The 55,944-nt window shown below is 74.4% G+C and carries 45 protein-coding genes and 2 pseudogenes (1 of these 47 only partly in view); 21 read left to right on the forward strand and 26 right to left on the reverse strand.

The features are described from left to right. The 3 genes from ABGA99_RS16210 to ABGA99_RS16220 form a co-directional block, all read right to left on the reverse strand. Nucleotides 1–710: the 5' end (the start) of a glycosyl hydrolase family 18 protein gene (locus tag ABGA99_RS16210; protein ID WP_347579902.1), read on the reverse strand. The gene continues 1,606 nt to the left of window position 1, outside the view; only the first 710 of its 2,316 coding nucleotides appear in the window; its start codon is at nt 708–710; its stop codon lies off the left edge, out of view. 283 nt (nt 711–993) lie between these two features. Continuing rightward, nucleotides 994–1,596 (reverse strand): response regulator transcription factor, encoded by a 603-nt coding sequence (locus ABGA99_RS16215; protein ID WP_101420051.1) that lies wholly within the window; start codon nt 1,594–1,596, stop codon nt 994–996. Further along, nucleotides 1,593–2,816 (reverse strand): histidine kinase, encoded by a 1,224-nt coding sequence (locus tag ABGA99_RS16220; protein WP_347582873.1) that lies wholly within the window; start codon nt 2,814–2,816, stop codon nt 1,593–1,595. Before ABGA99_RS16220 ends, ABGA99_RS16215 begins: the two co-directional genes overlap by 4 nt. Nucleotides 2,817–3,008: 192 nt before the next feature. On the opposite strand from ABGA99_RS16220, the gene ABGA99_RS16225 reads away from it, so the two are divergent. The 4 genes from ABGA99_RS16225 to ABGA99_RS16240 all read left to right on the forward strand — a co-directional run bounded on the left by ABGA99_RS16225 (nt 3,009) and on the right by ABGA99_RS16240 (nt 6,280). Further along, nucleotides 3,009–3,440: a hypothetical protein gene (locus tag ABGA99_RS16225; RefSeq protein WP_347582874.1), complete on the forward strand. Its 432-nt coding sequence runs from the start codon at nt 3,009–3,011 to the stop codon at nt 3,438–3,440. A gap of 36 nt (nt 3,441–3,476) precedes the next feature. Further along, nucleotides 3,477–4,094: a hypothetical protein gene (locus ABGA99_RS16230; RefSeq protein ID WP_347581339.1), complete on the forward strand. Its 618-nt coding sequence runs from the start codon at nt 3,477–3,479 to the stop codon at nt 4,092–4,094. A gap of 171 nt (nt 4,095–4,265) precedes the next feature. Then, on the forward strand, nt 4,266–5,234 hold the full coding sequence (locus ABGA99_RS16235) for a WD40 repeat domain-containing protein (protein WP_347581338.1): 969 nt from the start codon (nt 4,266–4,268) through the stop codon (nt 5,232–5,234). An 11-nt stretch (nt 5,235–5,245) separates the two neighbouring features. After that, on the forward strand, nt 5,246–6,280 hold the full coding sequence (locus tag ABGA99_RS16240; protein WP_347581337.1) for a P1 family peptidase: 1,035 nt from the start codon (nt 5,246–5,248) through the stop codon (nt 6,278–6,280). Between the two features lie 24 nt (nt 6,281–6,304). Here ABGA99_RS16240 and ABGA99_RS16245 read toward each other — a convergent pair whose 3' ends face one another. After that, entirely contained in the window at nt 6,305–7,585 is a 1,281-nt protein-coding gene (locus ABGA99_RS16245; RefSeq protein WP_347581336.1) for an MFS transporter, read from the reverse strand. Between the two features lie 298 nt (nt 7,586–7,883). Here ABGA99_RS16245 and ABGA99_RS16250 point away from each other — a divergent pair, with 298 nt between their 5' ends. Genes ABGA99_RS16250 through ABGA99_RS16265 form a run of 4 tightly spaced genes read left to right on the forward strand, consistent with a single transcriptional unit; the run spans nt 7,884 to nt 13,904 of the window. Further along, nucleotides 7,884–9,065, forward strand: a complete 1,182-nt coding sequence (locus tag ABGA99_RS16250) for an ATP-grasp domain-containing protein (protein WP_347581335.1) — start codon at nt 7,884–7,886, stop codon at nt 9,063–9,065. After that, the gene (locus ABGA99_RS16255; protein WP_347581334.1) at nt 9,062–10,942 is read left to right on the forward strand and encodes an IucA/IucC family protein; all 1,881 of its coding nucleotides are present in this window, start codon (nt 9,062–9,064) and stop codon (nt 10,940–10,942) included. Before ABGA99_RS16250 ends, ABGA99_RS16255 begins: the two co-directional genes overlap by 4 nt. After that, a complete protein-coding gene (locus ABGA99_RS16260) occupies nt 10,942–12,687 on the forward strand; it encodes an IucA/IucC family protein (RefSeq protein WP_347581333.1) in 1,746 nt (581 codons plus the stop codon). The genes ABGA99_RS16255 and ABGA99_RS16260 overlap by 1 nt, the downstream gene beginning before the upstream one ends. Beyond that, a complete protein-coding gene (locus tag ABGA99_RS16265; protein ID WP_347581332.1) occupies nt 12,684–13,904 on the forward strand; it encodes a type III PLP-dependent enzyme in 1,221 nt (406 codons plus the stop codon). The genes ABGA99_RS16260 and ABGA99_RS16265 overlap by 4 nt, the downstream gene beginning before the upstream one ends. Nucleotides 13,905–13,931: 27 nt before the next feature. On the opposite strand, the gene ABGA99_RS16270 is transcribed toward ABGA99_RS16265, so the two are convergent. Then, nucleotides 13,932–14,915 carry a winged helix-turn-helix domain-containing protein gene (locus ABGA99_RS16270; protein WP_347582875.1) on the reverse strand — a complete coding sequence of 328 codons (984 nt, stop codon included), beginning with the start codon at nt 14,913–14,915 and terminating at the stop codon, nt 13,932–13,934. Between the two features lie 179 nt (nt 14,916–15,094). Here ABGA99_RS16270 and ABGA99_RS16275 point away from each other — a divergent pair, with 179 nt between their 5' ends. Both ABGA99_RS16275 and ABGA99_RS16280 read left to right on the forward strand, forming a co-directional pair. After that, on the forward strand, nt 15,095–16,087 hold the full coding sequence (locus ABGA99_RS16275) for an esterase family protein (RefSeq protein WP_347582876.1): 993 nt from the start codon (nt 15,095–15,097) through the stop codon (nt 16,085–16,087). 73 nt (nt 16,088–16,160) lie between these two features. Next, complete coding sequence (locus ABGA99_RS16280) at nt 16,161–16,916, forward strand: C39 family peptidase (protein ID WP_347582877.1); 756 nt, start codon at nt 16,161–16,163, stop codon at nt 16,914–16,916. Between the two features lie 52 nt (nt 16,917–16,968). Here the strand turns inward: ABGA99_RS16280 and ABGA99_RS16285 are convergent. Further along, a pseudogene (locus ABGA99_RS16285) lies at nt 16,969–18,432 on the reverse strand (glycoside hydrolase family 47 protein). Nucleotides 18,433–18,686: 254 nt separating this feature from the next. On the opposite strand from ABGA99_RS16285, the gene ABGA99_RS16290 reads away from it, so the two are divergent. Further along, nucleotides 18,687–19,973 carry a low temperature requirement protein A gene (locus tag ABGA99_RS16290; protein ID WP_347582878.1) on the forward strand — a complete coding sequence of 429 codons (1,287 nt, stop codon included), beginning with the start codon at nt 18,687–18,689 and terminating at the stop codon, nt 19,971–19,973. Here the strand turns inward: ABGA99_RS16290 and ABGA99_RS16295 are convergent. Continuing rightward, on the reverse strand, nt 19,948–20,193 hold the full coding sequence (locus ABGA99_RS16295; RefSeq protein ID WP_347581326.1) for a hypothetical protein: 246 nt from the start codon (nt 20,191–20,193) through the stop codon (nt 19,948–19,950). The two genes, ABGA99_RS16290 and ABGA99_RS16295, sit on opposite strands and share 26 nt — an antisense overlap. An 89-nt stretch (nt 20,194–20,282) precedes the next feature. Further along, nucleotides 20,283–21,590, reverse strand: coding sequence for a UDP-N-acetylglucosamine 1-carboxyvinyltransferase (gene murA / locus ABGA99_RS16300; RefSeq protein ID WP_347581325.1), 1,308 nt, complete (start codon nt 21,588–21,590; stop codon nt 20,283–20,285). Nucleotides 21,591–21,778: 188 nt separating this feature from the next. Here murA and ABGA99_RS16305 point away from each other — a divergent pair, with 188 nt between their 5' ends. The 3 genes from ABGA99_RS16305 to ABGA99_RS16315 all read left to right on the forward strand — a co-directional run bounded on the left by ABGA99_RS16305 (nt 21,779) and on the right by ABGA99_RS16315 (nt 25,509). Then, nucleotides 21,779–24,073, forward strand: a complete 2,295-nt coding sequence (locus tag ABGA99_RS16305) for a LuxR C-terminal-related transcriptional regulator (RefSeq protein WP_347582879.1) — start codon at nt 21,779–21,781, stop codon at nt 24,071–24,073. An 88-nt stretch (nt 24,074–24,161) separates the two neighbouring features. Beyond that, on the forward strand, nt 24,162–24,563 hold the full coding sequence (locus ABGA99_RS16310; protein WP_347582880.1) for a GNAT family N-acetyltransferase: 402 nt from the start codon (nt 24,162–24,164) through the stop codon (nt 24,561–24,563). Nucleotides 24,564–24,732: 169 nt separating this feature from the next. Further along, on the forward strand, nt 24,733–25,509 hold the full coding sequence (locus tag ABGA99_RS16315; RefSeq protein ID WP_347582881.1) for an NPP1 family protein: 777 nt from the start codon (nt 24,733–24,735) through the stop codon (nt 25,507–25,509). Between the two features lie 22 nt (nt 25,510–25,531). On the opposite strand, the gene ABGA99_RS16320 is transcribed toward ABGA99_RS16315, so the two are convergent. The 3 genes from ABGA99_RS16320 to ABGA99_RS16330 form a co-directional block, all read right to left on the reverse strand. Next, nucleotides 25,532–26,320 carry a hypothetical protein gene (locus tag ABGA99_RS16320; protein ID WP_347582882.1) on the reverse strand — a complete coding sequence of 263 codons (789 nt, stop codon included), beginning with the start codon at nt 26,318–26,320 and terminating at the stop codon, nt 25,532–25,534. Nucleotides 26,321–26,398: 78 nt separating this feature from the next. After that, entirely contained in the window at nt 26,399–27,760 is a 1,362-nt protein-coding gene (locus ABGA99_RS16325) for a serine/threonine-protein kinase (protein ID WP_347581320.1), read from the reverse strand. Further along, nucleotides 27,747–29,966: a PQQ-binding-like beta-propeller repeat protein gene (locus tag ABGA99_RS16330; protein WP_347582883.1), complete on the reverse strand. Its 2,220-nt coding sequence runs from the start codon at nt 29,964–29,966 to the stop codon at nt 27,747–27,749. The genes ABGA99_RS16325 and ABGA99_RS16330 overlap by 14 nt, the downstream gene beginning before the upstream one ends. 184 nt (nt 29,967–30,150) lie before the next feature. On the opposite strand from ABGA99_RS16330, the gene ABGA99_RS16335 reads away from it, so the two are divergent. Both ABGA99_RS16335 and ABGA99_RS16340 read left to right on the forward strand, forming a co-directional pair. Further along, nucleotides 30,151–30,639, forward strand: coding sequence for a glutathione peroxidase (locus ABGA99_RS16335; protein WP_347581318.1), 489 nt, complete (start codon nt 30,151–30,153; stop codon nt 30,637–30,639). 98 nt (nt 30,640–30,737) lie between these two features. Beyond that, nucleotides 30,738–32,165 (forward strand): hypothetical protein, encoded by a 1,428-nt coding sequence (locus ABGA99_RS16340; protein ID WP_347582884.1) that lies wholly within the window; start codon nt 30,738–30,740, stop codon nt 32,163–32,165. On the opposite strand, the gene ABGA99_RS16345 is transcribed toward ABGA99_RS16340, so the two are convergent. Then, entirely contained in the window at nt 32,131–33,381 is a 1,251-nt protein-coding gene (locus ABGA99_RS16345) for an MFS transporter (protein WP_347582885.1), read from the reverse strand. The genes ABGA99_RS16340 and ABGA99_RS16345 overlap by 35 nt on opposite strands. Further along, nucleotides 33,378–34,637, reverse strand: a complete 1,260-nt coding sequence (locus tag ABGA99_RS16350; protein ID WP_347582886.1) for an ATP-grasp domain-containing protein — start codon at nt 34,635–34,637, stop codon at nt 33,378–33,380. Before ABGA99_RS16350 ends, ABGA99_RS16345 begins: the two co-directional genes overlap by 4 nt. A gap of 101 nt (nt 34,638–34,738) precedes the next feature. On the opposite strand from ABGA99_RS16350, the gene ABGA99_RS16355 reads away from it, so the two are divergent. Next, complete coding sequence (locus ABGA99_RS16355) at nt 34,739–35,677, forward strand: WYL domain-containing protein (protein ID WP_347581314.1); 939 nt, start codon at nt 34,739–34,741, stop codon at nt 35,675–35,677. 46 nt (nt 35,678–35,723) lie between these two features. Here ABGA99_RS16355 and ABGA99_RS16360 read toward each other — a convergent pair whose 3' ends face one another. The 4 genes from ABGA99_RS16360 to ABGA99_RS16375 form a co-directional block, all read right to left on the reverse strand. Beyond that, nucleotides 35,724–36,767, reverse strand: coding sequence for a serine hydrolase domain-containing protein (locus ABGA99_RS16360; protein ID WP_347581313.1), 1,044 nt, complete (start codon nt 36,765–36,767; stop codon nt 35,724–35,726). A 15-nt stretch (nt 36,768–36,782) separates the two neighbouring features. Beyond that, the gene (locus ABGA99_RS16365) at nt 36,783–37,703 is read right to left on the reverse strand and encodes a hypothetical protein (protein ID WP_347581312.1); all 921 of its coding nucleotides are present in this window, start codon (nt 37,701–37,703) and stop codon (nt 36,783–36,785) included. Next, nucleotides 37,700–38,461, reverse strand: coding sequence for a hypothetical protein (locus ABGA99_RS16370; RefSeq protein WP_347581311.1), 762 nt, complete (start codon nt 38,459–38,461; stop codon nt 37,700–37,702). Before ABGA99_RS16370 ends, ABGA99_RS16365 begins: the two co-directional genes overlap by 4 nt. A 62-nt stretch (nt 38,462–38,523) precedes the next feature. Continuing rightward, entirely contained in the window at nt 38,524–38,718 is a 195-nt protein-coding gene (locus tag ABGA99_RS16375) for a hypothetical protein (RefSeq protein ID WP_347581310.1), read from the reverse strand. Between the two features lie 1,007 nt (nt 38,719–39,725). On the opposite strand from ABGA99_RS16375, the gene ABGA99_RS16380 reads away from it, so the two are divergent. Continuing rightward, on the forward strand, nt 39,726–40,052 hold the full coding sequence (locus ABGA99_RS16380; RefSeq protein WP_347581309.1) for a hypothetical protein: 327 nt from the start codon (nt 39,726–39,728) through the stop codon (nt 40,050–40,052). A gap of 131 nt (nt 40,053–40,183) precedes the next feature. Here the strand turns inward: ABGA99_RS16380 and ABGA99_RS16385 are convergent, their stop codons facing one another. The 6 genes from ABGA99_RS16385 to ABGA99_RS16410 form a co-directional block, all read right to left on the reverse strand. After that, nucleotides 40,184–41,272, reverse strand: coding sequence for an acyl-CoA dehydrogenase family protein (locus ABGA99_RS16385; RefSeq protein WP_347582887.1), 1,089 nt, complete (start codon nt 41,270–41,272; stop codon nt 40,184–40,186). Beyond that, nucleotides 41,272–42,207: a VOC family protein gene (locus tag ABGA99_RS16390; RefSeq protein ID WP_347581307.1), complete on the reverse strand. Its 936-nt coding sequence runs from the start codon at nt 42,205–42,207 to the stop codon at nt 41,272–41,274. The genes ABGA99_RS16385 and ABGA99_RS16390 overlap by 1 nt, the downstream gene beginning before the upstream one ends. Before the next feature lie 70 nt (nt 42,208–42,277). Next, complete coding sequence (locus tag ABGA99_RS16395) at nt 42,278–43,021, reverse strand: enoyl-CoA hydratase/isomerase family protein (protein WP_347582888.1); 744 nt, start codon at nt 43,019–43,021, stop codon at nt 42,278–42,280. Nucleotides 43,022–43,043: 22 nt separating this feature from the next. After that, nucleotides 43,044–44,297, reverse strand: a complete 1,254-nt coding sequence (locus ABGA99_RS16400) for an acyl-CoA dehydrogenase family protein (protein ID WP_347581305.1) — start codon at nt 44,295–44,297, stop codon at nt 43,044–43,046. Next, nucleotides 44,294–45,883, reverse strand: coding sequence for an AMP-binding protein (locus ABGA99_RS16405; RefSeq protein ID WP_347581304.1), 1,590 nt, complete (start codon nt 45,881–45,883; stop codon nt 44,294–44,296). The genes ABGA99_RS16400 and ABGA99_RS16405 overlap by 4 nt, the downstream gene beginning before the upstream one ends. A 272-nt stretch (nt 45,884–46,155) precedes the next feature. Next, a complete protein-coding gene (locus ABGA99_RS16410) occupies nt 46,156–48,003 on the reverse strand; it encodes a serine/threonine-protein kinase (RefSeq protein ID WP_347582889.1) in 1,848 nt (615 codons plus the stop codon). A 984-nt stretch (nt 48,004–48,987) separates the two neighbouring features. On the opposite strand from ABGA99_RS16410, the gene ABGA99_RS16415 reads away from it, so the two are divergent. Then, on the forward strand, nt 48,988–50,904 hold the full coding sequence (locus ABGA99_RS16415) for an ABC transporter ATP-binding protein (protein ID WP_347582890.1): 1,917 nt from the start codon (nt 48,988–48,990) through the stop codon (nt 50,902–50,904). A 149-nt stretch (nt 50,905–51,053) separates the two neighbouring features. On the opposite strand, the gene ABGA99_RS16420 is transcribed toward ABGA99_RS16415, so the two are convergent. Together ABGA99_RS16420 and ABGA99_RS16425 are read right to left on the reverse strand one after the other, a co-directional pair. After that, nucleotides 51,054–52,532, reverse strand: a complete 1,479-nt coding sequence (locus ABGA99_RS16420; RefSeq protein ID WP_347582891.1) for a HAMP domain-containing sensor histidine kinase — start codon at nt 52,530–52,532, stop codon at nt 51,054–51,056. Further along, nucleotides 52,516–53,199 carry a response regulator transcription factor gene (locus ABGA99_RS16425; RefSeq protein WP_347582892.1) on the reverse strand — a complete coding sequence of 228 codons (684 nt, stop codon included), beginning with the start codon at nt 53,197–53,199 and terminating at the stop codon, nt 52,516–52,518. Before ABGA99_RS16425 ends, ABGA99_RS16420 begins: the two co-directional genes overlap by 17 nt. A gap of 114 nt (nt 53,200–53,313) precedes the next feature. Between ABGA99_RS16425 and ABGA99_RS16430 the strand changes: the two genes are divergently transcribed. Then, nucleotides 53,314–54,525, forward strand: a complete 1,212-nt coding sequence (locus ABGA99_RS16430) for a hypothetical protein (RefSeq protein WP_347581299.1) — start codon at nt 53,314–53,316, stop codon at nt 54,523–54,525. Nucleotides 54,526–54,659: 134 nt separating this feature from the next. Here the strand turns inward: ABGA99_RS16430 and ABGA99_RS16435 are convergent, their stop codons facing one another. Next, nucleotides 54,660–55,460 carry a DeoR/GlpR family DNA-binding transcription regulator gene (locus ABGA99_RS16435; protein ID WP_347581298.1) on the reverse strand — a complete coding sequence of 267 codons (801 nt, stop codon included), beginning with the start codon at nt 55,458–55,460 and terminating at the stop codon, nt 54,660–54,662. A 252-nt stretch (nt 55,461–55,712) separates the two neighbouring features. Here ABGA99_RS16435 and ABGA99_RS16440 point away from each other — a divergent pair. Then, nucleotides 55,713–55,944: pseudogene (locus ABGA99_RS16440) on the forward strand (sugar ABC transporter substrate-binding protein); the annotation flags it as partial.

Here is a 55,944-nt window from a genome sequence, read left to right on the forward strand (position 1 = left end):
GTCACGGGGGCGCTGGGCGGGCCCTCGTTGCCGCGCGAGTCCTTGGCCCGGACGGTGAACTCGTAGGAGGTGGCGGGAGTCAGGTCGCGGACGGTGGCCCGGGTGGTGGCGCCGGCCGCCACGACGGCCCCGCCGCGCAGGACCTCGTAGGAGGTCACCGGGAAGTCGCCCTGGGTCGCCGCGTTCCACGTCAGCGTCACGGTACGGGCGGTGGTGTCGGCGACGCCGACGCCACCCGGTGCCTGCGGGGGCACGGCCGGGCTGCCGTCGCACTTGTCGCCGTTGATCAGGCAGCCGGTGGGCGCGGTCATCGGGCCGCTGCCGGTGAAGGTGTAGCTGTACGGCTCGGTGTTGCGGCCCGCCGGAACGCGGGCGTTGTAGTACGCGGGCGTGACGGTGACGTGGCGGCCGTCGACCTTCGCGGTGCCGTGGGTGTGGCTGCTGACCGACACGCCGGCCGGCAGGTCGAACTCCAGCGACCAGTTCTCCACGGCGGCGCTCCCGGCGTTGGCCACCACGAACTTGCCCGTCCACGACGAGCCGCTGCCGGAGCTGCTGAACGTCGCGGTGAGCCCGGCCTGGGCGCTCGCGGGCGGGGCGAGGGTGGTGAGCCCGGTGAGCGCCAGCGCCAGCACGGCGAGGACGGCGAGCAGGCGCCGGGACACGGGAAACGATCTGAGGCGTAAGGGTGCGGCTCTCTGCGCGGACACGGCTCTCCTTGTGGGGAAGACGACGTCCACCCGCGCGGCGGGTCGTTCGCGTGCACGGGTGGTCGGACGCGAATCGTGCGGTATGGACCTCTAAGACAGCCCCGGGTCACGAACATGTCAACGTCAGGGGTGAGAGCGCCGGACCGTACCAATCCGGGCCGCCGGACGACTCCCCCACGCTCCGGCGCGCCACAAAGGACTGGACCAATCCCGGTAAATTTTACCGTCCCTTGACCCGCGCGCGGCCCGGCTCACCTTCGGATACGGGCCGTTGCCGCCCCGCTCAGATCCAGCCCTGCTGCCAGGCGCGGTGCGCGGCGGCGTGCCGCGAGTTCGCGCCGAGCTTGGCCATCGCGGCGGAGAGGTAGTTGCGTACCGTCCCGGGCGCGAGGTGCACCTCGGCGGCGATCTCCGCGACCGACGCGCCGGTACGGGCCGCGCGCAGCACCTCCAGTTCCCGGTCGCTGAGCGGGCAGTCGTCCTCGGTCAGCGCGGCGGCGGCGATGTCCGGGTCGACGTAGCGGCGGCCGGCGGCCACGTCCCGGACGATCTCCGCGAGCCGCGCCGCGGGGGTCGTCTTGGGCACGAAACCGCGGACGCCCGCGGCCAGCGCGCGGCGCAGCACGGCGGGCCGGGCGTGCCGGGTGACGATGACGACCTGGGTGGGCAGTTCGGCGCGGATCTCCTCGGCGGCCGTGAGCCCGTCGGTGGGCGGCATCTCCAGGTCGAGCACGGCGATGTCGGGGCGGTGCTCGCGGGCGCGCAGCACCGCGTCGGTGGCGGTGGCCGCCTCGGCGACCACGTCGAGGTCGTCCTCCAGCGCGAGCAGCGCGGCCAGCGCGCTTCTGAGGAGGTCCTCGTCGTCGGCGAGGAGCAGCCGGATCACCGGGGGGCGCCGTTCGCCGGGCCCGGCAGTGAGGCGACGACCTCGAAGCGGTCGCCGTCGCGGCCCCAGGTCAGCTCGCCGCCGGCGGCGCGCAGCCGCTCGGCCAGGCCGGAGAGGCCGGAGCCGCCGGGTGCCCGGGGGGTGCGGGCGGCCGGACCGGGCGCGCCGGCGCCGTCGTTGCTGAACCGCAGCCGTGCCAGCCCGCCGGCCAGGGTGTAGTCGACCTCGGCGCGGCGGGCGCTGCTGTGCCGGAGCACGTTGGTGGTGGCCTCCCGTACGACCAGACCCAGCAGATGCCGCGCCGGCGCGGCGCGGCCGGCGGCGACCGCCGCGGGGTCGAGCGTCATCCGGGCGTCGATGTCGGCCGCGGCGAGCACCCGGGTGGCGTTGGCGATCTCGTCGTCGAGGGTGGTGCGGCGGTAGCCGTGCACCACGGCGCGGGTGTCGCGCAGGGCGTCGGCGGCCAACTGCCGTACGTCGCGCATCTCGGCGGCGGCGCGCGCCGGGTCGTGTTCGGCGAGCCGGGCGGCCAGTTCGCCCTTGAGCGCGATGACCTGGAGGTGGTGCCCCTGGATGTCGTGCAGGTCCGCGGCGAACCGCAGCCGCTCGTCCTTGACCGCGACCTCGGCCTCCAGCCGCCGCGCCCGGTCCAGCCGCGCCGCGAGGTCCCAGGCCCACAGCGGCCCGAGCAGCATCCAGACACTGAAGGCGACCAGCCCCGCGGGGAAGAGCGCGGCGTAGGCGAACTCCCCGTCCCCGGCGGCGAGGCTGACCGCGCCGCCCGGCAGCGTCGCGAGCACGACGGCCCCGGCGACGAGCAGCAGCCGGCGGCGGCCGGTCAGATACGTGGCGCCGATCGCGACCATGATCGCGGGGGCGAGGCCCCACAGCCCGTAGTTCTGCCGCAGCAGCGGCAGGACGGCGAGCACGGCGGTGGCGGCGACCGCGGCGAGGAGCCAGCCGCGCGGCGGACCTAGGGGGCCCGCGCCGTCCGGGTCCGGCGGCGCCAGCCGGGCGCTGAGCAGCACCGCGCTGGCCACCGTCGCGACGACGAGCGCCGCGACGGCCGGGACGCGGGCCCACGCCGGCACATCGCCGTCCAGCACCCAGCCGCCGTACAGCGGCAGGAGGCACAGCACGGCGGTGCCGGGCACCGCCCACCACGTGTACCGGCGGAAGCCGGTCAGCCCGGTCCCGCGTTCGCTCACCCCGTCGCGCACGCCGACATTGTGGCAGCAGGGGCGCGCCCGCGGCGCGTGTCGTACGGCACGTACCCGCATGACAGATGTCATGCGGGTACGTGCCGGCGGCACGCCCCGACGTGCGGCTTCGGCACTACTGGCGGGCCCGCCGCGGCGCCAGTCTGGAACGGCGCCGGGATACCCCGGCCCCGTATCCCGAAGGAGACCGCCGTGCAGACACCCGGTGAGACCGCGGCCCGGCCCGCGTCGCAACACGGCCACGGCTGGTGGCACTTCGCCCGCCACTACGTGGAGATGGTGGTGGCGATGGCCGCCGGCATGCTCGTGTTCGGCGCGCTGATCCGCTTCGGGCTGGCACTCGCCGGCTTCGAGCTGTCCGCGGAGGGCCACCCCGAACTGGCGAGCCTGGAGATGGCGTTCAGCATGTCGGCGGGCATGGCGCTGTGGATGCGCCATCGCGGCCACGGCCTGCGGAGCACCGCCGAGATGTGCGCCGCGATGTTCGTGCCCGCGGCGGTGCTCTTCCCGCTGCTGTGGCTGGGCGCGGTGGCGCCGGACTCGCTGACGGTGCTCGAACACCTGGCGATGCTGCCGCTGATGCTGCTGGTCATGCTGCGCCGCCGCGCCGAGTACGGCGCCTGACACCGCCCGATTCCCCTGACGTACCGAGGAGTTCCCATGTCCGTCACGACGTACCCGCAGACCCCCGCCGACGGGACCGCCCCGAAACGGCCCGGCCCCGCGCGGGCGCTGCTGCGCCGCTGGCCGACGGCGCTGGCGCTCGCGCTGACGGTGCCCGGCCTGTTCTCCGGCGGCGACGGCGACCCCGGGGGCGCGGTCGACGCCTTCGGCGAGGCGCTGCCCCTGCTGCCGCTGCTGTACCTGATCCTCACCCAGACCGGCCGGCCTCGCTGGACCTGGCCGGCCCTGGGCGCCGGGGTCGCGGTGATGGTCGCGCTGCGGACGACGGGGCTCGTGGCCCCGTCGACCGTCCTGGTGGCGGTCGCGCTGGGCCTGCTGCTGTGGGGCGCCGTCCGCGGCACGCCGCACGGCGGGGCGGTCTTCGGGCTGCAGAGCGCGGGCGCGGTGCTGTTCTGCGGGCTCGCGGTGGCGGGGCTGGCGGTGGACCCGGACCTGGGCCGCTATCTGGTGGCGGCGGGCTGGTTCTTCCACGGCGTGTGGGACTTCGCCCACCTGCGGATGCGCCGGCTCGACGGGATCGTGTCGCCCACGTTCGCCGAGTGGTGCGGGGTCGTGGACGTGGTGATCGCCGCCGAGCTGCTCTTCGCCCACTGATCGGCACGGGCCCGGTGGCGCTCCGCACTCGCCGCCGGGTCCCGCATGTCCGCGTACGGCCACGGGAGGGGTCCCGGGACCGGCGTGTCAGCCTGGGGCGCCGGCGACCGGACCGCGGTGGTCCGTCGCGGCCTTCGGTGATCCGGCGGAGTCCGAGGAGGGGAGTACGGCGTGGCGGGGTGGCGGGAGCGGCTGTGGTCGAGGCCGGGTGCCCGCGCGCAGCAGCGGGGCGGGATCCAGTCGCTGGCGATGACGCCGGACGGACGCCACGTGATCACCGGAGGCGGCGACGGGCTGCTGCGGATCTGGCGGCCGGCTCCCTGGAAGCTGCTCGGGGAGATCGACACGTACGCGAACGTCGTCAAGTCGGTCGCGGTGACACCGGACGGCGTGCGTGTCGTGGCCAGCGGGCACGGCACGGTCGGCGTGTGGAACCTGTGGACCGGCGAGCCGGTCACCGGACCGCTGGACGTGCACCGGTACCTGGGCGAATGGGGCATCGCACTGTCCGTGCACGCCGCGCTCACGCCCGACGGCAGGCGGATCGTCACCGGCGGCGGCGAGGGGAAGGTGCACGTACTCAGCCTGGAGAGCGGCATCCCGGCCGGGCGGTCGATCCAGGCGCACAAGCTGGTGGCCGCGGTGGCGGTCACCCCGGACGGCAGGAAGATCGTCAGCACCGGGCACGAGGACGGCAAGGACGGCGTCCTGCGGATCTGGGACCTGGCCGACGGCAGCCCGGTCGGCGGCCCGGTGACGGCCCACCGGTGCTTCGTCCAGGGGCTGGCGATCACCCCGGACGGCACCCGCGCGGTCAGCGGCGGCGTCGACGGGCGGCTGCAGTTCACCGAACTCGACGGCAGCGGCACGACGTCCGGCGTGGACGTCGCCGCGCACGGGGAGACGGTGGCGGGCATCGCCGTCGCCCCCGACTCGCGGATCGTCAGCGTCGGCAGCGGCGGCGTCGCCCATGTCTGGGACCCGGTCACGCCGCCGGCCCAGGCCCGTACCTTCCGGACGGAGTCGCGCTACCTGTCCGCGGTGGTCGTCTCCCCCGACGGCCGGCGCTTCGTCACCGCCTCCCGCAACACCGGCGTGCTGCAGGTGTGGAACATGCCGCCGCCGGCGAGGGGGGCGTAGCCTGCGGCTTCATGGACGAACTCGCCGCGCCGGCCGGACGTCGTGCCCGGGACCTGGGGTTGGTGGCGGGGCGGCTCCCGGCCGGTCCGTACGGTGCGATCACCGACGTGCCGGGCGTGCGCGTGGGACACGTGACGCTGCGCGAGCCCCCGCTGCTGCACAGCGGCGTCACGGCGATCGTGCCCGGGGACGTGCACCCGGGAGCGCCGCTGCCCGCCGGGGTGTTCGCCGGGAACGGGTACGGCAAGCTGATCGGCAGCACGCAGCTCGCCGAGCTGGGCGCGCTGGAGACGCCGGTGCTGCTCACCTCGACGCTGTCGGCGTTCCGGGCCGCCGACGCGCTCGTCGGCTGGATGCTGGAGCGGCCCGCGTGCGCGGACGTGACGAGCCTCAACCCGGTCGTCGGCGAGTGCAACGACGGCGTGCTGTCGGACATCCGCGCCCGGCCCGTACGCGAGGAGCACGTGCGCGCGGCGCTCGACGGGGCGGCCGGCGGGCCGGTCGCGGAGGGGTGCACGGGCGCGGGCACGGGAGTGGCGGCGCTGGGCTTCAAGGCGGGCGTGGGCACGGCGTCGCGGCTGGTGGAGGTCGGCGGGCGCGGCGCGTGCGTCGGCGTCCTCGTCCAGGCGAACTTCGGCGGCACGCTGCGCGTCCTCGGCCGCACCGTCACCCCCGCCGACGTCGGCGTCCCCGGCCCCGGGGCCGCGCCCGAGGCCGGCTCGTGCATGGTCGTCGCGGCCACCGACGCGCCGCTGGACGCCCGGCAGTTGACCCGGGTGGCGCGGCGCGCGGTCTTCGCGCTGGCCAGGACGGGGGCGGCGTACGGGCACGGGAGCGGCGACTACGCGATCGCCTTCGGCGTACGGCCCGGCGGGCGGCCGCCGGCAGACGCGGGTCTCGACCCGGTCTTCGAAGGGGTCATGGACGCCGTCGAGGAGGCGGTGCTCAACTCGCTGCTCGCCGCCGTCACGACGACGGGCCCGGCAGGCCGCACCCGCCACGCCCTGCCGGCCGGCCGGCTGCTCGGGCTGCTCGGCCCGCGCTGACCGGCCCGCCGGGGGGCCGGTGGTTCAGCGGTCGCGGTCGGCGCAGGCGGCCTCGTCCGCCGGCTCGGGGGCGGGCCGCGGGACGGTCCGGGGGTCGTTCTTGACCTCCGGCACCGCGGGGCGGCGTTCGCCGACCGCGGGGGCGAGGAAGATCGCAAGGGCGACCAGCGTGAGGACGGCGATCATCGCGGAGCGCAGCCCGTAGTGGTCGCCCAGGAAGCCGAGGCCGGGCGGGCCGACGAGGAAGGCGCCGTACGCGATCATCGCCACCAGGCTCACCCGGGCCGTGGGGTCCGGGCCGGAGTCGCCGGCGGCCGAGATGGCGACCGGGAAGCCCAGCGAGGCGCCGAGCCCCCAGAAGAGGACCGCGGCGCCGGCGGCCACCGGATGGTCGACGAAGATCACCACGACCAGCCCGAGCGCGGCGGAGATCGCGCTGGTGCGGATCACGAGATAGCGCCCGAAGCGGTCGATGAAGAAGGCGCCGCAGAAGCGGCCGACGGTCATGGCGGTGGCGAAGCCCACGTACACCAGGGAGCCCAGCGCGGCGTCCAGGTCGTGGCCGTCGACCATCAGCAGCGGCAACCAGTCGGTCGCGGCGCCCTCCGCGAGCGCCATGGCCAGGACGACCGCGCCGATCAGCAGCAGCCGGGTGTCCTTCCACAGCGGCCGGCCGCCGGCCGCGCCCTCGCTGCCCTCGGCGGCGTCCGCCTCCGCATCCGCGGCCGTCTGCCTGCCGACGCCGCCCGGGACGTCGCCGAAGGCGGCGAGGAAGACGGCGAGCGCGACGCAGGACATGATGATCAGGTGCCACTGCACGGGGAAGGCGACGGCCGTGGCCAGCATCCCGAGGCTCGCGCCGAGCACGGTGCCGAGGCTGAAGAACCCGTGCAGCGTCGTCATCACGGACCGGCCGAGCAGCCGTTCGACCTCCGCCCCCTCCACGTTCAGCGCGACCTCACCGGAGCCGCCGCCGAGGCCGAACACGAAGAGCCCGGCGGTGACGAGGGCCGCCGACGAGGCGAGCGCCCCCGTCCCGACCCCGGCGACCCCGAGCGCGATCAGCACCGTGCCGCCGCCGATCACCGGCCGGGTGCCCATCCGGGCCACCAGCGCCCCCGAGCTGACGATGCCGATGGTGGAGCCCACGGACAGGCCGAAGAGGATCAGGCCCATCTCCGCCGTGGAGGCACCCAGCTCGTCGCGGACGTCGGGGGTGCGCGTCACCCATGACGAGAGCGACAGCCCGGGTATGAGGAACATCAGGGAGAGCGACAGGCGCCTGCGGCGCGAGGCGGTGGCCATCGGGGGCTCTCTTTCGAATCGGTGACTCGTCAGCGCCGGGGCGACGGCCGTGCGGGCATAGCAGGGGAACCGTGTCGCGGCACGGCTCCTCCCGCAGTGTCGTTCCGACCCCGCCGCGGGCTCAAACCCATTTCGGTACGTGGACTCCGGCGGGGCCTCGCACACCCCCCGCGGCGGGGCGGCGGGGACCGGCCGGTTTTCCCGCTCCGTGCACCGGCGGGTGATCGACAGAGTAAGGTAAGCCTTACCTCTGCCGCCGCCGGCGGGTGCATCCAGGAAGGTGTCAGGTCAGGATTCCGTGCGGTTATATCTGCTGGCGCGCAACCCCACCGACTCGGTCACGGACGGCTTCCTCCCCGCCGCACGCCGCCTCGGCCTCGACGTCACCGTGCTCACCGACCAGCCCGACGCCCACCGGCGCCGCGCCCCGGAGCCGGAGACCCTCGGCTGCGACGTAGGCGACTTCCGCGCCGTGATCGGCCGCATCTCCGCCCACCGCCGCCCGGACGCGGTCTTCACCAACAGCGACCACCTCCAGACGCAGGCCGCGCTCGCCGCCGACTACTTCGGTCTGCCCGCCAAGAGCTGGCGGGCGGCCCTGGCCACCAAGGACAAGGCCGAGATGCGCCGCCGGCTCGCCGCCGCCGGCGCGGACCCGGTGCGGGCTGCGGAGCTGCCGGCCGGGGCGGACCCGGCGGCGCTGGACGTGCCCTACCCGTGCGTGGTCAAGCCGCGCGAGGGCGTCGCCAGCGAGGACGTGGTGCTTGCGGCCGACGCGGCCGAGCTCGTGCGGCTGTGTGCGGAGATCCGGGCGCGGCGGCCGGGCGAGGCACTGGTGGTCGAGGAGTTCCTGGACGGCGAGCTGTACACGCTGGAGACGCTGGGCGACGGCCGCGTACGCCACCTCCTCGGCGGCTTCCACACCGAGCTGTCGCCGCCGCCGTACTTCATCGAGGAGCGCATGTCCTACGTGCCCGCGCACCCCGGGCCCGTGACGGCTCAGGTGCTCGGGCAGCTCGACGCGCTGGGCGTCGGGTTCGGCGCCTGCCACACCGAGTTCGTGGTCAGCGCGGGCCGGGCCCGGCTCGTGGAGGTCAACTACCGCGCCATCGGCGACCAGTGCGACCTGCTGCTCGCCCGGCTGCTCGGCATCCCGCTCTTCGCGCACATCCTCCGTACGCACCTCGGCGAGCCGCTGCCCGCGGATCTGGAGGCACGGACGGACGGCCGGGCGCGGCTGGCGTATCCGTGCGCCCGCTCCGCCGGGACGCTGACGGCCGCACCGGGTCCGGCGGACCTGGTGGTGGACGGGGTGGAGCTGACGTACCGGCCGCTGCGCGCGGTGGGCGAGCGGCACGAACTGCACCGCACCAACCGGGACTTCCTCGGCGTGGCCCGCGGCATCGGCACCGACCAGCGGCGGGTGGACCGGGCGGTGGCGGACTTCCTGGCCGCGCAGCGCTGGGAGATCACGCCGTGAGCGGGGCCGCGCCGGACTCCGCGGGCGAAGCGGACGTCGAGGAGGCGGAAGAGGCGGAGCTCACGCTGCGCGTGCTCAGCGCGCTGCTGCGCGAGGACGTCGCGGGGCTGCGCACCCGTACGACGACGCACGACCGGGCGGACGGGCGCTGGCTGCGCCTCGCGGACCCCGCCGGGCCGGGCGCGCTGCTGCTGCCCGTAGCGCCGGACGGTTTCCAGGGCACGTACGGTGCCCGGCTGCCGCTGCTGCTCCGCGCGAGCGGCGACGAGACCACCGAGGTCACCGGGCTCGACGCCGTCCTCACCGCCCTGGCGGGCCACGCGGCGCCCGAAGACCGCGGCGGCTTCGCCGACTTCGCCGCGGAGTGCCGGCAGACGGTGGCGGCGACGCGGCTGCACGCCGCCACCCGGGACGGGACGGCCGCGGCGCTCACCGGGCGGTACGGGCCGGACCCGGCGCGCTGGACCGGACACGCCGGCACACTCGCGTACGACACCCTCGCCGCCCGCCTCGACCACCCCGTCTACCCCACCTCACGCAGCCGCGCCGGCCTCGGCGAGGCCGAACTGCTCGCCCATGCCCCGGAGTTCCACCCGCGCTTCGCCCTGCGCTGGCTCGCCCTGCCGTACGACGCCCTGACCCTGCGCGGCGCCCTCGACCCGGCCGCCGCGCCCGGGCCGCCCGCCGCCTGGCCCGCCCCCTCCGCCCTCGGCCTGCCGGCCGCGCTCGACCGCACCCATCTCGCCCTGCCCGTCCACCCGCTGACCCTCGGCGGCCCGCTGGACGGCGCGCTGCGCGCCACCGGCCTCGCCGGGCGGGCGGCGCTCGCCCCCGTTCCGTACCTCGACGTGGTGCCGACGCTCTCGATGCGTACCGTCGCCTCGGCCGCCGACCCGCGGCTGCACCTCAAGCTGCCGCTGGCCACCGCCACCCTGGGCCTGCGCAACCGGCGCACCGTCAAGCCCGCCACCCTGGCCGACGGGGCGACCGTCCAGCGGCTGCTGGAGGCCGTCGTCCGGCGCGAGCCGCGCTTCCGCGGCACCGTGCTGCACGCCGACGAGACCACCTACGCGCACGCCGGCCACGACCTCCTCGCCGCCCTGTGCCGCCGCCAGCCCGCCGGGCTCGACGGCGCCCTCGTGGTGCCGCTGGCCGCCCTGCTGGCGCCCGCCCCCGGCGGCCGGCTCGTCGTCGACCACCTCGCCGACCGCTGCCACGGCGGCGACCCCCTCGCCCTGCTCGACGATCTCCTCACCCTCCTCTTCGACTTCCAGACCACGCTCTTCGGCTACGGCGTCGCGCTGGAGTCGCACCAGCAGAACGTCTCGCTCGTCCTCGACCCGCCCGACCGCACCGCCGACGGCCGCCCGCGCGTACGGCTGCTGCTCAAGGACGACGACGGCCCGCGCATCCACCACGCCCGGCTGCGCGCCGCGCTCGGGCGCGACGCGCCGGGCCCCGGCGACTTCGCCGACGCCCGCACGCTGTGCGACGGCGACGGGCCGGTGGCCGACGTGTTCGCCACCATCACCGTCCATCTGTGCGCCGGGGCCTACGCGTTCGGCCTCGCCCGGCACGGCCGCGCCCCGCTCGCGACGCTGCTCGCCCTCGTACGCGACCGCCTCACCGAGGCCGTCGACCGGCTCGGCACCGGCCCCGGCCGGCCGGGCGCCGTGCTGCGGGCGCACGTGCTCGACGCCGCGCACCTGCCGGTGAAGGCGATGGTCACCGCCGGCACGCTCCTGTCCAAGGAGCGCTCCGGGGCGGCCGACATCAACAAGCACTACACCACAGGACCGAACTATCTCCGCGCCGCGGCCGCCCCCGAGCCGCGGCCCGGCACCGTCCCGTACCCGTCCATCGGCTGGAACCGTTGATGCCCCTTACCGCCTCACCCGCCACCGTGCCCGCGACCACCTCCCCCGCCGGCCTGCCCACCGCCGACGAGGCGGTCGCGCACACCCTGCTCAACTGCCTGCTGCGCGAGGTCTGCGGACCCGAGCGGCAGGCGACCCTCGACGGCGGCCGGCTGCTGCTGCGGCTGTCCCGCCGGGACGTGCTGCTGCGCGTGGCGCTGCGCCGCACCTCGCTGCTGGGCGCGCACCGCTTCCGCGGGCCGGTCGCCGAGTGGCGCGACGGCGACTGGGCGGAGGTCGGCTGGCGGCGGGTGGCCGAGCATGTGCAGGACGAGCTTTCGGCACGTACGGGCGTGCGCAACGACGAGTTCCTGGAGCAGGTCGCCGCCAGCCACCGCGGTACGGCGGATGCGCTGGACGCCGTACGGAGCCGGCCGGCGCCCGCGGCCGGCTCCGGGCCGCTCGCCGCGTATCTCCACTCCGAGCAGTCGCTCCCCCTCGGCCACCGCTTCCACCCCACGCCCAAGGCCCGCGGCGGCGGCCCGGCCGCCTGGTCCGCGTACGCCCCCGAGGCCGGCGCCGCCTTTCCGCTGCGCCACCTCGCGGTACGCGCCCACCTGGCCGCCGAGGAGAGCGCGCGGCCCGGTGCCACCGACCCGCTCGACCGGCTCCGCCCGGTCCCCGACGGCTACCGCCTGCTGCCCGTCCACCCCTGGCAGTACGAACTCCTCGCCGGCCACCCGGCGCTGCGCGCCGCCCTGGACCGTGCCGACGTGCTCGACCTCGGCACCGGCGGCCCGCCGTGCACCCCGACCGCCTCCGTGCGCACGCTGCACACCGGGGACGGCTTCCTGAAGTTCAGCCTCAACGTGCGCATCACCAACTGCGTGCGCAAGAACTCCCGTTACGAGCTGTCCGGCGCGGTCGCCCTGACCCGGCTGCTGCGCCCCGTGCTCGACGCCCTCGCCGCCCGCCACCCCGCCGCCGCGCTGCTGCGCGAACCGGCGTACCGCAGCCTGGCGTTGCCGGGACCGGGCGGCGTGCCGGATCCCGCGCTGCTCGAAGGCCTCGGGGTGATCGTCCGCGACGGGCTGAGCGGCGTGGTGCGCCCCGGTGTCACCCCGCTGCTCGCCGGGGCCGTCGCCGACGAGTACCCGACCGGCCCCGCGCACCTCTCCCGGCTGCCGCCCGCCGCCCGCCCGCAGACCGCCCTCGACTGGTGGTCGGCGTATCTGGACCTGCTCGTCCCGCCCGTCCTCGCCGCCTACTTCGAGCACGGCGTGGTGCTGGAGCCGCACCTGCAGAACGTGCTGCTGTGCGTCGACGCCGAGGGCATGCCGGCGCAGGTGGTCTTCCGCGACCTGGAGGGCGCCAAGCTGCTGCCCGACCGGCACGCCGACGCCCTCGCCGCGCTGCCCGCGCAGGTGGCGGGGCCGATGACGTACGACGCGACCCGCGGCTGGCACCGGGTGGTGTACTGCCTGCTCGTCAACCACGTCGCCGACATGCTCGCCGCGCTCGCCGACCTGCACCCGCGGGCCGAGGCGGCTTTGTGGGCGCGGGTCCGCGGTGTGCTGCTGGGCTGCGCCCGCGACCTCGGCGACCCGCCCCGGCTGCGCGCCCTGCTCGGCGGGGCGCCGCTGCCCGCGAAGGCCAATCTGCTGACGCGCTGGGGCCGCCGCGCGGACCGCGAGGCGGGCTACGTCCACCTGCCGAACCCGCTCGCCGCCCCGGAACCCGACTCGCCGCGCCGGAGCCACCGTTGACCGCCCCGCCCCCCGCCGTGCTGGCCCGCCTCGGCTCCCTCGCGCCCGGGGAGCTGCCCGCGTACGTCTACGACCTGGCGGCCCTGCGCACCCATGCGGCGGCGGTGCGCGCCGCCCTCCCGGCGCCCGTCGAGCTGTACTACGCCGCCAAGGCCAACCCCGAACCGGCGGTCCTGGCCGCCCTCGCGCCGTACGTCGACGGCTACGAGGTCTCCTCCGGCGGCGAACTCGCCCACGTGGCCGCCGCCGCGCCCGGCCGCCGCCTCGCCTTCGGCGCGCCCGGCAAGACCCCCGCGGAGCTGGCCGCCGCCCGCGCGGCGGGGGTGCACCGCGTGCACGTCGAGAGCCTGCACGAGCTGCGCATGCTCGGCGAGCAGACCGCGGGCGAAGCGGCGGAGGCGGGCACGGACGTCCTGCTGCGCGTCAACCTGCCCGTCGCCGGCGGCTCGTTGGCGGGCAGCGCACTGGCCATGGGCGGCCGCCCCTCGCCCTTCGGCCTGGACCCCGCCGACTCCGAGGAGGCCGCGCGGCTGCTCGCCGGGGGCGCGTACCCCGGGCTGCGGCTGCGCGGCGTGCACGCGCACCTGGCCAGCGGGCTGGACGCGCCGCGGCTGCTCGGCGTGGCGCGTTCGGTGGTGGCCGGGGCGCTGCGGCTCGCCGGACGGGCCGGGCTCGGCGCGTCCGGCCTGGAGGTCAACGTCGGCGGCGGCATGGCCGTCGACTACGCCGCCCCCGAGGGGCGGTTCGACTGGCGCGGCTACGGCGCGGGTCTTGCGGAGCTGGCCGCGGCGCACCCCGGGCTGACGCTGCGCATCGAGCCGGGGCGGGCGCTGAGTGCGTACTGCGGCTGGTACGGGACCGAGGTGCTGGACGTCAAGCGCAGCCACGGCGAGGAGTTCGCCGTGGTCCGCGGCGGCACCCACCACCTGCGCACTCCGGCGGCCAAGGGCCACGACCAGCCCTGCACCGTCCACCCCGCGCCCCGCCCGTGGCCGCACCCGTGGCCGCGGCCGGCGGCGCACGGGAGGTGGGTCACGGTCGCGGGGCAGCTCTGCACGCCGAAGGACGTGCTGGCGCGGGACGTGCCGGCGGCGGGGCTGCGCGCCGGGGACCTGGTGGTGTTCTCGCTGGCGGGCGCGTACGCCTGGAACATCTCGCACCACGACTTCCTCATGCACCCGCGCCCCGGCTTCCACTTCCTCGGCGGACCCGGGTGAACCCCCGGGGGGAACCCGGGCGAAGGGTCAGCGGCCGAGGAGGTGCCGGCCGCGGCCGGTCAGCCGGTGCACGACGTGCGCGCCCGCGCGCTCGCTGCGCACCAGCCCGGCGCCGCGCAGCACCGTCAGATGGCCGCTGACGGTCGACGCCGGCATGCCGAGGCGGGCGGCGACGGACCCGGTGGTGGCGGTGGCGGCCAGCGCGTCGAGCACCCGGGCGCGGGCGGTGCCGAGCAGCGCGGCGAGCGCGGGCGGCGGCCGCACCGGGCCGGGCACCGCCGGGTGGCGGCGTACCGGATAGACCACCACCGGCGGCAGGGTGGGGTCGGCGATCGCGATCGGCGCGGTGTGGCAGAAGAAGGACGGGATGAGCCGGACGCCCCGGCCGCGCAGCCGCAGGTCGTAGTCGACGGGGTACGGCGCGGTCAGCACCCCGCCGCGCCACCGGAAGGGCCGCAGCGTGCCCAGCACCGCGGGCATCCCGCCGTCCAGCGCGGCCATCCGCCACTCGCGGTCCGCGGCGATCGTGGCCTCCACCTCGCTCCACTCCGGCACGATCAGCCGCGCGTGGAACTGCCGTACGGCGTCCGCGATCCGGCCGAGCTGCGCCCGGTCCCCCGCCGCGAGCCGACGGGTCCACGCGGGCAGCGGCCGGTGCCGGGCGGCCTCGCGCAGCTCGCGGGCGAGCCGCCGGCCGGGCGTGGCGAGCAGCGTCTCCAGCGCCGCGGACAGGCCCTCCTCGGACTCGACCGGGGTGAGGAAGTCGGGGAAGTACGCGGCGTCGGCGGGCGCCAGGTCGCGCAGCAGCCGGCAGGCGGCGCGCAGTTCGCCGCCGTGCAGCCGCGCCGCCGCGCGCCGCCGCCACGGACGCAGCCGGGTAGGCAGGCGGCCCGGGGGCGTGCTGAGCACGTGCAGCCCGAGGATCGCCTCCCACATGGGGTCGGCGGTCCCGGTCAACTGCACGTGCCGGAAGTCCCGGTCGCCGAAGTGGATGCGCAGCGTGCCGGCCATGCCCGTCACGCTAGGGCCCCGGACGGGGTCGCGCCGTGGGCTTTTCGACCGAGCCGGAAAAGCACCGCCCGCCGCGCCGCGGGCCCCCGCCTACGATCCGTGGCCTGACTCGGGAGCGCAGAAGCCCGGGCCGGCGGACCCCGGCCCGGTGCCAGGTAATCGACACGGCCCAGGAGGTCATGGTGAGCGAGACCCGTCCCACCCGCCGACGCGTGCTCAGGGCCGCGGGCGGCCTCACGGCGGCGGTGGCCGCCGGAGGCGCCGGCGTCCTCGCCGGGGCATCACCCGCCGGCGCCGCGAACGACGGCTTCGGCCTGCGGATCACCGACCGCAACGAGTCCGACCCGCGCATGTGGTACTACCGGTTCGCGACCGACGCGATCGGCTGGGACCCGGGCGTCAACGTCCTGCTCCCCGACGGCTACCACGACAGCGGGCTCCGCTATCCGGTGCTCTACCTGCTGCACGGCGGCGGCACCGACGCGGACTTCATCCAGTTCGACCGGCTCGGCATCCGGGCGCTGACCGCCGGCAGGCGCGTCATCGTCGTGATGCCGGACGGCGGCCACGCCGGCTGGTACTCCAACCCCGTCTCCTCCAACGCCGGGCCGCGCAACTGGGAGACGTTCCACATCGCGCAGCTCCTGCCGTGGATCGACGCCAACTTCCGCACGTACGCGGAGTACGACGGGCGCGCGGTCGGCGGGTTCTCGATGGGCGGCTTCGGCGCGCTGAAGTACGCGGCCAAGTACTACGGGCACTTCGCCTCGGTCAGCTCCCACTCGGGACCGGCGAGCCTGCGCCGGGACGCCGGGCTCGTGGTGCACTGGGCGAACGTGTCGTCGGCCGCCGTGGAGCTGGCGGGCGGCACCGTCTACGGCGCACCGCTGTGGAACGAGGCGCGGGTCAGCGCCGACAACCCGATGGAGCGCCTGGGCAGTTACCGCAACAAGCGGGTGTTCCTGGTCGCGGGCACCAGTCCCGACCCGGTGAACTGGTTCGACACCGCCAACGAGACCCAGGTCCTCGCCGGCCAGCGGGAGTTCCGCGGCGCCCTGGCCGGGGCCGGCATCCCGCACGAGTGGCACGAGGAGCCCGGCGGGCACGTCTTCCGCCCCGAGGTGTTCCGCCGCGACCTCGACGGCATCATCGCCCGGCTGCGCAAGGCCTAGCCGGATCCCGTACGGGCCCCTCCGCGCGCCGTACACCCCCACACCCCCACAACCCCCCACCCCAGGAGACCCGATGCGCCAGCACCGCACTCCACGCTCTCCCCGCTCCCGCCTCGTCCCGACCGCCATCGCCACCGCGCTGGCGGCCACCGCCGCCTGCGCCGTGCTGGCGACCCCGGCCGCCGCCGCGCCGGGCCCCGGCCCCGGCCCCACCGTGGCCTCCGTGCTGGAGCGCGGCACGGCCTCCGGCACCGCCGTCGTCAGCGGGCAGAACCGCCCCGGCACCCGGCTGCACGTCGACGGTGAGCGGACCGCGGCCGCCCGTACGCTGGACGTCGACTACCAGGTCCAGGAGACCGGTTACTGGTGCGGCCCCGCCGCCACCCGCATCGCGCTGTCCGCGCGCATCGCCCCGCCCGGCCAGGGCGCACTGGCCGCCCAGCTCGGCACCACCGAGGCCGGGACCGACCACATCAGCCAGGTCACCGGCGTGCTCAACGCCAACCTCGGCACCGGCTGGTACGAGACGAAGGAGATGCCGAACGACCCGCCGACGCAGGCCCAGCGCGACCTGCTGTGGCGGGACGTCGTGCTCGACATCGACAACGGCTATCCCGTCGTCGCGAACATCGTCGCCCCGCCCGGCAACCAGCCCCCCGGCTACCCGCCGGACCAGACGATCTACCACTACTTCACGGTGATCGGCTACGACGACGCCCAGCGCACCGTCCTCATCGCCGACCCGGCGTCCTTCGGCGGCAACCAGATCTACTGGCTCTCCTTCGACCAGCTCGCCACGCTCATCCCGCCGAAGGGCTACGCCGCCTGACGCCCCCGGGAGCGCCGGGGCCCGTCCGCGGGAGGGCGGGCCCCGGCGGCTCTCACAGGCGGCGGGGCAGGCCGCGCAGGATCTTGCCCTCGGTCGACAGCACGTAGTCTCCGCCGTCGAAGCGGCGGGTGCGCGCGAACATCAGGTACAGGTACTTGAAGTTCTCCGCGAAGGCGTACGCGGGGAAGAGGTCGCCCCGGCGCATCGGGGAGGTCGTGACGTCCTCCAGGATCGTCTAGCCGCCGGGGACGCGGGCGTGGGCCTTCATGCCCTCGAAGTACTGCCACGCCGTGCGGCGGTAGAAGTCGTCCCTCGTCAGCCAGTACAGGTCGAAGGCGCCGTTGACGTACTCGGGCCGGAACTGGTTGCCCCGCGAGGTCGGCGTCATGGTGCCGTAGTCGATCTCCTCGGGCAGCACGGGCCAGCGCTGCAGGACCGACTCCCACGAGCGGTGGTAGCGCTCGCCGAGGCGCCGGTCGCCGCCCTTGGCGACCAGGCCGCCCCAGAACGACGCCAGCTCCGACTGGCGGCGCCCGGTGGTCTCGCCGGTGGCGAAGTCGACCTGGCGGTACCAGACGTGGCCGTCCCACTCCTCCACCAGGTGCTCGGTCATGGCGCCGTTGAGCAGCCGCCACCAGCGCAGGCAGTCCCGGTCGCCGAACAGCTCCCAGGCCCCCCACAGATACTCGTAGAAGGAGTCGACGGGCGGGTTGGGGCCCTGGTCCGTCGGGTCGGTCCAGCGGCCTGTCTCGACGTCGAGCCGGGTGCCGAGGAGGTCGAGCGAGGAGCGCCGGTCGAGCACGGCGCGGTAGGCGCGCTTGGCCGCCTCGTAGTACCTGCCGTCGCCGGTGAGCTTGGAGAGCATCCCGAACTCCAGGATGTTCGTGCCGATCTCGGCGAGCGGCGGGGTGGTGCCGTGGACCTCGCCGGTGCGCAGGTTGGCGCGGGTGTACGGCATGCCGGTGGGCGACTTGGTGAACGCCGGCAGCAGCCGGTCGGTGAAGTCGACGCACAGGTCGAGCAGCGACTGCCGGCCGGTGACGAGGTGGCCGGCGAGCAGCCCGCCGACGACGCGGATGATGGCCTCGAAGACGTGGAAGTCGGCGTCGATGTCGAAGTCGAGGTTCTGCTCCAGCCAGTCGGCGGCCTCCGTCAGGTCGTCGTCCAGCTCCATCACGTACAGCGTGTCCAGCGCCTCGATCACGGACAGGCCCACGGGGTGGCCCGCGGCGAAGAACTCGTTCCAGGTGCCGGAGACGGGCCGTACCTCGTCGTGGCCCCAGGCGGCGGCGCGGTAGCCGTTCCAGGCGTGCAGGAACTCGGCGCGGATCTCACGCGCGGCGTGCGGCCCGGGGGGTACGCGTACGGCGGCCGCGGGGTGCGCGGCCGGTCCCGGCACGGCCCGCGCGGGCGCGGCCTGCGCCAGGGCGCCGGCGCCGGCGGCGGACGTCGCGGCCGCGGCTGCCAGCAGCCGGCGGCGGGAGAGAGGGGTGCGGTGGTGTGCGGCGGTGCCCATCGATGCTGCCCCTTCGCGGTGTGGACGCGCCCCCCGACGCGCCTGACATCGTTGTCACATGCGGTCGTGCATCGAGGCTAGCGGGGCTCGGGGCGGTGTCAATGGCGCCCGCGGAGTGTCGCGGTACCCGCGGGACGGGCTCCGCCGTGCGCGACCGGGTGGCCCCGCGGTCCGTACGGCAGCCGGCGTACGCGCCCCGGGCGCCCCGCGCGAGCCCCCGCGGCGACCGCCGTCCGATGGGGCATCATCGCGCCATGACCGACTCCGCAGCCGCCGCGGGCGGCGGGCGGGTGGCGCACGGCCGGGTGCCGATGACGGGCCGCGACCCCGAGGAGCGCGGCCGGGCCGTCACGCCGCTGGAGCTGCTGTTCGACCTGACGTTCGTGGTCGCCGTCGGCACCGCCGCGTCGTTCCTCGCCGAGATGGCCGCCGAGGACCACGCCGGGAGGGCGGTGGTGGCGTTCACGCTGGCGATGTTCGCCATCAGCATCGCGTGGATCAGCTTCAGTTGGTTCGCGTCCGCGTTCGGCACCGACGACTGGCTCTTCCGGTCGCTGACGATGGTGCAGATGATCGGGGTCGTCATCTTCGCCCTCGGCCTGCCGGCGATGTTCCACTCCGTCGAGAAGGGCCACCACCTGGAGATCCGCGCCATCGTCATCGGCTACGTCGTCATGCGGATCGCGATGGTGGCGCAGTGGTGGCGGGCCGCCCGGGAGTCACCCGCGTACCACGACGTGTGCATGGCCAACATCCGCTGGACCGTGATCGCCCAGGCCGGCTGGCTCGTGGTGGGGTTCACGAACCTGTCGTTCGCCCAGGTGATCGTCGCCTACGTGGTGTTCACGGCGCTGGAGCTGCTGCTGCCGGTGCTCACCCAGGGCGGCGCGGGCGGGACGCCGTGGCACCCGCACCACGTCGCCGAGCGGTACGGCCTCTTCGCGATCATCACGCTCGGCGAGGGCGTCGTCGGCACCGTCGCCTCCTCCGGCGACCTCCTCGGCGGCCCGGAAGGCACCGAGTGGACGGCGAACGCCGTGGCCGTCGTCGTCGCCGGCGTCGGGCTGACCTTCGGCATGTGGTGGGTGTACTTCACCACGCCCTTCGGCGACATCCTGGTGCACCGGCGGGCCCGCGGATACCTCTTCGGCTACGGGCACATCCCCGTGTTCGCCGGCATCGCGGGCGCCGGCGCCGGGCTGCACGTGGCCGGGCTGTTCCTGGAACACCACGCGGCGATCGGCGAGACGGCCGTGGTGCTCTCCCTCGCGCTGCCCGTCGGCCTGTACCTGGTCGTCGTCTACGCGCTGCACACCCTGCTGCTGTCCGCCAGGGACCGCTTCCACGCGCTGCTGATCTCGCTCACGCTCGCCGTGCTGGGCGCGGCGGTGCTGCTCTCCGCCGCCGGGACCCCGGTCGCGGTGTGCCTGCTCGTCGTGATGCTCGCCCCGTTCGTCACCGTCGTCGGCTACGAGACGGTCGGCCACCGGCACCAGCGGCGGGTGCTGGCGGAGCTCAGAGCCCGCCGTTCCCCGTCGTGAGCAGGAACTTGCCCACCGCCACCAGCAGCCCGAAGAAGACCGCGACGCCGATCAGCACCACGGAGAGGCCGCGCGCCGCGCGCTGCGATCGTCCCGAAAGCCGCCGCGGCGAGTCGTCCGCCTGCCGGAAGCCCGCGGACACCACTCCGGCACCGCCCAGCAGCACGGCGGCAGCCACCCACCACCACTCCACGTCCGTCCCCTCCAAGTTCCCGCCCACGCACACCGGACACCGCACATCCGGCACCGACCCCCGGGCGCCGTACGCCCGGCCCCGCACCCCGCGGTGCGCCGCTCCTCGCCGCCGGCCTACTCCTCGCGGCTGCGCAGTTCCAGGCCGAGCGCGCGGAACTGCTCGACGGGCCGGTGGTAGCCGCGCTCGATGTGGTGCACCCCGCGCAGCGTCGAGCCGCCGGTGGCGACGGCCGCCGCCAGCACGGCGGAGAACCCGGCGCGGATGTCGGGCATCGTGACGTCCCCGCCGCGCAGGGCGCTGACGCCGCGCACGACGGCGGAGTGCAGCGCGCCCGTGTCGTGGTAGCGGCAGGCGGGGCCGCCCAGGCAGGTGTCGTACACCTCGATCTCGGCGCCCATGCCCTGCAGCGCGGAGACGTACGCCAGCCGGTTCTCGTACACCGTCTCGTGCAGCACCGACATCCCCTCGGCCTGCGTGAAGAGCACCATCAGCGGTGTCTGCCAGTCGGTGGCGAAGCCCGGGTGGGTGTCGGTCTGCACGGCCGCCGCGCGCAGCGCCCGCGGGGCCGACGCCGTGATCCACTCGTCGGTGATCTCGAACCTGGCGCCCATCCGGGCCAGCGTGGTGATGGGCGTCACCAGCCGGTCCTGCGGGCAGCCGTGCACCCGCACCTCTCCCCCGGTGACCAGCCCGGCGACCAGATAGGAGAACGCCTCGATGCGGTCGCCGCCGAGCCGGGTGGTGGCGCCGCCGAGCGTGTCGACGCCCTCGACGACGATGCGCCGGTCCGGGTAGAGCGAGATCCGCGCGCCCATGCGCTGGAGGAACAGCGCCAGCTCGACGATCTCCGGCTCGGTCGCGGCGTTGCGGATGACGGTGCGGCCCTCGGCCCGTACGGCGGTCAGCAGCACCGTCTCGGTGGCGCCGACGCTGGGGTACGGCAGATCGACGCGGGTGCCGCGCAGCCGGGCGGCGCGGGCGTGGATGCCGTCCTCGGCCAGCTCCACCTCCGCGCCGAAGCGGCGCAGCGCGTCCAGGTGGAAGTCGACGGGCCGCCGCCCGATCGGGTCGCCGCCGACCATCGGCACGAACGCCTCGCCGGTCAGGTGCAGCAGCGGGCCCAGCAGCAGGATCGGGATGCGGTTGAGCCCGGTGAACGCCTTGTCCACGCTCGGATCCGCCACCGGCCCCGGCACGACGGTGACCTCGCCGTCGGTGCGCTCGACCTTCATGCCCACGTGCTCCAGCATCCGGGCGGTGATGCCGACCTCGCCGACGTCGGGCGCGTTGCGTATGGTGCTCGGCCCGGAGCCGAGCATCGCGGCCACCATGTGCTTGCTGACCGCGTTCTTCGCCCCGCGCACGGTGACGTCACCGCGGAGCGGTCCGGACGGCTCGATCTGCCACAGCTTCCCAGTCACCCGTGCAGCCTACGACCGTACCCCGGGAGCCTCTCCCCCGGCCCCGTAGCGGCTCCTGTACCAGCTCACGGTCGCGGGGGCGTCCCGAACGGGTGAGGGAGGCGGTGCGGCCTACACGCTGCGGAGTTGTCTGCGTACGCTGTGGTGGGATCGCGACCACGACGTGGACGGACTGCCCCGGGGGTGCCATGGGATTCGGCTTCGGCCAGCGGCGCGGCGGGGAACTCCCCGTGGAGCTCACCGGCTTCGTCGGCAGGACGGAGGAGATCGCCCTCATCCGCTCCGAGTTGGCGCGGTCGCGGCTCGTCACGCTGGCCGGCCCCGGCGGGGTCGGCAAGAGCCGCACGGCGATGCGCGCCGCCGCCGGGCTCACCGCCCGCTTCCCCGAGGGCGTCTGGCTGGCGGAGCTGTCGGGGCTGCGGGATCCGGAGCTGCTGCTCACCTCGCTGGCGGCGGTGCTGGAGCTGCCGGAGCAGCCGGGCTTGGGCACGCTCGACGCGATGGTCGCGCATCTGCGTGAGCGCCGGCTGCTGATCGTCCTCGACACCTGCGAGCACCTGATCGGCGCCTGCGCGATGCTCTCCGACGTGCTGCTGCGCGAGGCCCCGGGCGTCAGCGTGCTGGCCACCAGCCGGCAGCCGCTCGACGTGCCGGGCGAGCGCTGCCTGACGATAGCGCCCCTGGATCCCGCCGACTCGCTGGAGCTGTTCGTGCAGCGCGCGGCGTCCGTCGTGACGGGCTTCGCGGTCACCGACGCCAACCGCGAGCAGTTGCTCGCGCTCGTCGGCCGGCTCGACGGGATGCCGCTGGCGCTGGAGCTGGCGGCGGTCCGGCTGCGGGCGGTGCCGCTCGCGGAGCTGGCCACCCGGCTCGACCGCCGCTTCGAGGTGCTGACCGGCGGCCGGCGCACCGCGCACGCCCGGCACCAGACGCTCCGTACCGCCATCGGCTGGTCGCACGAGCTGTGCACCGCGCACGAGCGGCTGCTGTGGGCCCGGCTGTCGGTCTTCGCCGGCTCCTTCGACGTCTCGGCCGCCGAGCGGGTGTGCGCGGGCGGCAAGCTGGCGCGCGAGGACGTGCTGCCGGCGCTGATCGGCCTCGTCGACAAGTCCGTCGTCCAGCGCACCGGCGAGGACGGCGACCGCTACCGGCTGCTGGACTCCATTCGCGAGTACGGCGCGAACTGGGTTGCCCGCGCCGGCGACGTCGAGGCGGTGCGCGAGCGGCATCTGTCGTCCATGCGGGAGCTGGGGCAGCGCTTCTGGGACGAGCTGCTGACCCCGGCGCAGCCCGGGCTGCACGCGGACGTACGGGAGCGGATCGCCGACCTCCGGGTGGCCATGGCCTACGCGTACGACACCCCCGAGCGGGCCCGCAACGGCCTGTGGCTGGCGGCGCAGCTCACGCCGTACTGGCGCGCCGCGGGCACGCTTTCGGCGGGCCGGCACTGGAACGAGGGGCTCGACCTGGCCCCCGAGGTCTGCGAGGAGCGGGCCTGTGGCCTGCTGATGACCGGGATCTTCGGGATCTGGACGGCGGACCTGGCGACGGCGGCGGAGCGCTTTCCGCTGGCGCGGAACGCCGCGGAGCAGGCGGGGACGGAGCGCGTCGGCCGGTTCGCCGACGCGTATCTGGGGGCGCTGACGGCGCTGGGCGGCGAGGTCGACGAGGGCCTGGCGGCGCTGGCGGAGGCGCGGGAGCGGATCGTGGCGGCCGGGGACGGCCTGGAGATGGGGGTCGTGCACTACGAGGAGGCGCTGCTGCGCGCCGTGCTGGGCGACACCGGCGAGGCGCTGCGGCTGTGCGAGGCGGGGCTCGGGTATCTGGAGAGCACGGGCGACCGGCAGTTGTTCGCCTCCACGCTGATGGTCCAGGGCGCCATCCAGTGGCTCGCCGGGGAGTACGAGACGAGTGTGGAGCCGCTGCACCGCGGGCTGGAGGCCGCGGGCGGGATCGGCGAGGCGCTGATCGTGGCGCCGGCCTGCCTGGCGCTGTCCTGGCACGCCGCCCGGGAGGAGCGGTACGTCAGAGCCGCCTGGCTGCTCGGCTACGCGGAGAACAGCCGGCGCCTCAGCGGCGACCCGGTGAGCATGCTGCCGTCGCTGCTGGAGCAGCAGGAGTCGGTGGAGAAGGCGGTGGCGGAGGCGCTGGGCGCCGAGGAGTTCGGCCGGTGGCGCAGGCGCGGGGCGCGGCTGCCGGGGGCGGCGGTCCTCGCGGCGGTACGGGCCGGGGCGGACGAGCCGCCCTGCACGGCGGCGGAGCCCGTGGCGACGGCGCTTCGCGCGGCGGACGGCGGGCCCGCTGCGCCCGCCCTGACGCGGCGGGAGCGCGAGGTGGCCGCGCTGGTGTCGCAAGGGCTGTCCAACCGGGAGGTCGCGGAGCAGTTAGTGATCTCCAAGCGGACGGCGGACGCGCACGTGGAGCACATCTTCGCCAAGCTGGGGATCACCTCGCGCCGCGAGATCCCCGCCGCCCTGGACTAGTTGCCCCTCGCCGGCAGCGGTGCGGTCGCGACGAGCGTACTGCCGCCGCGCGGCGCTCCGCCGCGACCCGTGACCGTACGCTCGGCCCATGACGCTCACGTACGAGTGGCGCGGCGATTTCGACAACGCCGACGTCAACGCCCTGCACGCCGAAGGCTTCCACCACCGGGTCCTGGACATCGACTGGCGCGCGCAGCTGGACCGTCACAGCCTCGGCTGGGTGTGCGCCCGCGACGGCGGCGCGCTCGTCGGCTTCGTCAACGTCGCCTGGGACGGCGGCGTGCACGCCTTCCTCCTGGACACCGTCGTGCCCGCGGCACGGCGGCGCGAGGGCATCGGCGCCGGACTGGTCGCGGCGGCGGTGACCGGTGCCCGCACGGCCGGCTGCGAGTGGCTGCACGTCGACTTCGACGACGAGTTGCGCACGTTCTACGTCGACGGCTGCGGCTTCCGGCCGACGTCCGCGGGCCTCATCCCGCTGACAGGCTGACCTGCGCGCACCGCGGCGACGGCGCGGCGACGCCGCGCGGCCACCGGCTCTTCGCCCGCCCGCCCCGTCACATGTCGCCCATGGGCGGCTTTGCACCGTTGCCCGGCCTCCGGCCGCGGCCGGAGGATGGCGGTCGTCGGGGCTCCACGAAGCCGCCTGGGGAGGCCGCATGAGGTCGAGCAGCCGGATCCGTCGCGTATCCGCCGTCCTGGGCGGTGCGTTGGCGTTCGTCCTCGCCGTACCGCACGCCGCCACGGCGGCCGCCGCGCCGCCGCAGGCGCTGCCGGCGAACGCGGACAGCCTGGAGCAGGCCTTCCAGCCCGCGTACGACTACGACACCGACGGCTGCTATCCCACGCCGGCCATCGGCCCCGACGGCACCGTCAACCCCGGGCTGGAGCCGGGCGGCGCGCTCGACGGCGGCTGCCGCGACGCGGCGGACCTGGACAACACCAACGGCTACGCGCGCGCGAAGTGCAACAACGGCTGGTGCGCCGTCGTCTACGGCCTGTACTTCGAGAAGGACCAGGCCCTGCCCGGCACCGGCCTCTTCGGGCACCGGCACGACTGGGAACACGTCGTGGTCTGGATCCGGAACGACCAGGCGCAGTACGTCTCGACCTCCGCCCACGGCGACTTCGACACCTATTCCCGCGACGAGATCCGGTGGGACGGCACCCACCCCAAGGTCGTCTACCACAAGGACGGCATCGGCACCCACGCCTTCCGCCCCGCCACCGGCAACGACGAGCCGCCGGAAAACCACCGGGGCGGCTGGCAGTTCCCCGCCCTCGTGGGCTGGAACGGCTATCCCGCGGGGCTGCGCGACAAGCTCGCCACGACGGACTTCGGCAGCGCCCACTTCGGCCTGAAGGACTCCTCCTTCGTCTCCCACCTGGAGAAGGCCCTGCCCGCGGGCATCCCGTTCGACCCCGGCGCCCCGTAGCCCGCGCGGCGGTGCGGCGACCTCACTCCCCCAGCGACGACAGGTCCTTCTTCCCGATCGTCGCGGTCTGCAGCAGGTCGGTGATGAGGTTGTGGTTGAGCGCGTTGCCCACGGGCGGCGGCACGTCCTTGGCGGTCAGCCCCGGGACCCCCTTGTCGCTGAGCTTCTTCCGTACGTTGGCGACGGTGTGGGCGGCGCTCTTCTCCGTCCAGTTGCGCGCCGGCTGGAGTCGCTGCAGCTCGTCCGCGACCTGCGCCCAGGTCAGCGGCTGCGGCTGCGGGTCGCCCTGCAGATAGCGCTGGGCGAGGCAGACGATCACGAGCCGTTCGTGGTCCTCGAGGTCGCGTTCGTCGCTGAGGGTCGACTCCTCCTGCACGGTCGGGCCCCCGGCCGCCCCGCCGGGCCTGGCCGCGGAGATCCGTACCTCCAGCAGATGGTCCTGGCGGGGCGAGACGACGAACAGCGGGGTGTAGCCGGCGGGCAGGAACGCCTGGTCGCCGCGGTGCACCAGCCGGGAGTCCGGGAAACGGATGGGCCGCTTCCCGGTGTTGGTCAGCACCCAGCGCGCGTACTGGCGGGCCACTATCCCCTGCCGGCGGCTGACGTGCTGGTCGCCGCCGCCGACGCAGACGTGCACCTCCGGCTCGTTGCGCCCGAACACCACGGTGAAGCCGGCGTCAGGTGCCACGCTCATCCCGCCGTTCGAGCCGAGCACGAACAGCGTCTCCGGCAGCGGCGGCACATCGGCGGGAGGCAGCCCGCGGCTGAGGCTGCCGACTTCCTTCGGCAGCAGAATGATCTTGCTCGCCATGGCGGGGTACCCCCTTCTCCGGGTGACTGCGCCTCACCGTAACCATGCCCGCCCCGGAGGGGTCCCGAGCCCGGGAGGCTACGCGTTCGATTCCGGCTGCGGGGCACCCCAGGCGGTCTCACCGCCGGCCTCGACGCTGTACGGGCCCGGACCGCGCACGGCGGCGGGGATGCCGGGGCTGGGCGAGCGCTGGGACATCCTCTTGACGCCGTCGACGTGGATCTCGTAGGTGACCTCGCCGTAGTGGGACAGGTCGATGCTCCAGGCGGCCCTGCCCTTCTCCCGGGGCACCTCGACGGTCTTGCGCCAGGGCAGCGTGACGTCCTTCAGCATGACGGGCTCGCGGTTGACGGCGTACGTCATCTCCTCGACCGGTCCGTCACCGGTCAGGGCGATCTCGACCGGGACCGGCTCGGGCGGCGGTTCGGGTTCGGGTTCGTCGGCGGGCGGCGCGGAGTCCTCGGCCGCGGGGCGGGCGTTGTCCCGGGGCTCGGACGGCGGCTCGTCGTCGCGCAGGCCGAGCCAGACGGCGGTCCCGACGCCGGCCGCCAGGGCCGCCGCACCGCCGAGGAGCAGGCCGCGGCGGGGGGAACCGGTCGGTGCCAGCGGCGGGTTGGCGGCCTCGCCGGCGTGCGCGTCGATCGCCGCGAGGACCGGCGCGGGCAGCCAGGCGGCGCCGGGCGGCGGGGCGTCAGGGCCCGCGGCCGCGGCGAGGTCTGCGCCGAGTGCGGCGGGCGTCGGGCGTTCGTCGGGCTCCAGGCGGCGGCATCCGGCGATCAGTTCGCGCAGGGCGGCGTCGTCCTCGGGGCCGGTCGCGTCGCCGGACTCGGTGCCGCGGGCGTAGGCGTAGGCGAGCGTGGAGCCCAGCGAGTACACGTCGGTGGCCGGCCCGACCACGGCGCCGGCGACCTGCTCGGGCGACATGAAGCCGGGGGTGCCCGCGAGTTCCGCGGGCTGCGCGGCGGCGGCGATACCGAAGTCGACGAGCTTGGGCCCGTCGGCGGTGAGCAGCACGTTGGCGGGTTTGACGTCGCGGTGGACGACCCCGGCGCGGTGCACTGCGACCAGCGCCTCCGCGAGCCCGGCGGCCAGCCGGCGTACCGAGTGGGCCGGGAGCGGCCCGAACCGCTCCACCGCCTCGTGCAGCGAGACGGACGGCACGAACTCCGTCGCCATCCACGGCACCGGGCCGCCGGGGTCCGCGGCGACGACCGGCGGGCTGTGCACGCCGCCCGCGGCGGCGGTGGCCGCGACCTCCCGGACGAAGTGGTCCCGCGCCTCCGGCCGTCGCGCCCGCTCGGCGTGCACGACCTTCACGGCCACCAGCCGCCCGCCGCGGGAGCGGCCGAGGTAGACGACGGCGGTGGCGCCGCTGCCCAGGCGCGCCAGGATGCGGTGTCCGCCCAGGGAGCGGGGGTCGTCGTGTTCAAGGGGCTCCACTCGTGCCTCCGTTCGGCCGGCGTGCGGTGGGGGGTCTGATTGCCTGTACGTACCCGTCCGGAAGGCCGGCGACGACCAGCCCGGCGGGGCCCGCGGTGACGGCGTGGACGACCCCGTCGCCGTCGTACGTCCACAGGACGTCCCCGTCGGCCGGGTCCAGAGCGTACAGCCGCGGACGGTCGTCCGTGGTGCCGTCCGCCGTAACGCTCCCCCAGACGTGGACGGCACCGCCGGCGAGGCCGGCGAACTCCACGGCCGGCTCCGACCAGACGACGCGGCCGGTGTCCGCGCGCCGCGCCTGGAACAGATTGTTCTCGGTCACGAAGAGCATGCCGGCGCCGGCGGCGTGGACCGTGCTGGGGTACGTCAGCTCCTCGTCCCAGACGACGGCGCGGTCTTCCGCGGTCAGGACGACGAGGCGGAGGTAGGTGTCGCAGACGAAGACGAGGCCGTCCGCGGCGAGTACGGCGGTGGTGTTCTCGGCGGGGTGGCTCCAGCGCTTCCCGCCGTCGGCGGCGTCGAGCGCGGTGACGTCCTCGCCGTCGTCGGCGAGGACGAACCCGGAGCCGGGGGTGAGGGAGAAGGCGCTGGCCCCGGCGGACCAGCGTTCGCTGCCGCCGCGGCTGTCCAGGGCGACGACGCCGTCGGTGGCGAGATAGGTGAGGCCGCCGGCGGCGGCGACGGCGTGGACGATGCCGAACTCCTTCCGGTACGTCCAGCGTTCGTCGCCCGAGGCGGGGTCGAGGGCCTGGACGCGCGGGCTCTCGGCCTCGGGCGGGTCGACGAGGTAGGCCGTGCCGTCGCCGGTGGTGAACTCGCCCCCGTCGCCGGAGCCCCAGCGGCGGCGCCACAGCTCGTCGCCGTTACGGGGATCGAGGGCCTGCACGCCGCCCTTGTCGCCGCCGTGGGCGAACACCACGCCGCCGGCGGAGCGGAGGCCGAGGGAGCTCTCGCCGCGGTAGCGGGCCCGTACCCCCCAGACCTCCGCCGCCTCGGCGGGCGGGGTGCGCCCCGCGCCGGAGTCCTCGTGCCGGCGGTGGGCGCCGGGGGGCGGGGAGTCGTCGAACGCCTCCAGCAGCGGGCGGGCGAGGGCCGCCGCACCGGCGACGCCTGCGGCGGTCAGGGAGACGAGCAGCGCGCGACGGCGGGGCCGGGGCGCGCCGCCGCCGGGGGCGGCGGCCCCGCCGCGGCGTTCCCGCCGCCCCGCTTCCCCGGCGTTCCCTGGCTGTCCCGCCTCCCCCGTCGTGCCGGTCGCGGCCGTTTCGGCGAACGGGTCCGCGGTCGCCTCCCCGGGCCGTACCGCCCCGGCCACCCCTTCCTGCGGCCACGGCGCGCGGGCGCTGCGGGCGTCGATCTCCTCGGCGAGCGCGGCGGGCAGCCAGCGCGTGCCGTGCACGCTGGCCGCGGGCTCCCCCAGCAGGTCGAGCAGCGCCGCCGCGGCGGGCCGGCGGCGCGGTTCCGCGCGCAGGCAGGCCGCGACGACGGTTCGCAGCCTGCGGTCCGTCACACCGGCGAGGTCGGCCTGCCCGCGCTGGACGCGCTGCAGCGTGTCGATCCGGTTGCCCGCGTCGAACGGCGCCTTGCCCGCCGATGCGTACGCGAGCACCGAGCCGAGGGCGAACACGTCGGCCGGCGGCCCGGCCCGCCCGCCGGCGGCCTGCTCCGGCGACATGAACCCGGGCGTGCCGATCAGCGCGCCGTCCTGGGTGAGGGTCGCGGAGTCCTCGGGGCGGGCGATGCCGAAGTCGATGACGCGTGGGCCGCCGGGGGTGAGCATGATGTTGCCGGGCTTGAAGTCGCGGTGCACGAGGCCGGCGCCGTGGATCCCGGCCAGCGCCTCCGCGAGCGCCGAGGCGAGCAGCCGTACCACCGCGGCGGGCAGTGCGCCGAAGGTGCCGACGGCCTCGTCCAGCGGGAGACCCGGCAGATACGCGGTCGCCAGCCACGGCGGCTCCGCGTCCGGGTCGGCGTCCACGAGCGGCGCGGTGTACGCGCCGGTGACCCTGCGGGCGGCGGCGACCTCGCGGCGGAAGCGGGCGCGGTAGCGGCCGTCGCCGACCAGCCGGGGGCGTACGACCTTGACCGCGACGAGCGTCCCGGCGGGCGAGCGGCCGAGGTAGACCACGCCCATCCCGCCGGCGCCGAGGCGCTTCAGCACGCGGTATCCGCCGATCTCCCGCGGGTCCCCGCGCTCCAGCTCCGCCAACGCGCCCCTCCCCTCCGCGTCCGGGCCGCCGTGCCGTGGGGCCCTGTGCATGCCGGCCGTGCCGACCAGCCGAAGCGTAGGCCCACCGGGTGCCTCCCGTTGATCCGCGGATGACAGACTTGCGGCGGGTACGGTGATGCCGTACCCGAGGCGATGACCGCACACGGAGAGGACCTGCTTGCCCATGAGCGTCTACGACGTCGAGCTGCGCACCCTGGCCGGCGAACCCGCCTCGCTGGGGCAATTCCGGGGCACCGCGGTGCTCGCCGTCAACGTGGCGTCGAAGTGCGGGCTGACGCCCCAGTACGCGGGACTGGAGAAGCTGCACGCGCAGTACGCGGCCCGCGGGTTCGCGGTCGCCGGGTTCCCGTGCAACCAGTTCGGCGGCCAGGAGCCGGGCACGGCCGAGGAGATCGCGGCCTTCTGCTCGGCGACGTACGGCGTGACCTTCCCGATGTTCGAGAAGATCGAGGTCAACGGCCCGGACCGGCACCCGCTCTACCGGGATCTTGTGCAGACGCCGGACGCGGACGGCGCGGCGGGCGACATCCAGTGGAACTTCGAGAAGTTCCTGCTCGATCCCTCCGGCAAGCCGGTCGCCCGGTTCCGCCCGCAGACCACGCCGGACGACGCCGCGCTGATCGCGGCCGTCGAGGCCGTCCTGCCGCGCTGACACGGCCGCTCGTACGCGCGCGGCGGTTGCCAACGAACGTGCAACGATCGCCCGTTCGACTCGCCGGCGGCCGTTCGCACGCTGCGACAGTGGCGCACATGATGCGTCGCACCACGCTGCCCGCGCTCGTCCTCGGCCCCCTGCTCGTCCTCACCGCCTGCGGTGACGGCGACTCCCCCGCGGCGGACGGCGCGCCGGAGCGCGGTGTTCCCGCGCCTCCGGCCGCGAGCCGGGCCCCGGCGCCCGGCGAGGGCTCGCAGGACCCCGACGACATCAACGGCGACGGGCACCGCGACCTCCTCGTACCGGTGTTCTTCCGCGACGAGCGCGCTGTCGACGACCAGCGCATCGCCGTCGTCTACGGCTCCGCGGACGGCCTCGACCCCCGCACGCGCACCGTCTACGGCCGCAGCGACCTCGGCCTGCCGGAGCCGCCCGCCGAAGCCACGGCACGCGAGCGCCTCACCGTGAGCGAGACGGTCACCGCCGACCTGGACGACGACGGCTTCCCCGACTTCGTCACGACGGCCGGGGTGCGCGAGCCGGGGCAGGAGGGCTGGTCGGCCATGCCCTACGTCAGCTTCGGCGGTCCGCGTCAGCCCGTCGCGGACCCCGAGGTGGTCGCGCTCCGGCTGCCGGCGAGCGTGCGGGGCGTGAGTTCGCCGGTGCGCGGGGACTTCGACGCCGACGGCCACCACGATCTGGCGGTGCAGGAGCAGACCACCTCGCAACTGGTGGTGATGTACGGCCCCTTCTCCCGGGCGGGCGAGCCGGCACGGCTCGACACGAGCCTGCCCCGGAAGGACGGCAGCGCCCTCCTCGCGGACGAGATCGACCCGACCGGCGAGCCGCGGGCGACGTCGCTGCTGCTGCGCGGTCTAACCGACGGCGAGCAGGCCACGAACACGCTCTTCCCGGCCCGCCCCGGCACGGGGCTCTCCGGCGACGGCCGCGAACTGCGGCTCGGCAGCGCCCACGCCTTCGGGGACTTCGACGGCGACGGGCAGCGCGACGTCGCCGTCGGCGACGACTTCGGACGCAACAACGAGCCCGGCTACGAGTCCGAGAAACCGGAGGTCGACGGCAAGGCCACGATCTACCCCGGCGACGGCGGCGAACCGGTCCTCCTCACCCTGCCCGAGCCGCCGGAAGGCGAGGCCACCGACTACGGCCCCGGCGGCTTCACCGCCGCCGACCCCGACGGTGACGGCCGTGACGCCCTGCTCGTCTCGACGTACGAGGACGCCACACTGATCGACGGCGACGAGCGCACCTCCGTCCTGCGCGAGGGACCGGCACGGACCGCCGACGGCGTGAAGACGCCCGCGAAGGACCGGAACGCCCGGCCCGCGGGTGCCGTGGACTTCGACGGTGACGGCAAGGACGAGCTGATCCTCAACTGGGCACCCGACGGGCTCTTCGCGCTGTACGGGGAGAAGCCCACGTACTGGTGGATCACCGAGGGCTCCTCGTCCCGGGACGCGGTGACCTTCACGACGACGGAGTTCCTGCCCCACGGTCCCTGAGGACGTCCGCTCCCCGGCGGCGCGGCAGGCAGAGCCGGGCGGACCACACCCCGGCGACGGCGACCAGGGTCCACAGCGCCCAGGGCCCGGCGGCGTACGCGGCGCCGCCGAGGAGCGGCCCCGCGCCGGTGCCCACGGTGTACGCGGCGCCGTGCAGGCCCTGGTAGCGGCCGGTCATGTGCGACGGGGTCAGGCTGCCGAGGTAGGCGTACGCGACGGAGCTGGTGATCATCTCCCCGCACGTCCACACCACGACGGTCGCCGCCAGCAGGGTCATGTCGGTCATCAGCCCGGTGAGCGCGAGACCGGCGCCGACGAGCAGGTTCCCGGCGGCGAGGACGTACTCCGGCCGGTAGCGGGCGACGGCGCCGGTGGCAGGCAGCTCCAGGGCCAGTACCAGCAGGCCGTTGAGCCCGATGAGCAGGCCGAAGTCGCGGGCGTCGAGCCCCGCGTCGGTGACGTGCAGGGGCAGGCCGACGGTGGACTGGATGTAGACGAACTCGGCGACCGCGGTCATCAGCAGGAAGCGCAGCAGGGTGCGGTCGGCGAGCGCCCGGCGGTATCCGGCGGCCCGTTCCGCCTGCTGCTCCTTCACCGCCCGCGGGCGGGGCGCGTCGCGCAGCAGCGCCGCCACGACCACGCCGAAGAGCAGGCAGGCGGCGGCGTTGCCGAGGAAGAGCTGCGTGTACGAGGCACCGGCCAGCACGCCGCCGATGACACCGCCGAGCGCCGCGCCGGTGTTCATCGCGGCCCGGAACACGCCGAAGGCGGCGAGGCGCTGCCGGTTGGTCGTCACGGAGTCGAGCAGCGCCGCGGCGGCGGCCGGGCGGTAGACGTGCGACGTCACGCCGATGAGCCCGACGACGGCGACGATGGCGGGCAGCGGCACGAGGTACGGCACGGCGGCCGTCAGCCCGGCGGTGGTGACGCCGGACAGGACGATGGTCCAGCGGCGGCCGAGGGTGTCGGCGAGGTAGCCGCCGAGGGTGTTGCCCAGCACGTTGCCGAGGCCGGAGACGCCGAGCACGAGGCCCGCGGCGCCGGCGGAGTGACCGCGTTCGGTGAGGTAGAGCACGATGAACACGGGCAGGAAGTTGCCGACCCGGTTGACCAGGATGCCCAGGCTCACGACCCACACCCGGCCGGGCAGGCCGTGCAGGGCGTCGCGGAACCGCTGCTCGGCGACGTCCGGCCGGCCCGGCGGGGCGGCGGTCACGGGGCGGGCTCGGTGTGTATCCGGACCGCTGCGGCGAGCCGGCGGGCGTGGGCGACGGCCTCGGCGGCGGTGGCACCGCGGGTGAGGACATGGCCGGCCTTGTCCTCGTTCCAGGTGAGCGGGGACACCACGGCGCCGGGCCGCACGTCGAGCCGGAGTTCGGCGCAGGCGGGGTCGGCGCGCACCTCGTCGGCGCCGGTCACCGCCACCACGCGGCCGGGTTCCGGGGTGAGGAACCGCACCGCCGCGCCGCCCCGCGGTTCTGGTGCCGCGGTCAGTGGTGCGAGGACGCCGAGTCCGGCGGCCAGGGCGTGGCTTTCCATGTCGACGCCGTAGGCGATCTCGGTCAGTTCGTTGATGCGGTCGCCGCCGACGCGGTTGTGGGACTCGACGATCCGCGGGCCGCGGGCGGTCAGCTTGACCTCGGTGTGCCCGGGGCCGTTGCGCAGCCCGACCGCGTCGAGGAAGTCCGTGACGAGCCGGGTGACGTCGCGCAGCGTGCCGGGCGGTACGGCGCTCGGCTGCGCATGGCCGATCTCCACGAAGCCGGCGCCGCCGGTCTCCTTGTCGGTCACCGCGACCACCACGTGCCGGCCCTCGAAGCTCAGGGTCTCCACGCTGATCTCCGGTCCTTCGAGGTACTCCTCCATCAGGAACTCCTCGAAGGAGCCGGCGTCGGAGAGGTCGCGCGCGGTCCAGCCGCCGTCGAGCGCCCTGAACCGTTCGGCGACGGTCCCGGCCGCGGCCAGGTCCCGTACGTGGAACACGCCGAGGCTGCCGGACTCGCGGACCGGCTTGACGATGATCGGCAGCCCGTGCGCCGCGGTGAACTCCCGCACGTCCGCCGCCGACCGGCCGACCGCGGCGGCCACCGGGCTGACGCCGCGCTCGGCCAGGCGCCGGCGCATCCGCCCCTTGTCGAGCAGCACTTCCACGGTCTCGACGGACTCGCCGCCCAGCCCGAGCGCCTCGTTGATCCGCGCCGCGGGCAGCAGCCCCAGTTCGAAGAGCGACACCGCCGCCCGTACCGGATACGCCGCGTGCAGCGCCCGCACCAGCGGCAGGAGCCGGCCGGTGTCCGCGTAGTCGAGCAGCAGGGCCTGGTCGACGTACGGCCAGTGGCCGCAGTCGTACGCGTCGGGGTACTGGACGTGCACGACGTCCAGGCCGAGGGCCCTGGCCTTGCGCACCTGAGCGAGCCTGCCGCCGACCACGAGCACGCGCGGGCGTGCGGCGGCGGACCGTGGGATGTCCATGATCGGTTTCCCTACTTCCTGCGGTGGGACACCCGACACGCTACGACCGGTTCCGGACAATCCACTTCCGGAATAGCCGGCGGGGCGCCTATCCTGCCCGTGTGCCGACCGATCTCAGCCCCACCGCACGGGCCCTGCGCACGATGGAGATCCTCCGCGCCCGCCCCGGCGCGACGGCCGACGAACTCGCCGCGGAGCTGGGCGTCACGGAGCGAGCGGCGCGCCGGTACGTCGGGATCCTCCGGGAGGCGGGCGTCCCGGTGGAGTCGGCCCGTGGCCCGTACGGCGGCTACCGGCTGGGGCGCGGCGCGCGGCTGCCGCCGGTGGTCTTCACCGAGGCCGAGGCGCTGGCGCTGGTCATGGCGGCGCTCGACGACGCGGACGAACTGGTGGGCAAGGCGCTGAACAAGGTGATCCGGGTGCTGCCGGAGAGTGTCGGCCGGCAGGCGGCGACGCTGCGCGACCACGCCTCGGCGGCCCCCGACCCGGACTCGGCCCGCCCCGACCCGACGACCACCGGCGCGCTGGTCGCGGCGTGCGCGGAGCGGACGAGCGTGCGGGTCGCGTACCGCAGCGAGGCGGGGCGGGAGTCGGAGGGGCTGGTCGACCCGTGGGCGGTGGTCGTCCGCCACGGGCGCTGGTACCTGCTGTGCCGCTCCCACCGTGCGGACGCGATCCGCACGTACCGCGTCGACCGCATCGGCGAGGTCCACCGGACGACCCGCGCCTTCACCCCGCCCGACGGCCTCGACCCGGTCGCGGTGCTGGAGGAGAACCTCGGCACGGGCTGGGAGTACCCGACCCGCGTCTCGTTCGACGCCCCGGTGGCGGAGGTCGCGCGCTGGGTGCGGCCGCCGATGGGCCGCCTGGAGGCGGCGGGCGAGGGCTGCGTGCTGGTGGGCAGCACGAGTGCGCCGACGATGTACGCGCGGGACTGGCTGGTGCGGATGCCGTTCGCGTTCCGCGTCGAGGGCGGCCCGGAGCTGCGCGCGGCGGTCGCGGCACTGGCGGCACGGCTGACGGCGGGGGCGGAGGCGTAGCGGGGCGCACGTCAGCGCACCGACGACGAGGGCCGCTCCCGCGACGTCACTTCGTCTCGCCCAGCGCCAGCTCCCGCAGCAGCAGATACGCCGACTGGACAAACCTACTTCTCAGCGTGACCCCCGAGTTGGTCAGCGCCGCCACGCACACCTGCCGTTCCGGGCTCAGGCCCACGAACGCCGTGCAGCCGCGGGTCGCGCCGCTGTGGAAGTAGAGGGTCGCGCCATCGAGGGTCCGTACGCTCCAGGCCAGGCCCGACTTCTCCTCGTCCTGCGCCGGCAGTTCACGGATCCGTACGACCTCCGCCAGCGGAATCCGCAGCGACCGCGGCACGTCCGAGTCCTCCGGCTCGAGGTGCGCGCGCAGGAAGCGGATCAGGTCGTGGGCGCTGGAGCGTACCGCGCCCGCGCCGGGCAGCGCCGGGATGACCCAGGGCGGGCGGCGGCGGCCGTGCCAGTAGCCGACGGCGTACGCGGGGTCGGGGTCGGCCGGGGCCGCGGTGCCGGTGTCGGTGAGGTCCAGGGGGGCGAGGATGCGCTCGCGGAGCATCGATCCGTAGTCCGTGCCCGCACCGTCGGCCAGCAGCCGGCCGAGCAGGCCGACGCCGAGGTTGGAGTAGCGCATGACGGTGCCGGGCGGGTGGTGCACGATGGCGCGGCCGAGCGAGGGCAGCAGCATGTCGGGGGTGAACGACCGGTAGGGGTTGGCGAACCAGGACGGCAGCCCGTTGAGCAGCAGCCCTGGTGGGAGCCGGGGCAGGCCGGAGGTGTGGGTCGCCAGGTGCTCGTAGGTGATGGCCCGGCCGTGGCCGCGCGGGAGGGCGGCGTACGGCAGGCGTTCGGCGATCCGGCCCGTCAGGCCGACCTCGCCGCGCGCGGCGGTGTCGGCGAGCAGCAGCGCGGTGAAGGTCTTGGTCACCGAGCCGACCTCGAAACGCGTGCGGTCGGTGACCGACGTGGAGCCCGTACGGTCGATGCCGCCGCGGCACAGCGCGCGGTACGCGCCGGTCGCGGAGACCGCGACGACGACCGCCGCCCGCGGTTCCGCGGCGGCGGCCACGGCTTTGAGGGGTTGGTCACGGAAGTTCACGTTGCCGCCGCCCGGCTAGTCGCCCAGGCGCGAGAGCACGAGAGAGGCGGCGGCCGTGGCGACCACGGCGGTGTGGTAGTGCTCGTCGAACGGCCCGTCCTCGCCGTCCGTGCCCGTCCGGCCGTCGCGCGGCAGCAGCCCGTCCTCGCGCTGTGCGGCGGCCAGCCGCCGCCAGGCGGCGGGTTCGAAGGCCGGCTCGGGCATGCAGGCGTCGACGATGAGGAGTTCGGCGACGAGGTCCCACTCCTCGATCTCCAGCCACACGTCCGTCCACACCGGCAGCCAGGTCGCCAGATAGTCGCGCAGGCGGGGCGGCAGGGCGTGCGGTTCCGCGCCCCAGTCGGTGAGATGGAAGACGGTGTGGGTCACGTGGTACGCCGTCATCCAGTCCATGGTCCACGGCTCGGGAGTGGTCCCGAGCCAGGTGGCCGCGGTGCGCGCGGGCCAGTCGGTGCGGTCGGCGGCCCCGATGATCCGGGTCGCGTTGGCCACCGCCATGCGGCGGTTGGGCACGTGCTCGTACTCGCGGTACGACGTGAGGGAGGTCAGGTGGCCCAGCAGCGCCTGAAGCCGCTCGTGGCGGTAGCCGGCGCGGTGGAAGTGGACGTACGTCTCCAGCGGGTCGGTCATGGCGGGGAACCGCAGCTGCCGCTCGTAGAGCAGGTCGCCGGCCCGGAGCTGCTCCCAGGCGAAGTCGAGGAGCTCGCCGGCCGCGTCGTGCTCGGCGGCGGGGAGCGAGGCGTCGCGCAGCACCAGGGACGCGGCGAGCGCCAGCTCGGCCAGCGGCTTGTAGACGCTGTCGGGCTCGGCCAGCTCGGCCGTCGCTCCGTCGGCGAACGTGCCCTGCGCGCGGTTGCGGTGCAGCCAGCCCAGCGCGCGGGTGCCCAGGCGCAGCGCCGCGGTACGCACGGGCTCCGCCGGCCCGGGGGCGGTCATCGCGAGCCCCCTTCGGTCACGGCCAGGAGTCTTCCGGCGATCGCGAGGTCGAGTGCGGTACGGGCACTGGGGGCGCCCCACAGGCGCAGGTGTTCCAGCACCGTCGGCACGTCGAGGGCGGGCGCGGCGCCGCGGCTCTGGGCCAGCGCGAGCCAGCGGACGAGCCGGGACGCGGTTTGGTAGTCGCGGCGCATCAGGGAGCGGACGGTGCCCTGGCTGAGCGCGCGGACGTGCAGACAGGCCCGCTGCTGGTAGGGCCCGTCCACCTCCGGAAGCGCCAGCGGGGCGAGCCGCGCCATGCGCTGCGACCGCTCCTTCCAGGACAGTTCGGTGTCCTCCGCGTCCTCGACGATCCCGGCGATCTCGACCACTTCTGCGATCGCGGCACGCTCGGAGTCCTTTCCCGCGTACGGCCCGGCCGCCTGGGCCCCGGCCCCGCCGCGGGCGAGCAGCGCGGCGGTGGTGCGGTCGCGCCAGCGTGCCTCCGTGCTGTCCCCGGGGCGGGGCGGGAAGACCCGCAGAGCCGAACCCAGGGTCTCCCGGTCGGGCTGCGGCAGCGGCTGACGACAGAAGAGCGCCGGCGCGAACAGGTCGGGCCCCAGTACCCGCACGGCGGCCAGCGCGGTGGTGTCTGCCGGCCGGTCCGGGTCGGACACGGCCGGCAGCGGAACCTGGGTGCCCCGAAGGGCACCCAGGACGCGCCCGGCCAATTGCTCCACCGCTTGGGCGTAGTCGGCCCCCAGTGCGGCATTCGACATCGGGCGCTCACCTTCTGCTGTCGGTCACGGACGTGTGTGTGCGGGTTGGGGTCCGCGGACCGTTACGAGGGGCGCGACTCCTTCGGGGCCCTCGGGGACAGAAGCGCGAGGAGCAGCAGGACGCCGGTGCCCTGCGGGGAGTACACGGGCGCGTCGCTGAACGGAGCCTCCGGCTCGTCGACCAGCGCCGTGAGCGCGGCCATTTCGGCTGCGCCGGCCCGGACGGGGGAGAGAGCCGGGGTCGTCTGTACGGACATCTTGCCTCCAAGAGTCTTCCCCTCGCGAATTGCGACGGGAGGGAGTGACTGCGCCGCGCCAGTGACGAGCGCGACGGGTGCGGCCGGTGGTCACCCATCCGGCTCACTGCACCAACGTCGGTGTCCCCTCCCCGCCCGCCACTTAGATCCCGCAAGGAGGGAGACCACACGATGGGTGCACCCGGGAGCACTGAGGTTTAGCAGGACGAACAGACCGCCTCCGGCGGCCCGTTCACACCCGGCCTATCAGGACAAAACCCTGGTCGGCGACGGGCCCGCTCCCAACTGCTCGCCGCCGCCGAGGGGTTGCGGAGACGGCACGACGTCGAACCGGTCGTAGCCGTGGGCGGACCTGAGGCAGCCCTCGCGAGCAGCCGGGCCCGCGGCCCCGCCTCCGCGACCTCGGCCCGCACCTGCTCGGCCATCCGCGGCGCGGGGTCCACCGGGGATCCGGAGCCCGGGCGGCGTCCTGCAGACAGGTCGACGATGCGCACCGGCGCACGACAGGCTCACCCGACGGCGCACCGGTACCCCGAAACAACCGCACCACCCGCACCACGGCCACCGGCGGGCGGCCCCGGGACGGCCCGCGGAGCCGAGGGACCGCGACCAGACGGAGGAGTTCCCCGATCCCGGAGGGAGCAGGTCGCCTCAGCGACCCCGGCGCTGATCGGCGACGCGGGTGACCGGTACCGCCGGCCCCCGCCGGGTCTGGACGGTGTGGCCCGGGTTGCCGAAGGATGCGCGCCTGCCTGTCCTGTCCGAAGCGTCCCACCTGCCGGTGGCGAAGTGGGACGACAGGATGTCCGTCGTCCTCTACCGCGGCGACGAGGAGATCGGCCGCAAGGACGACTCCTTCTTCCACCTTCTGCGTCGCCCTCGAACCCGGCACCTATCGGGCGGTCCGGCGGCTCGACCGCGACGCGCCCGGCCGGGAGTTCTCGACCTCGGCGACCACCGAGTGGACCTTCGAGATCACGAAGCAGCACACGTCCGCCACCCTCGCGGTGCCCCGGCTCGCGTACGACGTCGACCTCGACCTCGACAACCGGGTCAAGGGCGGCAGGGAACTGCCGATCACGGTGGACGCCACCCTGCCGCAGAACACCGAAGGCGAGGTGAAGCAGGTGAAGACCTGGGCCTCCTACGACGACGGCGCCACCTGGAACCCCGTCGAGCTGCCGCCGGGCGAGGACCCGGGCGCGCACACCGGCACGCTGCGGCTCCCCCGCGCCTCGGCGACCTCGGGGTACGTGACTCCGCACACCGAGGCCACCGACGTGTCCGGCAACAGCGTCGACCAGACCGTCAAACGGGCCTTCGGCCCCGGCTGACCCACCCACCGCAACCGCGGCGGTCCCCCGGACCCGAACCTCCGGGGGCCCGCCGCCGGTGCCGTCGCCACCCCACGGATCGGCTTTCTCGCGGGGTGTTCGACCGCGGGAAGACGGATGACGGCGTGCCGTCAGGCGGGCCTGTCCAGTCGGTCCGCCACGCGATTCCAGTGGTGGTCGGCGTCACCGAAGGCCAGCGTCCACGCCGTCATCTGGCCGGAGAAGAAGTGCAGGTCGTGCTCGTGCGTGAAGCCGATCGCGCCGTGCACCTGGTGACCCGTGTCGCAGACCCGCAGGCACGCCTCGCTCACCCACGCCTTGGCCATCGACACCTCCGCCGCGGCGTCCAGTCCCGCCGACAGCCGCCAGATCGCCTCGTACGCCATGAAGCGCGAACTCAGCACGTCGATGGCCATGTTCGCGCAGTGGTGCTGGACCGCCTGGAAGGAGCCGATGGGCCGGCCGAACTGTTCGCGCTCCGCGGCGTACGCGACCGTCATGTCGAGGACCCGCTGGGCCGCGCCGACCATCGCGGCGCAGGTGGCGGCGGCGCCGTACGCGTCGATCGCCTCGGCGACCTCACGGCCGGCACTCAGGGCGCGGTCGCGGGGCACGCTCACCCCGTCGAAGCGGACGCGGCACGGCCGCTCGGCGCCGATCGTGTCGAGCCGCTCGCGCAGAACGCCGGGCGACGAGGCGTCCACCAGCAGCGCGGGACCCTCGCCGGGCACGACGAGCAGGTCCTCCGCGGCGTACGCGTACGGCACGAAGAGCGCCGTGCCGTCGAGCACGAAACCGTCGTCCGACTCGACCGCGGCGATCTCGCCGCCCGTGCCGTCCCAGCGGCCCGGCACGGCGCTCATGATCCGGCCGCGGGCGATCGCCCCGAGCCACCGTGCCTGCTGCGCCTCGGTGCCGAACCGGGTCAGCGGCAGCCCGCAGCACGCCATCGTGGCCAGGAACGGGCTCGGCACCTGGGAGCGCCCCATCTCCTCCACGACCAGGCACAGCTCCAGGAAGCCGGTGCCGACGCCGCCGTGGGCCTCCGGCAGGCCCAGCCCGGTCCAGCCGAGCTCGACCATCTCCTTCCACAGCGCGGCGGAGTAGCCGGCGGGCTCGTCGGCCACCGCCCGGGCCCCGGCGCTCGCGCTCCGCGACTCCAGCAGCCCCCGGGCGGTGGCCTTGATCAGCTCCTGCTCCTCGGTGAGTGTCAGGTCCATCAGTCCACCGGCGGGATCTTGTCGGAGCGCACCCACACGCCGGGCCGCTCCTCCCAGAAGAGTTGCACGAGCACGCCTCCGGTGTGCTTCGGGTGGATGAACGTGTCGCGCCAGGCGGCGCCGTCGGTGCTGCCCTCGTTCTCGCCGAACGTCGGCACGCCGTGGTGGGCACAGGCCGCCGCCGCCCGGTCCCAGTCGGCGACCTCGAACGTCACGTGATGCGCGGCGGCGCCGTTGCGGTCCCAGAACCGCTCGATGAACGAGTCCTCGCCGCGCGGCATGATGACCTCCCAGCAGATCGTCGATCCGGGGATGTTCAGCACGAGGTCCGCCATGTCCGGGTGTTCGTCCTCGGGCGTCCGCCAGACCTGTACGAACCCGGCGAGCCGCGCGTACCACCGGGCCAGCTCGTCGCGGTCGGGGAACGCCTGGCAGACGTGGTCGAGGGCGACGACGCCGAGCGAGGGCGCGTCCGGGGGCCCGGCGGTCACCGGCACGGCGGGACCGTCGCCGCACAGGGCGAGATCGCCGGGACCGCGCAGCCGGAACAGCACGCCGGGACCGCGCTCGGGCGGCGACAGCGACGCCTCCAGCCAGCCTCCGTCCCCGGCGCCCGTCGGCTTGACGCCGAGGGCCTCCAGCTCGGCGCGTACGGCGTCGAGGTCGGGGACTTCGGCGGCGACGTGGTGCAGCCCCGGGCGGCCGCCCTGGCCGTCGAGGAAGTCCTGGATCGCGGACCGCTTTCCGGCCGGCGCCAGCACCTCCCAGGTGTGCCCCGGGTTCCCGGGCAGCTCCAGCCGTACGCCGCGGCATCCCTCGGCGGGGTTGTCCCAGCTCCGCGTGCGCCGGAACCCGAACAGGCCCTCCAGCAGCGCCACCTGCGGCTCCAGTTCCGGCGCGACCTGGCCGATGTGGTCGATCCGGTAAATCCGCACAGATCCTCCTCGTTCGCTTGCGACGGCCGGCCCGGGCACTGTGCGGCCCGGACCCTGCCCCGGACTCCGCTCAGCTCGGGTGCGGCTCGATCCAGTCGTACTCGTGGGTGACCAGTTCCTTCACGAGGCGCAGGTTGTACCGGTTCATCGCCGCGATCCGCTCGGCCAGTTCGCCGACCCGCTTGTCGAACTCGTCGGCCGGGTACACGTCGTTGACCAGGCCGATCCGCTGAGCCCGCGCCGCGTCGAGCCGGACGCCGGTGAACAGCAGCTCCTTGGCCATCGCCTTGCCGACCCGGCGCGGGAGGCGCTTGACGCCGCCCCAGCCGGGCGCGGACCCGCCGAACTCCGGCTGGTCGGGGTCGCCGTCCTCGGTCATCTTGGGCCGGTACGGCGGGCGGGCGGACAGCGTGATCTCGACCAGGCCCATCTTGGCGTTGTCGGAAGCGACGATGAAGTCGGCGGCCAGCGCCAGCTCCAGCCCACCGCCGACGGCGTAGCCGTGCACGGCCGCGACGACCGGGACGGACAGCCGCTCCATCATCGCGAACGTCTTCTCGCCGAGCCGGCCCTGCTCCACCCGCTCCTGCTTGGTGAGCTGCTCCGACCAGCCGAGGTCCATGCCCGCGCAGAAGGCGCGCTCACCGGCTCCCCGCAGGACCACCACGCAGACGTCCTCGTCGTCGTCCACCTCGGTGAAGAACCGGCGGAGTTCGCGCATCGTCGTCGGGGTCAGCGCGTTGAGCTTCTCCGGCCGGTTCAGGGTGAGCCAGGCGACCCGCTCCTCGATCTTCACGTCGAGGGTCTCGTACATGGAGAGCATTCCTCCTTGGTCGTTATCGGCTGCGAGGCAGGTTCAGGCCCCGGGTGGCGATGACGTCACGCTGGATCTCCGACGCGCCGCCGAGGAAGGTGGATGCGACACAGTCGCGCGACATGTGGGTGAAGACGGCACCGAGGGGGGCGTCGCCGCGCTGCCAGAGCTGGGCGGAGCGGCCGAAGGCCGAGGCGCCCGTACGGGCCAGCCGCTGGTGCAGTTCGGCGCCGAAGAGCTGGTTGACCGACGCCTCGTAGCCGGGCACCCCGCCGGCCGCCTGCGTGGACACCGTGTACCGGGCGAGGTTGTACTGCACCCGGATCTCGGTGTGGCGGCGGGCGATCTCCCGGCGCAGCGCGGCCCTCGTGTCGTCCCTGAGGAACCGGCGGCCCTCGTCCGAGCGGAGGTAGCCGACGAGCTCCGAGAGCGCCTGCTCGTACTTGATCGTGGCGCCGATGCCGGCCCGCTCGAAGCTCAGCGCGGTCATCGCGACGTACCAGCCGCGGTTCTCCTCGCCGACCCGGTTGGCCGCCGGCACCCGGACGTCCTCGAAGAAGATCTCGCAGAACGGAGTCGCCCCGCGGATGTCGGTGATCGGGCGGACGGTCACGCCGGGAGCGGTCGCGTCCACGAGCAGGAAGGTGATGCCGCGGTGCGGCCGCGCCGCCCCGGGATCGGTGCGGACGAGCACGAACAGCCAGTCGGCGTACTGCCCGAGCGAGGTCCACACCTTCTGCCCGTTGACCGTGTACGTGCCGGTGGCCTCGTCGCCGTCGCGGACCGCACGGGTGCGCAGCGAGGCGAGGTCGGAGCCGGAGCCCGGTTCCGAGAACCCCTGCGCCCAGGTCACCTCGCCGCGGGCGATCGGCGGCAGGTGCGCGGCGCGCTGCTCGTCGGTGCCGTGCTCCAGGAGCGTCGGGCCGAGCAGGAAGGCGCCGATCCCGTTCACGGTGGGAACGCGGGCGCGCATCATCTCCTCCTGGAGGATGAACTCCTCCAGCGCCGACAGTCCCGCCCCGCCGTACTCGGCCGGCCAGTGCGGCGCTATCCAGCCGCGCCCGGCGAGGACCGCCGCCCACGCGCGGGCCCCGTCACGGCGCGCCGGGTCGTCGGAGAGCCGGTCGACCGGCCAGTTGTAGCCCCAGACGTCCTCGGGTTCGAGGCTCTGCTCGGCCTCGGGGTCGGGCACGTAGGCCGGCGGGAAGCGGTCGCGTACGAAGGCGCGCACTTCTTCCCGGAAGGCCGCCTGCTCGGGGGTGTCCGCCCAGTTCACGGCGTCTCCTCCCGGTCCCAGGTGGCGGGCGTGAGGCCGTGGTCGCCCTCGGCCCGCAGCCGGTACTTGGCGACCTTGTCGGTGGGCGTACGCGGCAGGGCGTCGATGAACTCGATGTAGCGCGGGACCATCGAGCGGGGCAGCCGCTCCGCGCAGAACGCCACCAGCTCGGCGGGCTCCAGCTCCGCGCCCGGCTGCAGCACGACCGCCAGCTTGACGTCCTCGTCGCCCAGGTCGGAGGGCACGCCGATGGCGGCCGACTCCAGGACCGACGGGTGCAGGTTGACCTCGCACTCCAGGTCGAAGGCCGAGATGTTCTCGCCGCGGCGCCGGATGGCGTCCTTCATCCGGTCGAGGAAGTAGAAGTAGCCGTCGGCGTCGCGCCACACGCGGTCGCCGGTGTGGAACCACATGTTGCGGAAGCAGTCGGCCGTGGCCTCGGGGGCGCCGTAGTACCCGGTCGTGATCACGAACGGCTGCCTGGGCCGTACGACGAGCTCACCCGGCTCGTCCGGACCGACCTCGCGGTCCCACTCGTCGACCACCGCCACCTCGAACCGCTCCTCGTGGGCCTGCCCGCACGACCCGAGCCGCCACTCGCCGTACGGGCTGGCGGTGGCGATCCCGACCTCCGTGCTGGTGTACGTCTCCACCGAGCGGACGCCGAAACGTTCCCACAGCGGCTCGTCGAGGCTCGACTTGCCCATGTAGAAGGTCTCCAGCGGGTGTTCCTTGTCGCGCTCGGTGCGCGGCTGGTTGAGCAGGATCGGGATCATCGAGAAGACGCTCATCGCGACCTGCGCGTCGAAGCTGCGCACGTCCTCCCAGAACCGCGAGGCGCTGAAGCGCTCGACGATGGCGATGGCCCCGCCGGCGAGCAGCGCCGACATCACGCCGTCCCAGAGCCCGGCGGCGTGGAACAGCGGCAGCGGACAGTAGGTGGTCTTGCCCCAGCGGTCGAGGAAGTCGAGCGAGTCGAGCGCGCACGTGAGCGCCAGGGCGTGCGGGACCATCGCGCCCTTGGAGGGGCCCGTGGTGCCGGAGGTGTACATGATCGCCTGGAGGTCGCCGAAGCCGACGTCGACGCGTGGTGCCTCCACGCCGTTGGACAGCAGGCTGGACAGCGTCGCGGCGGGCTTGCCGAGCGCGTCGATCCGGACGCCGGAGGCGCCTTCGGTACGGACGATGAGGCGGCCCAGATCGGGCAGGTGCCGGGCCACCTCCGGGAGCCTGTCGGCGTACGGCGCGTCGATGATCAGCGCCGAGGCGTCGGAGGAGTGCAGGACGTGCCGGAGCAGCTCGCCGCGGTAGCCGACGTTGATCGGCACGGCGACGGCGCCCAGCCGGGCCAGCGCGAAGATCACGTGGATGAAGTCGGCGCAGTTGGGGAGCATCACGCCGACGTGGTCGCCGCGGTCGATGCCCGCGGTGGCCAGCCCCTGGGCCACGCGGTCGGCCATCGAGTCGACCTCGCCGTAAGTGACCTCGCCCTCGCGGAATTTGAGGAAGGTCTCTGTCCGATGGGTTTCGGCCCGCTCTCGGAGTACGTCACCGAGGACCAGGCTCGCCAGCGCTTCGTTCCGCATTCGAACCTCTTGCTTCGCTTTTGGGCGGCACTGATTCGCTTGCGACGGTCGAAATGATATTGACTACCAAGGTCGTTGATATCGGACCACGAATGAATGCGCCTCGCAAGGGTGCTGGGCCTCGCCCCGCCGCTGCCCGGACCGACCTGGGCAGCCAACTCGGGCCGTACCGCGTCGTGTTGGGTCCTGGGACGGCGCGTCGAGTTCGTGCGGAAAACAGCGGCGCCCGGCGCGTGGTACGCGCCGGGCGACACTCGGAACAGGCTCCGGCGCTAGTCCGTCACGGGTTCCTGCGCGTTGCGCCAGATCGTGAGGTCGAAGGTGACGTAGGACGCGTCGCCCGACTCCCTCATGCCACGGTACGTCGCCACCGCGATATGGCCCGCGTCGCTGAGCACGCAGAACTGCGATCCGTCGCCGACCTGGTCGAGAGTGATCTTCTCGGTGAAGCGGGTCTCCGTACGGCAGGTCTCCAGGGAGCCCTTCTCCGAGTTGTTCAGCAGGATGAACTTTCCGTTGTCGCTGCCGATCCAGGAGTCCGTGAAGAGGGTGTCGACGTAGTAGTACAAGTCCTGGCCGCTGTAGACCACGTCCCCTTCCGCGGGCCGCGGGGGGTTGTCGGCGAGGTTGAGGGAGTAGTTCTGGGTCACGTCGATGCCCGTGTACGTGGCCGGCTTCGGGTCGGTCCGCTTCTTCTCGGCGTCCGAGGCTGCGCCCTCGCCCGAACTGTGGTCGCCGCCACCGGTGCTGGTGCCGGCGGGCGCCTTGCTCTCGTTGTCCTTGTCGGAGCCGTCCGGCAGCAGGGAGCCGATGACCCCGAGGACGACGATCGCCCCCACCACCGACGCGGCGACGATCAGCCCGGTCCGCTTCTTCTTGGGCGGCTGGGGGGCCACGTAGGCAGTGCGGACGCCAGGCGGCGGGGGGCGGTAACCGGGGGGCGGAGTGCGGTAGCCGGGCGGGGGCGTGGGCTGCATCGGGTGGCCGGGCGGCGGCACCGATCCGGGAACGCCCGGCGCGCTCTGCGTCGGCGCGGCGGCGGTCGGGGAGAAAGCGGCCTGCGGGTGCGGGTGCCCCGGGCCCGGTGCCGGGGGCTGCGGAGAGTACTGGGTCGGCGGGTGCTGCGGCGCGGCCTCGGTCGGGGTCGGGGTCGGGGTCGGGGTCGGTGCGACGGTCGGCTGCGGCGGCGGGGTCTTCGCCGGTTCCGGCAGTTGCAGCCGCTCGGTGATCGAGCCGGCGACCGCCTGCGGCAGCCAGTCCTCGCCCTGGCGCAGCGGCTCCGGCGAGATCTCGTGGCACAGCTCGATGACCTCCGTGAGGCTCGGCCGGCCGTCCTGGTCGCGCGTCAGACAGCGGGTCACCAGGGGCAGCAGCTCCGCCGGCACACCGCTGAGGTCGGGATTCTCGTGCACGATCCGGTAGAGCACCGCATGCGAGGACCCTTCGCCGTAGGCCGGTGCGCCGATCGCGGCGAAGGCCGCGATCTGGCCGAGGGCGAAGATGTCGGTGGTGGGACCGACCGTACCGGCCGCCGCCTGTTCCGGCGCCATGAACGACGGGGTGCCCACGCTGACCCCGGTGCCGGTGAGCGCGGTGGTCTCCGCGGCGCGGGCGATACCGAAGTCGATCACGCGGGGACCGTCGGAGGCGAGCAGCACGTTGGCGGGCTTGAGGTCGCGGTGGACGATGCCCGCGCCGTGGATGACGTGCAGGGCCTCGGCGACCCCGACGGACAGCAGCAGCACACTGCGCAGCGGCAGCGCGCCGTGCTGCGCCACGGCGTGCGCGAGCGAGGGACCCGGCACGTACGCCGTGGCCAGCCAGGGCTGCGGGCCCTCGGTGTCGGAGTCGATGACCGGCGCGGTGTACAGGCCCTGCACCCGCTGCGCGGCCTGGACCTCCCGCTGGAAGCGCCGCCGGAACTCGGGGTCCTCACTGAACTCGGGCCGGATCACCTTGATAGCGATGGGCCGGCCACCGGGCGTGTAGGAGAGGTACACCTTCCCCATCCCGCCGGTGCCGAGCACGGCGGCGAGCCGATAACCACCGACAACGGCCGGGTCGCTCTGCTCAAGCGGCCGGAAGAGGTTGGCCGAAGGCGTACGTGTCATGGTGATCATCCCCTGTTCACGGCAGTCGAACTCCTGCCGATACCCCGAAGTCAACGGGGAGCGTACCGACTTTCCTTCGGCGTCCTCACCACGTAGCGCAACAACCCTGCAACAACAGGTTTCGTCCCCGTCCGCGTACGCCCTCAAGGAGGACATCTGGTAGGGGGCCCGGGGGCGGACCGTCGTCCGCTGCCACCACGGACACGGGACGGCATGGCCGTCGCCGTCGTATGTGCGTTGGTGCTCCTGGTCGCCACCTGTCTGCAGTGGTTCGACCGGCGGTGGTGGCAGGCGATCGGGCCGCTGGTCCTCGCGGGGATCGGCACCGGGCACGGTCGGCGGCATCGGCGCGGGGTCCGTGATGTGCGTCGGCGGGCCTGCCGCCCCTCGCGCTCCGGGGAGTTCCGGCCAACTCGTCGACCGCTCAACTCCGGGGATCCGTACGCCGCTTCGAAAGCGTTTTCTTCCGGCTCCCGCCCAGGCCATCCGGCCGGTGTCGCCGGCCGCTGCCCCGGGCCGGACAGGGTGCTCGGATTGTCCGGATCCCGGCACCGCGGCCGCCTGGTTGTCAGTGGCGTGGTCGAGGGTTCCCTCCCGCAGGCGCCTTCACCCCGTTGAGGAGACCAGTGCATCCGACGCCCTCACGCAATCCCCCACCCGGGTCACGCATGCGCCGCTGTCCCCTCGACGAGTGAATCGAACGTACGGGAGGGCCGACCACGCCTGCCCGCCGCACCCTGCCTCGAACCTGCGCTCGATCCATCGCCCGGTCCGGCCCGTATCGGGCCCCTGATCGTCCACGTTGTCCGGGTGCTCGACCCGATCTCTCCCCGAGGAGCAAACCGTGAATCCTGTACGGCCTCATCCCGCCGCCCATCCCGCGTTCGAAAATCCTCCCGCTCAGCCCGTCAAGCCCACGCCGCTCCAGCGCCCGGCCGCCGCGCGCCGCGCGCCCTTCGCGTCCGCATCACGACCGTCACCGAGGTGGGGGGCATGAGCGACGCGAAGGCACGCGCGGCGGCCGTTCCCGCCGCACGGGCGTCGGATCCGCAGTCCTCGGCTCCGCGGCCCTCGGCTCCGCCCGAGCTTGACTTCCACGGGCGCAAGCACCGCAAGGCCCTGGACGACGCCACCCTCCGGGACATGGCCCGCCGGATCCCGACGGCGCTCGCCCAGTCTGCCCGGCTGGCGTGGTCCGTCGACCGCCGCATGACGCTCACGATCCTCGTGTGCCAGGTGCTGTCCGGTCTGGGCACCGCCGTCATGCTCACCGCGGTCGCCGAGGCGATGCCCCACCTCGCCACCTCCGACGCCCGCACCGGACTCGCCCGGGCCTGGCCGGCGCTGACGGTCGCCGTCGTCGCGATGGCGCTCGGCGCCGCGATGTGGATCCTCGCGGACTGGGCCACGCGCCGACTGAACCCGCAGATCGCCTCCGCCGTCGATCTCACCCTGGTGGACCTCCACATGAAGGCCGAGCTGTCCGCGTACGACACCGAAGGTTTCACCGACCGGAGCCGGGCCGCGGAGACCGGCGCCCTGCGCGCGGTCGACCTCGCGGACGACGCCAAGACGCTGACCAACGGCCTCGTCCAACTCGTGTCCGCCGCGACCGTCCTGACCTCCCTGCACCCCCTGCTCCTGGGTGTGCTCCTGCTGTCGGTCATCCCCAGAGGCATGGGCGGGGTGATCGCCGCGCGCATCGACTACCGCGTTCACGACCGCACCATTTCCTCCCGCAACGTGCGCGGGATGATGCGCTGGTGGCTGACCACCCCCGACCTCGCCGACGAACTGCGCGCCAACACCATGCGCCCGTACCTGTACTCCTGGTACCGGGTGATGTGCGACAGGGTGGAAGGCCGCGAACTCCAGGGCGCCCGCCCGTACCTGCTCGTGACGCTCCTCGCGGCGTCCCTGGCGGGGCTGTTCACGCTCGGCATGTGGGCGGCGCTGGCCGCGCTCGCCCTCGCGGGAGCCATGTCCACCGCGATCGCCGGCACCGCCATCGTCGCCTCGCAGACGGCCGGGCGCGCCCTCAACTCGATCGTCAGGTACGGGGCGGTGATGTTCCACCACGGCCTCTACCTCAGCGACTACTACACCTTCACCGACGAAGTCCGCTCCATGACCACCGCCCGCGGTACCACTCCGGCCGGTGCGCCTCGCCGCATCCGCCTGTGCGGGGCCGAGTTCACGTACCCCCACAAGGACACCCCCGCGCTGCACCCGATCACCCTCACCCTCAACCGCGGCGAAGTGGTCGCCCTGGTCGGCGAGAACGGCGCTGGCAAGTCGACCCTGATCCGCATGCTGACCGGACTGACCCTGCCGACCGGCGGGACGGTCCTGTGGGACGACACCGACCTCGCCACCGCGGACGCGGAGTCGGTCTGGCGGCACGTCGGTCTCGTCCCCCAGAAGAACGGGCACTGGCCGCTCGCCGCCCGCGAGAACATCACCCTCGGCCAGCCCCGCGAGCACGCCGACGACCGCATCTGGGACGCCGCGGAACGCGTCGGCATGACCCGCGCCCTCCAAGCGCTCCCGGACGGGCTCGACACCCTGCTGGCCCGCTCGGTGTGGGGCGGACACGAGCTGTCCGGTGGGCAGTGGCAGCGGCTGGCGTGCGCGCGGGCGATGTACCGGGAGCCCGCCGTGCTCGTCCTGGACGAGCCGACCAGCGAGATGGACGCCCGGGGCGAGCACCTGATCTTCCGCAAGCTCCGCGAGATGGCTCCCGACCGGATCACCGTTGTCGTCACCCACCGCCTGGACAACGCCCGGATGGCCGACCGCGTCATCGTCCTCGACCAAGGACGCCTCCGCGAGGAAGGTACGTTCCATGACCTCCTCGCCACCGAGGACGGCCTCCTGCGCGAACTGAACGCCCTCGCCCAGGACCGCTGACCTCCCCACCACCCTCGGCGGGGCCGCGCGCCCGCGCGGCCCCGCTCCTTCCCGTCCGGCGAGAAGGCCGGCGGGCCCGGCGGCCGGGCGGAGGGCGTTGACGTCTGCGGCCGCGTCGCCCGTCGACGCGGGGCGGGCGGCTTCCTGGTTCATCGCCCGGCAGCAGTCCGTGGCCCCGCCGCGGGGAGGCGGCAGACGGCGTGCGCGCCTTGCGGTGCGTCAGTGAAGCGCAGGGTGCCGCCGTGGCGGTCCGCGATCTCCCGGGCGATGGCCAGCCCGAGTCCGGCTCCGCCGGACTTGCGGGCACGCGCGTCCTCCAGCCGGCTGAACCGCTCGAACACCCGCTCCCGGTCGGTGGCCGGTATCCCCGGGCCGTCGTCGCGGACGTCGATCCGTACCGTCGCGACGCCGTCGTGCCGCTCGGTGCGGACGGCCACCTCGATCTCCTTCTCGGCGTAGCGGCAGGCGTTGCCCAGCACGTTGCGCAGCATGCGCTCCACCTGTATGCCGCTGCCCCTCACCCGGGCCGGCGGCCCCGACGCACCGAGGCGGATCTCCAGCGGGTGCGAACGGCGCAGATGACGGTGCTCCTCGACCAGGTCGTGTACGAGGTCGGTGAGGTTGACGGGGTCGCGGGGCAGGGGCGCGGTGCCGTCCAGCCGGGCCAGCAGCAGCAGGTCCTCGCTGAGGCCCTGCAGCCGCTCCAGCTCCTGCAGTGCGCTGCGTACGGCAGTCGGCCAGTCGACCCGCTCCGGGTGCGCCAGCAGCGATTCGAGCGACGCCCGCACCGCCGCCACGGGGCTGCGCAACTCGTGCGAGGCGTCGCCGATGAACTGCTGCTGGAGCTCAGTCGAGCGCTCCAGGCGTACCAGGATCGCGTTCGTCGTCAGCGCCAGCCGGGTCAGCTCGTCCCCGCCCCTGGGCACGGGCACCCGCCGGTCGAGCGAGCGCAGGGTGATGTCCTCCAGCTCCTCGCGGATGGCGTCCACGGGACGCAGCGCCCGCCCGGCCGTCACCCAGGCGACGGTACCGATCACGACGGCGGCGACCTGCGCCAGATAGAGCAGCTCCACTTCGAGTCGGGCCGAGTCCCAGCCATCCGACGCGCCCTTGCCCACCGCCATCATCGACGTGATCCAGAGCACGGCGGAGAAGGCGAACAGAGTCGCGATGTACGCGACCAGCGCGAACCGGTTCCGCAGCGGCACTCCCCGGCCGGAGGGCCCAGCCGACAACCAGGCCGTGACCCCGACCGTGATGCCCAGGAGGGGGCTCACGAACGGTGGAGTCTCAAGGACTCCCAGGACGGATTTGTTCGTGCCGTAGGCGTCGAGGGGGGCGCCGAAGCGGCTGCGGACAGCGAACTGGACCGCGGTCATCCCGCCCGCCGCGAGGGCGCCCCGCAACCGGGGCCAGGGCCATCCGCCTCCTCCCGCCGCCCAGGCGACCAGCGCCACGAGGACCACCCCCGGCAGACCACGGATCTGCAGCAGAGGAGGGACGAAGACCACCGCACCCGCCGCGCAGCCGGCGGCGACGGCCGCACGGGCCCGGGGATCGCCCGCCGCGCGGCGCAGCAGCAGGAGCCGGAACCCCGTCGTGGCCCCGGCGTCAGCGGACAGGGGCATGGCCGGACATCAGGTAGCCGCAGCCGCGCACCGTCGTGATCGAGCGGCGGCCGAACGGCACGTCGATCTTCCGGCGCAGGGCGCTGACGTACACCTCGACGATGTTCAGGTCGCCGTCGAAGTCCGCCGACCACACCTGCTCGGCGATCTCCGTCTTCGACACGACCTCGTCGCACCGGCGGGCCAGGCACTCCAGCACGGCGAACTCCTTCGCCGTCAGCGCGACCCCGGTCTCCCCCCGCCCGCACGAGCGGCCCGCCGGGTCGATCCACAGGTCACCGATGCGCAGCACCGCCCGCGTGCGGGAGCCGCCCCGGCGCAGCAGCGCGCGCAGCCGGGCTTCCAGCACCACGTACGAGAAGGGCTTCGCCAGGTAGTCGTCGGCGCCCGTGTCCAGCCCCTCGGCCTCGTCGTACTCGCCGTTCTTGGCCGTGAGCATGAGGATGGGCGTCTCGACGCCCTCCGCCCGCAGCCGGGCGCACACGCGGTAGCCGTTCAGCCCGGGGAGCATGATGTCGAGCACGATCGCCTGGTACGGGTACTCCCGCGCCAGGTACAGGCCGGTGTGGCCGTCGTGGGCCAGGTCCACGGCGTAACCGGCCGCCTCCAGGCCCCGTTTGAGGGAGGCGGCGAGCCCTTCCTCGTCATCGACCACCAGTAACCGCATACGCCCAGTATCCCCGCGGCCTCGTCCCCTTCCTGAAGGAACTCTTCAGGTCTGAGGCGGTCCTCAGGGTCCTTCAGCGTCCTCACAGCGGCCACCGGCGAACATCCGGGCCCCATGACGGCTTTCCCGCGTACGGACCAAGCGCCCTCCGTCCCCCGGCGGTTGCGGCGGACACTGCGCGCCGCGGCGCCGGCGATCCCGGCGGCGGCACCCGCGCTGGCGGCGTACGCGGCGGTGCGGCTCACCGGGCTGCTCCTGCTCTGGGCGGGCGCCGCGCTGACGGACGAGGATCCCTCACGGCGCCTCAACGCCCGCTGGGACGCGGTCTGGTACCAGCGCATCGCGCAGAACGGCTACGGCTACGAGGCCCGCCTGCCGGACGGCGGCGTCCACCCGGACCTCGCCTTCTTCCCGCTCCTGCCCGCGCTGGAGCGGCTGCTGGCGGCGGCCTCGCCGCTCGGCGTCGGGGACGCCGGGCTGCTGGTGGCGGTGGTCTCGTCGCTCGTCGCCGCGTGGGGCATCCACGCGGTGGGCGCCCACGTCGCGGGGCACCGCGCCGGCGTCCTGCTGGCCGCCCTGTGGGGCGCGCTGCCCACGGGGTTCGTGCAGTGGATGGCCTACACCGAGTCCCTCTTCACGGCGCTCACGGCATGGTCCCTCCACGCCGCTTTGACCAACCGCTGGCGGGCGGCGGGTCTGCTGGCCGCGGCGGCGGGGCTGTGCCGCCCGACGGCCGCCGCGCTGATCGCCGCACTCGCCGCCGCGGGGGCCGTTCACCTGGCCGCACAGGCCCGCGGCGGCACCCCGGCCGGCACGCTGCTGCGCCACAACCGGCGCCTGCTCACCGGGATGCTCCTCGCCCCGCTGGGCTGGCTCGCGTACATGACCTACGTCGGGGTGCGCGAGAAAAGCCCCTTCGGCTACTTCCACGTCCAGGCGGCCTGGGGCAACCACCTCGACGGCGGCGCCGCTCTCGCGGCCTTCACGTGGAACCTCCTCACCGGCCCCTGGCCCTCCCCGCTGGCCGGCGCCGCGGTGTGCGCCGCGCTGGGCCTGGTCGGCGGACTCCTCCTCGCCACCGCCCGGCAACGCCTGCCGCTCGCCCTGGTCACGCACGCCTGCGCCGTCGTCACCCTCTCCCTCGTCGGCGCCGCCTACTTCGGCTCCCGCCCCCGCCTCATGACCCCGGCCTTCCCGCTCCTGCTCCCCCTGGCGACGCCCATGGCTCGCTGGCCCGCAGGGAGGAGCGCAGCGGTGACAGGCGCGGTGGCCCTGGCCTCGGGCACGTACGGCGCGGTGATCCTGCTGGGCGACGGACCGCCGTGAGCGGCGCATCTTCCCCGCGGCCTCAAGCGGCAGCGGGCGCGTTCCGCGCCGGGGGGCAAGTGCGTAGGACCGGCGGGCCGTGCCCGCGCTCGGACCCGTGTGCGGGACGGCTCGATTCGCCGTGACCACACGTCTCACACGCTGATCACTTCGATCCCGGCGTCGGTGAGACGAGCGATCGCTTCGCCGGAAGCGGCTGAGTCGGTCACCAGGACGTCGATGCGGTCCAGGCCGCAGATCCTCGCGAACGCCCGCCGTCCCAGCTTCGAGGAGTCGGCAGCCACGATCACCCGGTGGGCGCGTTCTGCGAACAGGCGGCTGATGCTCGCCTCTTCTTCATGGTGGGTCATCAGCCCCAGCCGGGAATCCACACCGTCGACGCCGAGGACCGCGACATCCAGCGCCACGTCGCTCATGACGCGGCTTGCAAGGGGGCCGACGAGTTCGTAGGTCTGGGGACGCGCGACGCCGCCGGTCAGCACCAACTTGATCTGCGGTCGGACCGCCGCTTCGCTCGCGATGTTCAGGGCGTTCGTCACCAGGGTCACGCTTGGCGCCGTCGTCCCCCCCACCTGCTCGGCGCCGTCTCCTGCTGCCCGGATGATCAGCGCGCGTGCCACCTCGGTCGTGGTCGTACCACCGTTGATGCCGACCACGATCCCCTGGCCGATCTGATCGGCGACCGCCTCCGCGATACGGCGCTTCTCGGCGGCGTTGTGTACGGACCGGTAGCGGAGCGGCAGTTCGTAGGACACGCCATGGGCGATCGCTCCGCCCCGGGTACGCACGAGCAACTGCTGCTCAGCCAGTTCGTCGAGGTCCCGGCGGATCGTCGCCGCCGACACCTCCAGGACCGACGCGGCCTCCTCCACCTCGAGCCGGCCGTGTTCGGCCAGGTGCTGCAACAGGCTGCTCCACCGGTCGTGCTTGGACATCCCGCCGTCCCTTCTCGCGAAGTCCGCATCGTAGCCCTGTGCGCACGTGCACGATCACGCAACGTGCGCCCCTCCCTCCGAGCCGCCATCGACCCGACACGTCAGGTCACAGTTCGGGGCGACGTCTGGACGAGGGGCATCTGTGGATGCATACTCACGCCACACAGGATGCGCGATACTGCTCCGAGAGCGCCAGGTTCAATCAACTTCAAGCATCCACGCGAAAGTGTTCCCACGAAGGTGGCGTCAGAGATGCGCAAGAGCACGATCAGGATCCTCGCGGTCTGCGCTGTCGGTGCGCTGGGCCTCACGGCCTGCGGTGACGACGGTGGCGGCGGCGACGGTGATGGCGGGGCCACCACCATCAAGTTGGTGGCGGCTGATTACGGGGACAAGGCGTCGAATGCGTCCAAGGTGTACTGGGACGATGTGGTGAAGCGGTTCGAGGCGAAGAACAAGGACATCAAGGTGGATGTCCAGGTCA

The organism is Streptomyces sp. B5E4 (assembly GCF_039871555.1).
GTDB lineage: Bacteria > Actinomycetota > Actinomycetes > Streptomycetales > Streptomycetaceae > Streptomyces.

What these genes read in the sequence shown, in the direction of transcription:
- ABGA99_RS16230 (WP_347581339.1), top strand. Translation starts at nt 3,477, where the DNA reads ATGTCCGTCACGACGTACCCGCAGACCCCCGCCGACGGGACCGCCCCG.
- ABGA99_RS16240 (WP_347581337.1), top strand. Translation starts at nt 5,246, where the DNA reads ATGGACGAACTCGCCGCGCCGGCCGGACGTCGTGCCCGGGACCTGGGG.
- ABGA99_RS16245 (WP_347581336.1), bottom strand. Translation starts at nt 7,585, where the DNA reads ATGGCCACCGCCTCGCGCCGCAGGCGCCTGTCGCTCTCCCTGATGTTC.
- ABGA99_RS16260 (WP_347581333.1), top strand. Translation starts at nt 10,942, where the DNA reads ATGCCCCTTACCGCCTCACCCGCCACCGTGCCCGCGACCACCTCCCCC.
- ABGA99_RS16270 (WP_347582875.1), bottom strand. Translation starts at nt 14,915, where the DNA reads ATGGCCGGCACGCTGCGCATCCACTTCGGCGACCGGGACTTCCGGCAC.
- ABGA99_RS16275 (WP_347582876.1), top strand. Translation starts at nt 15,095, where the DNA reads ATGGTGAGCGAGACCCGTCCCACCCGCCGACGCGTGCTCAGGGCCGCG.
- ABGA99_RS16280 (WP_347582877.1), top strand. Translation starts at nt 16,161, where the DNA reads ATGCGCCAGCACCGCACTCCACGCTCTCCCCGCTCCCGCCTCGTCCCG.
- ABGA99_RS16290 (WP_347582878.1), top strand. Translation starts at nt 18,687, where the DNA reads ATGACCGACTCCGCAGCCGCCGCGGGCGGCGGGCGGGTGGCGCACGGC.
- ABGA99_RS16305 (WP_347582879.1), top strand. Translation starts at nt 21,779, where the DNA reads ATGGGATTCGGCTTCGGCCAGCGGCGCGGCGGGGAACTCCCCGTGGAG.
- ABGA99_RS16310 (WP_347582880.1), top strand. Translation starts at nt 24,162, where the DNA reads ATGACGCTCACGTACGAGTGGCGCGGCGATTTCGACAACGCCGACGTC.
- ABGA99_RS16315 (WP_347582881.1), top strand. Translation starts at nt 24,733, where the DNA reads ATGAGGTCGAGCAGCCGGATCCGTCGCGTATCCGCCGTCCTGGGCGGT.
- ABGA99_RS16320 (WP_347582882.1), bottom strand. Translation starts at nt 26,320, where the DNA reads ATGGCGAGCAAGATCATTCTGCTGCCGAAGGAAGTCGGCAGCCTCAGC.
- ABGA99_RS16335 (WP_347581318.1), top strand. Translation starts at nt 30,151, where the DNA reads ATGAGCGTCTACGACGTCGAGCTGCGCACCCTGGCCGGCGAACCCGCC.
- ABGA99_RS16340 (WP_347582884.1), top strand. Translation starts at nt 30,738, where the DNA reads ATGATGCGTCGCACCACGCTGCCCGCGCTCGTCCTCGGCCCCCTGCTC.
- ABGA99_RS16350 (WP_347582886.1), bottom strand. Translation starts at nt 34,637, where the DNA reads ATGGACATCCCACGGTCCGCCGCCGCACGCCCGCGCGTGCTCGTGGTC.
- ABGA99_RS16365 (WP_347581312.1), bottom strand. Translation starts at nt 37,703, where the DNA reads ATGACCGCCCCCGGGCCGGCGGAGCCCGTGCGTACCGCGGCGCTGCGC.
- ABGA99_RS16370 (WP_347581311.1), bottom strand. Translation starts at nt 38,461, where the DNA reads ATGTCGAATGCCGCACTGGGGGCCGACTACGCCCAAGCGGTGGAGCAA.
- ABGA99_RS16375 (WP_347581310.1), bottom strand. Translation starts at nt 38,718, where the DNA reads ATGTCCGTACAGACGACCCCGGCTCTCTCCCCCGTCCGGGCCGGCGCA.
- ABGA99_RS16385 (WP_347582887.1), bottom strand. Translation starts at nt 41,272, where the DNA reads ATGGACCTGACACTCACCGAGGAGCAGGAGCTGATCAAGGCCACCGCC.
- ABGA99_RS16395 (WP_347582888.1), bottom strand. Translation starts at nt 43,021, where the DNA reads ATGTACGAGACCCTCGACGTGAAGATCGAGGAGCGGGTCGCCTGGCTC.
- ABGA99_RS16405 (WP_347581304.1), bottom strand. Translation starts at nt 45,883, where the DNA reads ATGCGGAACGAAGCGCTGGCGAGCCTGGTCCTCGGTGACGTACTCCGA.
- ABGA99_RS16410 (WP_347582889.1), bottom strand. Translation starts at nt 48,003, where the DNA reads ATGATCACCATGACACGTACGCCTTCGGCCAACCTCTTCCGGCCGCTT.
- ABGA99_RS16415 (WP_347582890.1), top strand. Translation starts at nt 48,988, where the DNA reads ATGAGCGACGCGAAGGCACGCGCGGCGGCCGTTCCCGCCGCACGGGCG.
- ABGA99_RS16420 (WP_347582891.1), bottom strand. Translation starts at nt 52,532, where the DNA reads ATGCCCCTGTCCGCTGACGCCGGGGCCACGACGGGGTTCCGGCTCCTG.
- ABGA99_RS16425 (WP_347582892.1), bottom strand. Translation starts at nt 53,199, where the DNA reads ATGCGGTTACTGGTGGTCGATGACGAGGAAGGGCTCGCCGCCTCCCTC.
- ABGA99_RS16430 (WP_347581299.1), top strand. Translation starts at nt 53,314, where the DNA reads ATGACGGCTTTCCCGCGTACGGACCAAGCGCCCTCCGTCCCCCGGCGG.
- ABGA99_RS16435 (WP_347581298.1), bottom strand. Translation starts at nt 55,460, where the DNA reads ATGTCCAAGCACGACCGGTGGAGCAGCCTGTTGCAGCACCTGGCCGAA.